This is a genomic window from Bradyrhizobium sp. USDA 3240, from assembly GCF_054063295.1.
In genome coordinates, this window is record NZ_JBSSGD010000002.1 from 555705 (window position 1) to 611937 (window position 56233).

General features: G+C 64.9%; 55 protein-coding genes, 2 pseudogenes and 1 riboswitch (1 of these 58 running past the window's edge). Of the genes and pseudogenes, 19 read left to right on the forward strand and 38 right to left on the reverse strand.

From position 1 onward, the window contains the following. Positions 1-597: the 3' portion of an alkane 1-monooxygenase gene (locus ACVIGA_RS03210; RefSeq protein ID WP_456665273.1), read on the forward strand. It extends 549 nt beyond the left edge of the window; the window shows 597 of its 1146 coding nt (coding positions 550-1146); the start codon falls outside the window, past its left edge; its stop codon occupies positions 595-597. A 63-nt stretch (positions 598-660) separates the two neighbouring features. On the opposite strand, the gene ACVIGA_RS03215 is transcribed toward ACVIGA_RS03210, so the two are convergent. Then, positions 661-1779, reverse strand: coding sequence for an L-dopachrome tautomerase-related protein (locus tag ACVIGA_RS03215; protein WP_456665274.1), 1119 nt, complete (start codon positions 1777-1779; stop codon positions 661-663). 144 nt (positions 1780-1923) lie between these two features. Between ACVIGA_RS03215 and ACVIGA_RS03220 the strand changes: the two genes are divergently transcribed. Next, positions 1924-2316 carry a winged helix-turn-helix transcriptional regulator gene (locus tag ACVIGA_RS03220; protein ID WP_375775192.1) on the forward strand — a complete coding sequence of 131 codons (393 nt, stop codon included), beginning with the start codon at positions 1924-1926 and terminating at the stop codon, positions 2314-2316. 9 nt (positions 2317-2325) lie between these two features. Here ACVIGA_RS03220 and ACVIGA_RS03225 read toward each other — a convergent pair whose 3' ends face one another. From ACVIGA_RS03225 to ACVIGA_RS03250, 6 genes are all read right to left on the reverse strand, one after another. Next, a complete protein-coding gene (locus ACVIGA_RS03225; RefSeq protein WP_456665275.1) occupies positions 2326-3102 on the reverse strand; it encodes a hypothetical protein in 777 nt (258 codons plus the stop codon). 151 nt (positions 3103-3253) lie between these two features. Beyond that, positions 3254-3625 (reverse strand): hypothetical protein, encoded by a 372-nt coding sequence (locus tag ACVIGA_RS03230; RefSeq protein ID WP_456665276.1) that lies wholly within the window; start codon positions 3623-3625, stop codon positions 3254-3256. 172 nt (positions 3626-3797) lie between these two features. Further along, on the reverse strand, positions 3798-4091 hold the full coding sequence (locus tag ACVIGA_RS03235) for a hypothetical protein (RefSeq protein ID WP_456665277.1): 294 nt from the start codon (positions 4089-4091) through the stop codon (positions 3798-3800). Between the two features lie 202 nt (positions 4092-4293). After that, a complete protein-coding gene (locus ACVIGA_RS03240; RefSeq protein WP_456665278.1) occupies positions 4294-4716 on the reverse strand; it encodes a zinc-ribbon domain containing protein in 423 nt (140 codons plus the stop codon). A gap of 150 nt (positions 4717-4866) precedes the next feature. Then, positions 4867-5319, reverse strand: a complete 453-nt coding sequence (locus ACVIGA_RS03245; RefSeq protein ID WP_456665279.1) for a MaoC/PaaZ C-terminal domain-containing protein — start codon at positions 5317-5319, stop codon at positions 4867-4869. Between the two features lie 63 nt (positions 5320-5382). Next, positions 5383-6309, reverse strand: coding sequence for a bifunctional 5,10-methylenetetrahydrofolate dehydrogenase/5,10-methenyltetrahydrofolate cyclohydrolase (locus tag ACVIGA_RS03250; protein WP_456665280.1), 927 nt, complete (start codon positions 6307-6309; stop codon positions 5383-5385). A 15-nt stretch (positions 6310-6324) separates the two neighbouring features. Next, a riboswitch (ZMP/ZTP riboswitch) is annotated at positions 6325-6404 on the reverse strand. A gap of 216 nt (positions 6405-6620) precedes the next feature. On the opposite strand from ACVIGA_RS03250, the gene ACVIGA_RS03255 reads away from it, so the two are divergent. Continuing rightward, positions 6621-7034 carry a hypothetical protein gene (locus tag ACVIGA_RS03255; protein ID WP_097675130.1) on the forward strand — a complete coding sequence of 138 codons (414 nt, stop codon included), beginning with the start codon at positions 6621-6623 and terminating at the stop codon, positions 7032-7034. Between the two features lie 121 nt (positions 7035-7155). Here ACVIGA_RS03255 and ACVIGA_RS03260 read toward each other — a convergent pair whose 3' ends face one another. Beyond that, complete coding sequence (locus ACVIGA_RS03260; protein WP_375775200.1) at positions 7156-7674, reverse strand: hypothetical protein; 519 nt, start codon at positions 7672-7674, stop codon at positions 7156-7158. A 217-nt stretch (positions 7675-7891) separates the two neighbouring features. Further along, positions 7892-8245, reverse strand: coding sequence for a hypothetical protein (locus ACVIGA_RS03265; RefSeq protein ID WP_456665281.1), 354 nt, complete (start codon positions 8243-8245; stop codon positions 7892-7894). A gap of 549 nt (positions 8246-8794) precedes the next feature. On the opposite strand from ACVIGA_RS03265, the gene ACVIGA_RS03270 reads away from it, so the two are divergent. After that, positions 8795-9178: a VOC family protein gene (locus tag ACVIGA_RS03270; RefSeq protein WP_173642388.1), complete on the forward strand. Its 384-nt coding sequence runs from the start codon at positions 8795-8797 to the stop codon at positions 9176-9178. A gap of 15 nt (positions 9179-9193) precedes the next feature. Here ACVIGA_RS03270 and ACVIGA_RS03275 read toward each other — a convergent pair whose 3' ends face one another. Then, complete coding sequence (locus tag ACVIGA_RS03275) at positions 9194-9625, reverse strand: hypothetical protein (RefSeq protein ID WP_375789532.1); 432 nt, start codon at positions 9623-9625, stop codon at positions 9194-9196. Between the two features lie 238 nt (positions 9626-9863). Between ACVIGA_RS03275 and ACVIGA_RS03280 the strand changes: the two genes are divergently transcribed. Beyond that, complete coding sequence (locus ACVIGA_RS03280; RefSeq protein ID WP_092114933.1) at positions 9864-10214, forward strand: GrlR family regulatory protein; 351 nt, start codon at positions 9864-9866, stop codon at positions 10212-10214. 137 nt (positions 10215-10351) lie between these two features. Here the strand turns inward: ACVIGA_RS03280 and ACVIGA_RS03285 are convergent, their stop codons facing one another. The 13 genes and pseudogenes from ACVIGA_RS03285 to ACVIGA_RS03345 all read right to left on the reverse strand — a co-directional run bounded on the left by ACVIGA_RS03285 (position 10352) and on the right by ACVIGA_RS03345 (position 28033). Continuing rightward, positions 10352-11284, reverse strand: coding sequence for an IS110 family RNA-guided transposase (locus ACVIGA_RS03285; RefSeq protein ID WP_375777642.1), 933 nt, complete (start codon positions 11282-11284; stop codon positions 10352-10354). Between the two features lie 242 nt (positions 11285-11526). Then, the gene (locus ACVIGA_RS03290; protein WP_456665282.1) at positions 11527-12612 is read right to left on the reverse strand and encodes an SMP-30/gluconolactonase/LRE family protein; all 1086 of its coding nucleotides are present in this window, start codon (positions 12610-12612) and stop codon (positions 11527-11529) included. A 290-nt stretch (positions 12613-12902) separates the two neighbouring features. After that, the gene (locus ACVIGA_RS03295; protein WP_456665283.1) at positions 12903-15584 is read right to left on the reverse strand and encodes a PAS domain S-box protein; all 2682 of its coding nucleotides are present in this window, start codon (positions 15582-15584) and stop codon (positions 12903-12905) included. 146 nt (positions 15585-15730) lie between these two features. Next, positions 15731-16702, reverse strand: a complete 972-nt coding sequence (locus ACVIGA_RS03300) for a Bug family tripartite tricarboxylate transporter substrate binding protein (RefSeq protein WP_456665284.1) — start codon at positions 16700-16702, stop codon at positions 15731-15733. An 88-nt stretch (positions 16703-16790) separates the two neighbouring features. Further along, the gene (locus ACVIGA_RS03305; protein ID WP_456670727.1) at positions 16791-17672 is read right to left on the reverse strand and encodes a DMT family transporter; all 882 of its coding nucleotides are present in this window, start codon (positions 17670-17672) and stop codon (positions 16791-16793) included. Positions 17673-17707: 35 nt separating this feature from the next. Then, positions 17708-18652 carry an alpha/beta hydrolase gene (locus ACVIGA_RS03310; RefSeq protein ID WP_456665285.1) on the reverse strand — a complete coding sequence of 315 codons (945 nt, stop codon included), beginning with the start codon at positions 18650-18652 and terminating at the stop codon, positions 17708-17710. 123 nt (positions 18653-18775) lie between these two features. Beyond that, positions 18776-19574, reverse strand: a pseudogene (locus tag ACVIGA_RS03315) (NUDIX hydrolase). Between the two features lie 2 nt (positions 19575-19576). After that, positions 19577-20533 carry a dihydrodipicolinate synthase family protein gene (locus ACVIGA_RS03320; RefSeq protein ID WP_223967397.1) on the reverse strand — a complete coding sequence of 319 codons (957 nt, stop codon included), beginning with the start codon at positions 20531-20533 and terminating at the stop codon, positions 19577-19579. Positions 20534-20664: 131 nt separating this feature from the next. Beyond that, entirely contained in the window at positions 20665-21543 is an 879-nt protein-coding gene (locus tag ACVIGA_RS03325; protein ID WP_456665286.1) for an SDR family oxidoreductase, read from the reverse strand. 109 nt (positions 21544-21652) lie between these two features. Beyond that, complete coding sequence (locus tag ACVIGA_RS03330; protein ID WP_456665287.1) at positions 21653-22513, reverse strand: MaoC/PaaZ C-terminal domain-containing protein; 861 nt, start codon at positions 22511-22513, stop codon at positions 21653-21655. A gap of 202 nt (positions 22514-22715) precedes the next feature. Continuing rightward, on the reverse strand, positions 22716-23105 hold the full coding sequence (locus tag ACVIGA_RS03335) for a Zn-ribbon domain-containing OB-fold protein (protein ID WP_194460885.1): 390 nt from the start codon (positions 23103-23105) through the stop codon (positions 22716-22718). After that, on the reverse strand, positions 23105-24262 hold the full coding sequence (locus ACVIGA_RS03340) for a thiolase domain-containing protein (protein WP_092114942.1): 1158 nt from the start codon (positions 24260-24262) through the stop codon (positions 23105-23107). The genes ACVIGA_RS03335 and ACVIGA_RS03340 overlap by 1 nt, the downstream gene beginning before the upstream one ends. A gap of 276 nt (positions 24263-24538) precedes the next feature. Continuing rightward, positions 24539-28033: an indolepyruvate ferredoxin oxidoreductase family protein gene (locus ACVIGA_RS03345; RefSeq protein ID WP_456665288.1), complete on the reverse strand. Its 3495-nt coding sequence runs from the start codon at positions 28031-28033 to the stop codon at positions 24539-24541. Between the two features lie 276 nt (positions 28034-28309). Here ACVIGA_RS03345 and ACVIGA_RS03350 point away from each other — a divergent pair, with 276 nt between their 5' ends. Then, positions 28310-29497 (forward strand): c-type cytochrome, encoded by a 1188-nt coding sequence (locus ACVIGA_RS03350; RefSeq protein ID WP_456665289.1) that lies wholly within the window; start codon positions 28310-28312, stop codon positions 29495-29497. Between the two features lie 24 nt (positions 29498-29521). On the opposite strand, the gene ACVIGA_RS03355 is transcribed toward ACVIGA_RS03350, so the two are convergent. Continuing rightward, complete coding sequence (locus ACVIGA_RS03355) at positions 29522-30163, reverse strand: trimeric intracellular cation channel family protein (protein WP_223967390.1); 642 nt, start codon at positions 30161-30163, stop codon at positions 29522-29524. 272 nt (positions 30164-30435) lie between these two features. Between ACVIGA_RS03355 and ACVIGA_RS03360 the strand changes: the two genes are divergently transcribed. Continuing rightward, positions 30436-30864, forward strand: a complete 429-nt coding sequence (locus ACVIGA_RS03360; protein WP_223967389.1) for a hypothetical protein — start codon at positions 30436-30438, stop codon at positions 30862-30864. Positions 30865-30932: 68 nt separating this feature from the next. Here ACVIGA_RS03360 and ACVIGA_RS03365 read toward each other — a convergent pair whose 3' ends face one another. Genes ACVIGA_RS03365 through ACVIGA_RS03375 form a run of 3 tightly spaced genes read right to left on the reverse strand, consistent with a single transcriptional unit; the run spans position 30933 to position 32502 of the window. After that, complete coding sequence (locus tag ACVIGA_RS03365; protein ID WP_456665290.1) at positions 30933-31751, reverse strand: isocitrate lyase/PEP mutase family protein; 819 nt, start codon at positions 31749-31751, stop codon at positions 30933-30935. Positions 31752-31807: 56 nt separating this feature from the next. Continuing rightward, a complete protein-coding gene (locus tag ACVIGA_RS03370; RefSeq protein WP_456665291.1) occupies positions 31808-32161 on the reverse strand; it encodes an antibiotic biosynthesis monooxygenase family protein in 354 nt (117 codons plus the stop codon). Between the two features lie 32 nt (positions 32162-32193). Beyond that, positions 32194-32502 (reverse strand): NIPSNAP family protein, encoded by a 309-nt coding sequence (locus ACVIGA_RS03375; RefSeq protein WP_223967386.1) that lies wholly within the window; start codon positions 32500-32502, stop codon positions 32194-32196. Between the two features lie 91 nt (positions 32503-32593). Between ACVIGA_RS03375 and ACVIGA_RS03380 the strand changes: the two genes are divergently transcribed. Then, entirely contained in the window at positions 32594-33289 is a 696-nt protein-coding gene (locus ACVIGA_RS03380) for an ArsR/SmtB family transcription factor (RefSeq protein ID WP_375775211.1), read from the forward strand. 287 nt (positions 33290-33576) lie between these two features. Further along, positions 33577-33846, forward strand: coding sequence for a GCG_CRPN prefix-to-repeats domain-containing protein (locus ACVIGA_RS03385; protein WP_456665292.1), 270 nt, complete (start codon positions 33577-33579; stop codon positions 33844-33846). Positions 33847-33915: 69 nt separating this feature from the next. On the opposite strand, the gene ACVIGA_RS03390 is transcribed toward ACVIGA_RS03385, so the two are convergent. Beyond that, on the reverse strand, positions 33916-34227 hold the full coding sequence (locus tag ACVIGA_RS03390) for a twin-arginine translocation signal domain-containing protein (RefSeq protein ID WP_456665293.1): 312 nt from the start codon (positions 34225-34227) through the stop codon (positions 33916-33918). 256 nt (positions 34228-34483) lie between these two features. Here ACVIGA_RS03390 and ACVIGA_RS03395 point away from each other — a divergent pair, with 256 nt between their 5' ends. Beyond that, a complete protein-coding gene (locus ACVIGA_RS03395; protein WP_456665294.1) occupies positions 34484-34834 on the forward strand; it encodes a cupin domain-containing protein in 351 nt (116 codons plus the stop codon). A 219-nt stretch (positions 34835-35053) separates the two neighbouring features. Here ACVIGA_RS03395 and ACVIGA_RS03400 read toward each other — a convergent pair whose 3' ends face one another. The 3 genes from ACVIGA_RS03400 to ACVIGA_RS03410 all read right to left on the reverse strand — a co-directional run bounded on the left by ACVIGA_RS03400 (position 35054) and on the right by ACVIGA_RS03410 (position 37110). After that, positions 35054-35590, reverse strand: a complete 537-nt coding sequence (locus tag ACVIGA_RS03400; RefSeq protein ID WP_456665295.1) for a GNAT family N-acetyltransferase — start codon at positions 35588-35590, stop codon at positions 35054-35056. Between the two features lie 131 nt (positions 35591-35721). Then, the gene (locus tag ACVIGA_RS03405; RefSeq protein WP_456665296.1) at positions 35722-36501 is read right to left on the reverse strand and encodes a hypothetical protein; all 780 of its coding nucleotides are present in this window, start codon (positions 36499-36501) and stop codon (positions 35722-35724) included. Between the two features lie 261 nt (positions 36502-36762). Continuing rightward, positions 36763-37110 (reverse strand): hypothetical protein, encoded by a 348-nt coding sequence (locus ACVIGA_RS03410; protein ID WP_456665297.1) that lies wholly within the window; start codon positions 37108-37110, stop codon positions 36763-36765. Positions 37111-37266: 156 nt separating this feature from the next. Between ACVIGA_RS03410 and ACVIGA_RS03415 the strand changes: the two genes are divergently transcribed. Further along, the gene (locus ACVIGA_RS03415) at positions 37267-38304 is read left to right on the forward strand and encodes a serine hydrolase domain-containing protein (protein WP_456665298.1); all 1038 of its coding nucleotides are present in this window, start codon (positions 37267-37269) and stop codon (positions 38302-38304) included. Positions 38305-38434: 130 nt separating this feature from the next. Here the strand turns inward: ACVIGA_RS03415 and ACVIGA_RS03420 are convergent, their stop codons facing one another. Next, positions 38435-39967 (reverse strand): acyl-CoA carboxylase subunit beta, encoded by a 1533-nt coding sequence (locus ACVIGA_RS03420; RefSeq protein ID WP_092114956.1) that lies wholly within the window; start codon positions 39965-39967, stop codon positions 38435-38437. Between the two features lie 160 nt (positions 39968-40127). Between ACVIGA_RS03420 and ACVIGA_RS03425 the strand changes: the two genes are divergently transcribed. After that, positions 40128-40538, forward strand: a complete 411-nt coding sequence (locus tag ACVIGA_RS03425; protein ID WP_456665299.1) for a DUF4260 domain-containing protein — start codon at positions 40128-40130, stop codon at positions 40536-40538. An 83-nt stretch (positions 40539-40621) separates the two neighbouring features. Here the strand turns inward: ACVIGA_RS03425 and ACVIGA_RS03430 are convergent, their stop codons facing one another. Then, positions 40622-41518 carry a DMT family transporter gene (locus ACVIGA_RS03430; protein WP_456665300.1) on the reverse strand — a complete coding sequence of 299 codons (897 nt, stop codon included), beginning with the start codon at positions 41516-41518 and terminating at the stop codon, positions 40622-40624. Positions 41519-41672: 154 nt separating this feature from the next. Between ACVIGA_RS03430 and ACVIGA_RS03435 the strand changes: the two genes are divergently transcribed. Further along, positions 41673-43031 (forward strand): aminotransferase-like domain-containing protein, encoded by a 1359-nt coding sequence (locus ACVIGA_RS03435; protein WP_456670728.1) that lies wholly within the window; start codon positions 41673-41675, stop codon positions 43029-43031. A gap of 181 nt (positions 43032-43212) precedes the next feature. On the opposite strand, the gene ACVIGA_RS03440 is transcribed toward ACVIGA_RS03435, so the two are convergent. The 5 genes and pseudogenes from ACVIGA_RS03440 to ACVIGA_RS03460 form a co-directional block, all read right to left on the reverse strand. Next, positions 43213-43869, reverse strand: coding sequence for a carboxymuconolactone decarboxylase family protein (locus tag ACVIGA_RS03440; protein WP_456665301.1), 657 nt, complete (start codon positions 43867-43869; stop codon positions 43213-43215). 82 nt (positions 43870-43951) lie between these two features. Next, positions 43952-44764: a class D beta-lactamase gene (gene blaOXA / locus ACVIGA_RS03445; RefSeq protein WP_456665302.1), complete on the reverse strand. Its 813-nt coding sequence runs from the start codon at positions 44762-44764 to the stop codon at positions 43952-43954. A 132-nt stretch (positions 44765-44896) separates the two neighbouring features. Continuing rightward, positions 44897-45160 carry an EscU/YscU/HrcU family type III secretion system export apparatus switch protein gene (locus ACVIGA_RS03450; protein ID WP_095735078.1) on the reverse strand — a complete coding sequence of 88 codons (264 nt, stop codon included), beginning with the start codon at positions 45158-45160 and terminating at the stop codon, positions 44897-44899. Further along, a complete protein-coding gene (fliK, locus tag ACVIGA_RS03455; RefSeq protein ID WP_456665303.1) occupies positions 45157-46737 on the reverse strand; it encodes a flagellar hook-length control protein FliK in 1581 nt (526 codons plus the stop codon). The genes ACVIGA_RS03450 and fliK overlap by 4 nt, the downstream gene beginning before the upstream one ends. 64 nt (positions 46738-46801) lie before the next feature. Next, positions 46802-47589, reverse strand: a pseudogene (locus ACVIGA_RS03460) (ATP12 family chaperone protein). A 70-nt stretch (positions 47590-47659) separates the two neighbouring features. On the opposite strand from ACVIGA_RS03460, the gene ACVIGA_RS03465 reads away from it, so the two are divergent. The 6 genes from ACVIGA_RS03465 (at position 47660) to ACVIGA_RS03490 (ending at position 56174) form a co-directional block, all read left to right on the forward strand. Continuing rightward, the gene (locus ACVIGA_RS03465; RefSeq protein WP_456665304.1) at positions 47660-48115 is read left to right on the forward strand and encodes a hypothetical protein; all 456 of its coding nucleotides are present in this window, start codon (positions 47660-47662) and stop codon (positions 48113-48115) included. 105 nt (positions 48116-48220) lie between these two features. After that, positions 48221-49030 carry an IclR family transcriptional regulator gene (locus ACVIGA_RS03470; RefSeq protein WP_456665305.1) on the forward strand — a complete coding sequence of 270 codons (810 nt, stop codon included), beginning with the start codon at positions 48221-48223 and terminating at the stop codon, positions 49028-49030. A 195-nt stretch (positions 49031-49225) separates the two neighbouring features. Then, entirely contained in the window at positions 49226-50407 is a 1182-nt protein-coding gene (locus ACVIGA_RS03475) for an aminotransferase class V-fold PLP-dependent enzyme (protein WP_456665306.1), read from the forward strand. A 98-nt stretch (positions 50408-50505) separates the two neighbouring features. Beyond that, the gene (locus ACVIGA_RS03480; RefSeq protein ID WP_456665307.1) at positions 50506-51804 is read left to right on the forward strand and encodes a dicarboxylate/amino acid:cation symporter; all 1299 of its coding nucleotides are present in this window, start codon (positions 50506-50508) and stop codon (positions 51802-51804) included. 387 nt (positions 51805-52191) lie between these two features. Next, a complete protein-coding gene (locus tag ACVIGA_RS03485; RefSeq protein ID WP_456665308.1) occupies positions 52192-54000 on the forward strand; it encodes a multicopper oxidase family protein in 1809 nt (602 codons plus the stop codon). Next, positions 54000-56174, forward strand: coding sequence for an alkaline phosphatase family protein (locus ACVIGA_RS03490; protein WP_456665309.1), 2175 nt, complete (start codon positions 54000-54002; stop codon positions 56172-56174). Before ACVIGA_RS03485 ends, ACVIGA_RS03490 begins: the two co-directional genes overlap by 1 nt. The last annotated feature ends 59 nt before the right edge of the window (positions 56175-56233 follow it).

Genomic DNA, 56233 nt, shown 5'->3' on the forward strand with positions numbered 1-56233 from the left:
GCCAGCGCGCGGTTCGGTGAATCGATCTATACGTTTGCCACCCGCGAGCTGCCGGGCGCCTTCAAGCGCGGCTGGCGCAATGAGGCCGAGCGGCTGACCCGGCGCGGCGAGCCGGTCTGGTCGGTCAACAACGAGATCCTGCAGGGCTTTGCGCTGACGCTCGTCGTCGCGGCCATTCTGATCGCACTGTTCGGCTGGAAGGTCGCGCCGTTCATCGTCGCGCACCATTTCCTCGGCTGGTACGCGCTGACCCAGGCCAATTATGTCGAGCACTACGGATTGCTGCGCGAGAAGCTGCCGAACGGCCGCTACCAGGCGGTCGAGCCGCGCCACTCCTGGAACACCAACCACATCGTTTCGAACCTGATGACGTTCCACCTGCAACGTCATTCCGATCACCACGCCAACCCGATGCGCCCCTACCAGTCGCTGCGCGATTTCGACGACATCCCGCGGCTGCCCAACGGCTACACCGGCATGTTCGGCCTTGCCGCAATCCCGCCGCTCTGGTTCCGCGTGATGGACCCGAAGACATTGGCGTGGGCCGGCGGCGACAAGAGCAAGCTCAATCTGGGCGACCGGCCGGCGAACGCGTGATAGCAGGTGTCGCCCGGCCTGCGAGCAGGTCGGGCGATCGTCGTCAATACGCGCGATGCGCGGTCATCGCGAGACGTAGCCTGCCGCGAGCGGCTTGAAGCGATAGATCAGATACGGGGCCTTGTTCTCGCCCTTGCCGCCGTGGAACATCCCGGCCGCAGAGATCTGCGACGCCGATACGTACATGTAGCCGTCCGCCGACGCCGTGATCCCGTCAGGCCAGACCATCTCCGCATCGCTCAAATAGGTGCGATATTTGCGATCGGTTCCGACGACGCCCACCGACTTGCTCTCGACCGCGGTGAGATAGAGATTGCCGGCATAGTCGATCGAGAGCCCGCCATTGTTCGGCTTGTCTGAATAGCGCTCGACCTTGGCGCTGAGCTCGGCTGGTGTCAGCTTCTCGTCATTCAAGTCGGCCACGCGCACGCGGTAGATCGAGCGGCCGCTGAGCGGCGCGAAATAGACCCATTCCGACCTCACATCCATGGTGATGCCATCGCAGCCGACCTTGATGATGGACGGCTTGCCGTCCTTGCCCGACACGGTGAGATCCTTGCCGTCCACCGTGATCGGCAGGTCTTCGGGAATCGTGGAGCGGTCGCCGTCAAGCACGCGCCTGGCGCGTCCGGTATCCATATCGATGACAATGATCGCCGCATGCGATCCGTCACCGCCCGGACCGATATTCTCGTCGGCGATATAGAACTTGCGATGCTTCTGGTCGATCACGATGTCCTGCGGCTGCGAGCCCGGCCGCGTGACCGGATCGGGCATGTAGTAGATGCGCTCGAGCTTGTCGCTGCGCGTATTCCATCCGACCAGCTTGGGCGTGATGTTGGTGCGGAATCCCATGTCGATGATCCACACCACGCCATTCTCGTCCGACCGAAGCCCGAGCACATTGTCGAGATACTGGTCGGTGCCTTTCCGCGGCGTATTCCACTCCGCGCTTGGAAATGGCTGTGATGTCGTCGGCGACGTCAGCTTGGCGACCCTGATCTCGGGACTGAAGAACGGGTGATGGCTGAAGATGAGCTGGTTATCCGGCGTGATGGCGATGTTGCCGACCGACTCCGGCAACCGCGCCACGATCTCGGCACGGACCGCCTCATCCGCACGCGCACTCGATAGCAATACGCTCGCCGTCATCGCGGCGATCAACAAAATCCCTCGCTTCACGCGGGTCCCCTCCCTGTTATCGTTGATATGTCCTGCGCGCCGGACCCGCTTGGCAAGGTTCGGCTTTGCGGGGTCGACGTTGCGCGCTAATTTGGGCGCTGACAATTACGCACAGGAATGTCCGGTAGTATCAGGGAGTGAACCATGAAAGAGCTTGATGCGAAGAGCTATGACTGTGCGGTCGGCTGCCCGGTCGAGGCGACGCTCGACCTGATCGACGGCAAGTGGAAGGCCGTGATCCTCTATCATTTGCTCGGCGACACCATTCGCTTCAACGAACTCGGGCGGCGGCTGTCGCGGATTTCGCAACGCATGCTGACGCGACAGCTTCGCGAGCTCGAAACCGCAGATCTGATCCACCGCGAGATCTATCCGGAGGTGCCGCTGCGCGTCGAATATTCGCTGACGCCGCTCGGGCGCTCGCTCGAGCCGGTCATCCGGTCGCTGTGGGTCTGGGGCAATTCGTACCTGGAGACGCGCCGCCCCTCGCCGCGTGCAGTCAACGGTGCGTCTGCTTCGGCGCCGCGCGCCAGTTAGGGCAACAGCTCAGGCTTGCCGCCGCTTCATTGCGCCGATGCCGAGGAACGATCCGTTGACGGACGGATACTGGCTGATGAATTCGAACGCATCGAAGCCAGGTGCCTCGAATTCCTTCAGCGCCTTCCAGAGCAACGTCGTATCCGGACAGGCCTGGGAGTGGATGTCGTGATGCACGATGATGCTGGCGTGAGAGCGCACCAGCAGGTGATCCTGCAGCGCACCGCGCAGGCTGTGATCGCCGTCGATGAAAACGAAGTCGGGCCTCAGCCGATCGACATGGGCGGCGACCAGCGGTGAGGTTGAAAAGTCCTGTATGTAGACCGGCTCGATGGATGCCTGCTCCTGCAGCAGATCGAAATAGGTCGAGATGAAGGGCGTCGGCGCGATCGGATCGAGTGCGATCACGGTCTTGAGATCGGCGCCGCTGTGCCTCAGCCACTCCGCAACCAGGATGAACATGCCGCCCCAGCGGCAGCCGATTTCCATGTAGGAGGAAATGCCGGACGCGTTGCGCGCAAGCCAGGCCAGATACGGCGCGAGCTGGCTCGGATACTGCCAGAGGTGGAGGCCCCTGCCGAAATACGGCGCAAGCTCCGGCGGCTGCTCACGCAGAAGCTCATCGTTGAGGCCAAGCGCAGGGATGAATTCCCTTTCGAGGAATTCCACGTCCAGCCGCTGAGCCGGGGTCAATGCCGCGATGGTGCCGATCGTCTCACGAACGAACGGCGCAAGATCGGCGAAACGCTGGTACCGGTCGGCTGGAGCAAACTGGGCGTTGAGCATCGGCGCAATCACACGGACGGCTGGAGGGACACGCGGAGACTCCGGTCGTCGCGCCTCCAATGATTGAACGGATGGGACATCCGTCTCGGGCGCAGAATCTTGCAGCCGGCCTCAAATAGTCCGGCCGGCACGAACCGTTGCTGCGCTGCCCTCACCCGCTCGGGATCTTCCGGCGCACGGCCTCCACGCCGGCATCGGTGACGCGATATTTCCGCCCCATCTCCGGCAGGATCCAGCCTTTCTCGATCATTCCGGCAATGGTGCTCGGGCCGACACCCGCGGGAAACGGCCGGCGATGTCGGATCGCGTCGATCGCGACCCGCTCCAGATGGGTGGCGACATGCGAGGGGCGCGCGCGAAACGCCTTGGCCATAATGAGGACCGACAGCACCTCGGCGCGCCGGCGCACGGCCGATGCGCTGCGGGTCAGTTCGTTGCTGATCTCGAGAGCGTTCTTGCCGGCCCTGGCGAGTTCTCTGAGCCTCTCGTCCTCGTCAGAGCTCCAGCGCCGCACGATCCCCATCTGGCCCTCACCGCCTGGATACCCATCTCGAACCGATGCATACGCAGGCGGCGCTGATTTGCCATGTGACTTTCGACACCTCTTGATGTGACGTTGGAGACTGTCGCCATCAAGAAGGCCGATTGCGGTGCCGCTCGATGCGGCACTCAGAGCATGATCCGATTGAATCGCTTTAGTGCTTGCTGGGTTCAAGCGTGATGAGCACGCCGGTCGGTTCGGGCTCGTGCGGCCGCAGCGACGTCAGCTCCGGATCGCTCCACTCGGCAAGGCTAACCACCTCACCGGTCTGCCCCGACATGTCGGCGCTCTGGGCGGGTTCGAGTACCTTGAGCCCGGTGGTGTCGACGAAGAATGTGTGCTCGCCGAACACGCTGTTCAGCTGCGCCACCGCCGGATGATCATCCGGAAGCACCTGCGCGTTCAGTTGCGTCATGGTCTGCTTGACTTGCGTGGAATTGAGCTTCATCCGCTGTTCCTTCTTTGTTGGTTCCGGCCTTGGATGTTTCCCTGGCTGGTTCCTCCCCGCCCGCACCCCTCGCCGGGGGCTTCGAAGTCTCGAACCGATCAGGCCACGAAACGTTCCGAGCGCGCGACGCATTGACCGCCTGCGCGCGGGTTCCAGATCCATCGCTGTGTGCAGTGTGGCCGACGCGAGGCGCAACGGCTCGCTACGTGGCAGAAGGCTTCTTCCTGGCGAGCCCTTCGAGATGCACGCGGCGCGCGGCGGATTTGCGTGCGCGCGCCCTGGTGCGGCATGCCCTGCAGCGCACGGCCTTGGTGAACACGTCGCCCTTGGCAGTCTCGTACCACCATTTCTGCTGCAACGGCGTCCAGACCTCGGCAACGCCGCAATCCTTGCAGACGAACGGCTCGGGCCGATAGGTTCCGCGTTCGACGAAATCAGGAATCGAATAGCTGTTCGTGGGTGCGAGCTGGCTCGTGACCACCGGAACCTCGTCGCGCGCCAGCGCGATCTTGTAGTCGCGCAGGCGCAGCCGTTCGGCGGCGCGTTGTGCCAGCGTGCGACGCCATTCCTCAGCCTTGTGCTGCTTGGCTTCGATCTCGCTGCGCGTCTGCTTGCTGCGCTTCACGCCCACACCATCCGTCTTGCACCGTATCGACGAATTTGCCGCCCGGCGGTCCGGCCATATCAGGACGACGTCATTGATACGCCCAGTTCGGGGCAGGCTTGCCATGGTAGCCGCAGCATTGCCGGGCGGCCAGATCGATCCGGGCAGAGGTTATGTCCGCTGCTGCTCCGCCGGCCGCATGTGGATCAGCGCATCGAGAACCAGGACAAGGACGGGGCGCTGCTCGTCGTTGACGAGCTCGGTCTTGAAGATCACGACGGCGTCGCGCCGTTCCGGTCTGACGGTGATTTTCTGGATCTGGGATTGCCCGGTGAGCGTGGCGCCCGGGCGGACAGGGCTCGGCAGACGGATCTCGAAGCTCCGCCCGACGATGCCCGCCACCTTGGTCCAGATCGCCTCCACGACGAGCCGTTGATAGATCGCGATGGTGTTGAAGCCGCTTGCGATCAGTCCGCCGAACGGGCCCGCCGCAGCCGCGACGGGATCGGTATGGATCGGCACCGGATCATATTTGCCGGCGAACTCCAGGATCTCGGCTTCGCCGATGGTGTAGGTGCCGAGCTGGAATGTCTGGCCCTCGGTGAGATCTTCCGCATACAGCATCGCCCGCCTCCGTGTGTCGCGCGACGATAGACCAATGCTGCGGGCGTTCCATTACCTCTGGGGTCACATCCAGGCACGAGACGCGCGCGGAGCCCGCCGCTCGCGCCTCGCAGCAGGCATCCCCCGCTGTTGCAGCCGGGCCGCCCGCGCCTTGGCGGCCTTCACGGTGTTCTCCATCAGGCAGGCGATCGTCATCGGGCCGACGCCGCGTGGCACCGGCGTGATCGCGCCGGCGACCTGCACCGCCTCGTCGAAGAAGACGTCGCCGCACACCGCGTAGCCGCCCTCCGGCTTCTCGACGCGCGTGGTGCCGACGTCGATGACGATGGCCTGCGGCTTGATCCAGTCGCCGCGCACGAGGGCAGCCTTCCCCACCGCGCTGACCAGGATATCGGCCTGACGGCAGATCTTGCTGATGCCGAGGGTGTGGATATGGGTCTGCGTCACGGTCGCCTGCTCCTGCAGCAACAGCGCGGCCATCGGCTTGCCCACGATATTGGAGCTGCCGATCACCACGGCATGAGCGCCGGTGAGATCCGGCCGGATCGACTTGATCAGCCTGAGGCAGCCGAGCGGCGTGCACGGCACCAAGGCATCGTCGCCGTGAAACAGCCGGCCTGCGTTCAGCGCATGCAGGCCGTCGACATCCTTCGCGGGATCGACCGCCGCCATCACGCGCAAGGCGTCGATATGCGCCGGCAGCGGCAGCTGGATCAGGATGCCGTCGATATCGTCACGCGCGTTGAGCGCATCGATCCTGGCCAGCAGATCGGCCTCGCTGGCGTCATCCGGCAGGCGTTCGACCTCGCCGCGCAGGCCAAGCCGCCCGGCCATCCTGACCTTGCTCTGCACGTAGATCTGGCTCGCCGGGTCATCGCCCACCAGCACGACCGTGAGCCCGGGGGCGCGGGGCAGCCGGTCCAGTTCGTTCGCAACCTTGTCGATGACAATTTGGGCATGTGCATGCCCGTCAAGAATGTTCGCCGTCATGGCACCTCCGTTTCGAAGCGGTGCCCAGGCGCGCGGCGTTCAGTCTCTGCGCTCCCCGATGGTGGTCCATCCAAGCGCCAGTCGCGCAGATCGCGCCGTCATAGCCGCCCGGCCCGGCAAACGCAAATCACGCTCCCTTGCGGCCGAACCGGCGACGAATTGCCCCTGCTTTGCCGGTGGATCGGTGCCGGGCAGGCCCCCTCCGGGGGTAGGATTCGGGCAGAACTTGCGATAAGCCTCGGCGCTTGCCGGGCTTTTCCGATCCCCGGCGCCATCCTTCCGGTCATCACGCCACTTCGGATATTTTCATCATGAGACATATCATCCTCGCGCTGGCGCTCCTCTGCCCGGCCGCCGCGCTTGCCCAAGGCACCGCTCCAGCCACCACGCCACCCCCCGCCGCCGACAAGCCGGCGGCGGCCCCGCAGCCGATGGTCGGCGACAAGCCGCTGGTCCAGGTCGGCAAGAAATCGGCAGCCAAGAAGGGCGAAAAGGCTGCACCGGGCAAGCCGCAATCGGTCGCGCAGAAGCTCCAGGCCTGCCAGGACATCGACGACGCCACCAAGGAGCGGCTGATGTGCTACGACGAGATCTTCAAGCCGCAGCCCAAGCCAAAAGCCGCCCCTGCCAAGGGCGTTGCCGATTGTCGGTTCGTCAAGGAAGAGGACGAGCGGCTGACCTGCTACAACGGCTTCGCCGACAAGATTCCGCGCCTGCCGCGCTAACCGGTTCCGGCCACCCGGCCGCCTACCCGCAACCGGTTACCCGCCTGATCTCGCGGACATGAAAATGCCGCCGCAAGTGTTTGCGGCGGCCTATCGATTGCCGGTTGCGGCGTGTCCTTGTCTACCAGGTGCCGAAGCCGCCGAAGAAGCCCATCCGCGGCTGCTGCTGCGCGACACGGTAAGGCTGATACATGCCGGGCTGGGCCAGCCGCATCGGCTGCTGGGAATGCGTATGGCTGCGCGCAATCTTGTGCTTCTTCGGCGCCTGCACCGGCTGCTCGGCCGGCTTCGCCTCGGCCACCACGGTGCCTTTCTGTGCGTCAGCCTTCTCCGGCGGAATGAACTGGGCGAACGTGTTGCGGACGCGGGCCTGCGCCGATGCGTCGCTGGCAGCCGGCGGGGCCGCTGCGGCAACCGCGTTCACCTGCGACGGAACGAGGGTCGGCAGGTTGGTGTCGTACACCACCCGCTCCGGCAGTTTCTGGGTCGACTTGATGCGTACCATGGTCTTGCTGTCGACGCCGGGCGACGACAGGCCCTGGCTGGCGACCACGGCCTCCTGCGGTACAAAGGCATTGACGACGAACAGCAGCGCAAGCAGCACGCCACCAACGAACAGGAAATAACGCGCCACAGGCATTTTAGGTGCTCCCCCCGCGCTACGGGCGCGGTTCAACTCGACGCGACGACACCAGCCATCGCGCAACGAATTCATCGTCCGCGCATGATCACCCGGACAGACGCCATCCTGCGCTTCCGGGTCGTTCTCTAACGGTCGGCTTATTAGTTAGTTCCTGCCTGGCCGTTACGGTTCACCCGGCAAGTCAATTCCCGGTCACTTTTTCGGGATGCAGGGACTAAGCCCGACTGGCGGTCACGACGGTGCATTTCGCCTTGTTTGCGTTAACGTTTACGAACCCGATCAGCATTCGCGGATAGGTCTTGCGGCTCTTCATAGCGATGGTGTCCGGGATCAGCCGCTTGCGTTCCGTCACGGGGCTGCCGTCGCTGCGGATGAAGGCGCAGGCGATCTCGATATCCTTCACCGCGAAATCATTGGCATTGCGCACCGTCAGGGTGACCAGCACCTTCGAACCCAGCCCGCCGCGCCGCCAGGATTGCGAGGCGATCCGCAGCCGGTCCAGCGGCGATCTTTCGGTTCCGGGCTCGGACGCTTTGGCCGCCTCGGCTGGCTGCGCGGCGGTGGCCATGCCGACCGTGGCCGGTTCACCTGCCGGTGCGGCCGGCGCATCCCTAGCGGCTTGATTTGTGATTTGGGCAGGCTGCGCACCGGTCGATGCATCCCGCGCGGAGCGGATGACGGCGGAAGACGCCGGCCTGACATCCTGCTCTCCGGCATCACTCGGCTCAGGGAGCATGAACCAAGCCGCAATCCCGGCAACCGCGATCGCCGACAGCAGCAGGCTGACGCAAAGGCCGCCCTCACCGAGACGTCCGGCGGTAAGCCTTCGAAACGACGCCAAGCCGATCCGCATCGTCGTGCCCTCACCCTCGACGCCCGATCGAGCCGCCCAGCACAGAAGCCGCGGGCATCTCAGCATGCGGCATCCGGGACGGCCGCAGGTCGAGCGGCCACGCGAAACCAATCACCGACGGCCGGAATGGTTTCATTCCGGGACGACAATCTTGCGGCTGGCATCACGGAGGGATGGCATCCCAACGGGCCCCTCGCTAGATTTGCGCCGCCCGAGAGCGAGTGCCGCGCACGCAAGCGGCGCGAGAACAACGAGGAGATCGCAATGCCTGTCGTCACCTGGGACCACGTCCATCTGCGCAGTCCCGATCCCGAGGCAACCGCGACCTGGCTGCGCGACATTCTCGGCGGCGAGATCATCCGCGGCCCCGGCCGCATCGACGTCCAACTCGGCGGCGCCAAGGTGTTCATCGCGGAGGTGACGCAAGGCGACGGCGTCAACGCCCCGCCGGTGACGCCGTATCAGGGGCTCGATCATTTCGGGCTGACCGTGAAGGACATCGACGCGGTTGCGGCCGAGATCAAGGCCAAGGGCGTCGAGTTCACCAAGGAGCCGACCACGATCCGCCCCGGCGTGCGGATCTGCTTCATCCGCGGCCCGCAAGGCATCTCGATCGAACTGCTCGAGCGCGACCAGAAATACGCGTGAGCGACGACCGCTCCGCTACGTCATGCTGCCGGGCATGAAGCAGCGGATCGTCACGCCCATGTAGCTCTTGATCGGCCAGACCATGGCGCGGCCGACCCGGTTGGGCTCGGTGACCACAGCCTCGTCGGGAACATCGACCCAGGCTCCGTCGAGACGCACGCGGTAGTGCCCGTCCTTCGATTCCCAATCGACGTCGCTGACCGCGCTGCCGTCGGCATCCGAGCAGCATGGCCCTTTGCCGCTGCGCAGACCGTCGAACCATTCCTTGAGCGGCGAATTGGCGTAGCGGCCATCGGGATCGCGCGCCCGCGCGATTTGCACGGCGGCCGCCAGCACCAGCATCATCAGTCCGAGAGACACCATCACACGGCCCGCACGACGGGCCCAAGTTCCATTGGCATTGCGAGGGCGCGCCAAACGGCCGCCCGATTCAATCCAGTCTGACATGTGTTCGCTCCAGCACTCACCGGCCAGTGCAACCAGAGCTATGCATTTCGCGGGCCAGTTCGATTCGCGCGCACGGTCCGCTGTCATCGCGCCGTCACACCGACTGGCAGGAACCGAGGGTTCACGGTCACTCCGGACACCCCCGGAATCAACCTGCCGCATTGCACGAGGTTGCTCGCTTTGGCATAAAAAACCAATCCGGATTGCTGCGGGCGCGGCAGCCGGAAAATGGGACATTATGAAGAACGGGCTGTACTCAATCCACGTCACCCTGCTGGACGGACGCGTCGGCAAGGGCAGCGGAGTGATTCTCTTCCGCGACGGGCAAATTCTCGGCGGCGATGCCTATCTGTATTACACCGGCAGCTACACGGTGAAGGGTGATGCGTTCAAGGGCGAGGTCCTCGTGCAACGCCACACCACGCCGCGCGAGACCGACAACCCGCTGTTCGGCGGGCCGGCGCCGGTCGGCATCGGCGTCTCCGGCACCTTCACCGACACCCGCGGCACCATGAGTGGAACCGCGCTGGTCGGCAAGGCGAGCCTGATCTTCGGCGCGACGCTGCACAAGCTCGCGGATATCAATTAGCTCTTCGAGGCCCGCTGCTAGATCCGTCACCCTGAGGAGCGCGCCCTTGCGCGCGTCTCGAAGGGTCGACGGCTACCAGCCGGACCGTGCATCCTTCGAGACGCCGCTTCGCGGCTCCTCAGCGACTGTGTTCTTCGTCAAGCGGGTTGCCATGGTTTTTGGTCCCTGAGCATGGCGTTGAGGGTGGTGAGAACTTTGCGCGCAACGGCGATGAGGGCGACCATCTTGGGCTTACCAGCGGTCACCAGGCGCCGATAGAAGACCTTGAGCTGCGGATGGTATCGGCTGGCCGACAGAGCGGCCATGTAGAGCCCGGCGCGCAGCTTGGCTCTTCCGCCGCCGATCATGCTCTTGCCCTTCCAGCGGCCCGACTGGCGGGTGAACGGGGCAAGACCGGCGAGGCTCGCGATCTGGCGCCGATTGAGTGCGCCGAGCTCCGGCACCTCGGCAAGGAAGGTCCGCGCGAGGGTGTTGCTCACGCCAGGAAAGCTGACCAGCAGTTCCTCCTTGGCGCGCCAGACTGGCGAGCCGCGCACCAGCGTGTCGATGTCGTTGTCGATCTCCGGCAGCTCCTTCTCGAGGACCTTGATATGGCGGGCAAGGCTCTTGCGGACGCGGACATTCTCGGCCCGCTTCTCGCGCTGACGCTCGGCAACGATCATCTCGATGATCTGCCGTCGGCGACTGACCAGTTCAGCCAGCAGCCGGGCTTCCTGATCCGGCATGGCACGTGGCTCCGGCTTTACGGCCTCGACAAACCGCGCGATGACTGCCGCATCGATCGGGTCCGTCTTGGCACGCTGACCAACCGCCTGCGCGAAGTGCCGGATCTGGGCCGGATTGACCACCACCAGCGGCAGCTGAGCGCCCGCCAGCGCAGCAGCGACGATGGTCTCGAAGCCGCCGGTTGCCTCCACCGCAATCAGCGCTGGCGAGATCACCTGCAAGCGCGCAACGAGCTCTTCCAAGCCTTTGCCGTCACGCGCCACGGCAAAGGCTTCCCCGCTCGGACGCACATGCACGTCCAGCCGGTCCTTCGACACATCAATGCCAACGTAGATCGCGTCCATCTGCACCCCTCCTTGCGCAACCGGGCTCGCCAGGCGGCCCTCGCGACTGTTCGGGTTCAATGGAACAACGGACGGGCGCCGCGCTGAGGATCGGGCTTCAAAGCCCTGGGATGAAGCGGTCTCCCGTCCGCTACCGCACCGGACACTCTATCCGATCCGGCGATTCGAGACTTACAAGGATGACGGTGACGGAGCCGCAATGCGCTTGGAGTTCTCCCCCACTAGCTCTCTCTCGCGACGTATCAAGTCGCGCCGTGCGCCTCGACATAGAGTGCGTAGATCGAATGGCATGATGCCATGTACAAGCGGTTGTTCTTGGGTCCACCGAAGGTCAGGTTCTCGCAGCGCTCCGGCAGGCGGATGAAACCGAGCGGCTTGCCCTGCGGGCTGAACACCATGACGCCGTCGAGATCCTCAGGTTTGCCCTTGAGCTGATAGACCTTGCGGCCGCCCGTCTCGACAGGCTCCGATTGCAGCGCGCCGTTGCTGCCCCAGCCGCACCACAGATTGCCGTCGCGGTCGACGCGGAAGCCGTCGAGCGATCCCTGATCGGCGGCGTCGATCAGCTTGGTCTTGTTGCCGACGGTGCCATCGGCATTGACGTCGTAGCTCCAGATGCTGCGGTTCGGCGTGCCCTTCCACTCGACGACGTAGAGCTTCTTCTCGTCCGGCGAGAAGGCGAGCCCGTTCGGATTGACCAGATCGGTGATGACGGCGGTCAGCTTTCCGTCGGTGCCTATCCGGAACACGTTGGTGTTGTCCTGCTCGCGCTTGGCCTTGAAGCCCTCCCACTCGCCGGCGATGCCGAACACCGGATCGGAGAACCAGATCGTGTCGTCGGACTTCACCATGATGTCGTTTGGCGCATTGAGGCGCTTGCCCTCGAAACTGTCGGCCAGCACGGTGATCTTGCCGTTCTTCTCGGTGCGCGTGATCCGCCGCGTCACCGAGTGCTCGCAGGTGACGAGCCGCCCCTGGCGGTCGCGGGTGTTGCCGTTGGCGAAATTGGCGGGGCTGCGGAAGACGCTGAGGCTGCCATCCTTCTCGCTGTACTTCATGATGCGGTTGTTGGGGATGTCGCTGAACAGCAGGTAGCCGCCTTCGGGGAAATAGGCCGGCCCTTCCGCCCAACGCATGCCGGTGGCGACCTGCTCCAGCGTAGAGCTGTAGAGCCGGTACTTGGCAAAAGCCGGATCGAGGATCTCGACGGCCGGATCCGGGTAGCGCTGGTTGGGCTTGAACGGGAACGACTGCGCCATGGCGCGGTTGGCCGCCGCGCTCGCCACGCCCGCGCCGATGCCGGCCATCAGATTGCGCCGTGAAATCATGTTGTCCTCCCTGCCCGCACCGTCCGTTGATCGCCGGGTCGGCTGAGCGAGCCGTAGGAGCGTTGTCGCTGACGGTCCAATGCCGTTCGGGCATCGATCGATGCCGATCGAATATTGATGGCCTTCTCGCGCACTCGAAAATCCAACCCGTCACCCTGAGGAGGCCGCAACGCGGCCGTCTCGAAGGGTCGACGGCCACCAGCGGGGCCGTTCACCCCTCGAGGCTCGCTCCGCTCGCGCCTCAGGATGGCGGGGTCAGAGCACGAGACGGACAGGCAATCGCGCGCGCTCTACTCCGCGGCCTGCTCCAGCGGTGCGACGCGCGGCAGGATCATCTGGATGCGGGTGCCGTTGCCGGGCGCGGACTCGAGCGAGAGCCGGCCGCCGAGGCGGTTGGTGATGATGCTGTAGACGATGTGCAGGCCGAGCCCGGTGCCGCCCTGGTCGCGCCGCGTCGTGAAGAACGGATCGAAGGCGCGGCGGCGCACGTCGAGGCTCATGCCGCAGCCATTGTCGGCGAAGATCACCTCGACATTGTCGCCGCCGGAGGCGTGGACCTGGATCTCGACCTCGCCGGCCTTGCCGTCCGGGAACGCATGCGCGACCGCGTTGAGGAACAGATTGGTCAGCACCTGGCCATACGGTCCGGGATAGGAATTCATGATCAGGTTCGGCTCGCAATCGACGTTGAGCGTCAGATTGTGCTTGCGCAGACCGGGCCGCAGACTCATCACCACCTGCTCGGTGAGATCGCCGAGATCGAAGGTGCGCTGGTCCGAATAGTTGCGGTCGGCGGCGACCTGCTTGAACGACTGGATCAGCTCGGCGGCGCGGTTCAGATTGGCGACGAGCTGCGAGGAGGCATCCCGCGCCGTGTTCAGGAAGTCGTTGAGGCTCGAGCGGCGCAAGTCGCCGCGCTCGACCTGGGTCGCGAAGTTCGCGGTCTTGCGCTCCAGCGCGGACGCCACCGTGAGGCTGATGCCGACGGGATTGTTGACCTCATGGGCGACACCGGCGACCAGGCGGCCGAGCGCGGCGAGTTTCTCGGCCTCGATCAGCGAATTCTGGGTTTCCCGCAGATTGCGCAGCGCAGCCTCGGCGGAATCCCTCGCCTTGCGCATCTCCTGTTCGGACCGCTTGCGCTCGCCGATGTCGAGCGCGACCGTGACGATGTTCTCGATGTCGCCCTGCGCGTCGAGGATCGGCAGCTTGTTGACGAGCCATTGCCGCATGTTGCCGGCTGCGTCCTTGTACTCTTCTTCATAGAAGCCAAGCTCGCGGCGCGCCGACAGGACGCGCTTGTCGTTCTCGTCGGTCTTGGCTGCGCCATAGCGCGACATCAGCTCGGCAGTGGTCTGACCGATCGCGTCCTGCGGCTCGATGCCGAAGATGCCCGCCATATAGCGGTTCATCAGCACGTAGCGCAGGTTGCGTTCCTTGACGTTGATGACGGCGGGCACCGTGTCGATGACCATCTGCAACAGCCGGCGGCCTTCGGCGATGGCATCCTCGGCGCGCTTCTGGTCGGTGATGTCGCGCACCGTGCCCTCGTAGCGAATCACCTCGCCCTCGTCGTTGCGCACGACGGTCGCGGAATCGGACAGCCACAGCGCGGTGCCGTCGCGCGAGCGCACCTGATACTCGTAGTCACGGACCGTGCCGTCGCGCTGCATCAGCTGCTGGTATTGCTGGCGCGCCGCCGCATCGACATAGACGGTGGAGGCGATGTCGCCGATGCCGTTGATCAGGTCCTGCGGCGTGGCATAGCCCATCATCCGCGCCAGCGCCGGATTGGCGTTGAGCAGCGCGCCGCCCGGCGTCGTGACGTAGATGCCGTCGACCGACGCTTCGAACAGCTTGTGGTAGCTCTCCTCGGCGAGCCGCTGCTCGGCGAGCGCGCGCAGTGCGGCCTCGCGCGCGCTGTCGGCGTCGACCAGGGTCTGGCGGAACACTTCGGCGGCGCGCGCGATGTCGCCGATCTCGTTGTCGAGGTCGGCGCCCGGAATGAACGCGCTCTTCTCGCCGCCCGCGACCTTGCGGATCGACCCGGCGATCCTGGCAAGCGGGCGAACGGTGCGGCGAACCACCAGCACCGAGGCGAACAGGCCGATCAGCACCCCTGCCGTGCCGAGCACGATGCTCTGCCATTTTGCTTCGGCCAGCGTGCGCGCAAAATCGCGCGACAGCACATGGCCGCGGCGAGAGCTGAGCTCGCGCAACAGCTCGGTGACCTTCTGGATCAGGCGGCCTTCGGCGCCGAGCACCTCGCGGTCGATGTCGGCGATCTGGCCCTCGCGCACCGAAATCGCGCTGATCGCCTCGGCATAATTGTCGACCGTGCTGCGAAGGGTGGGGTCGGCGATGATCATCGCCCGCATGCTTTGCGCGGCCTGCTCGGCCGCTGACGTGTTGTGCGCCAGGAGCGCGGTGGCAATGCGGCTCTGGGCCTGCGACAGCGCTTTGGCCAGCGCCGCATCATTGCTGACGGCGACCGCCTTGTCGAAGGCGTCGCGCAGCGGCGGCAGCCCGGCGACGATCTCCGCGCGGCGGCTGAGCAACGCCGAGATGCGCTCGATCCCGCTGCGATAGGTTGCCAGCCGCTGGGTGACGCCGTCGATCATGTCCTGCTGCTCGGGCGCCAGCTCGATCCGGGTCTTCTTCAGGATCTCGCTCAGCGACTGGGCCGCCTCTGCGACCTGGGCCGACTGGTTGCCGGGCTCGGTGACGAAGTCCCGCGCCGCCAGTCGCAGCTCGTTGGTGCGACGGTCGATGTCCTCGGCGATGTCGCCGACGCTTTGCAGCCGCTGCAGCTCGGCGAAGGTCGTGTCGATGTGCCGGATCGCGATCACGCTGGCCGTGGACGTGATGATGATCACAGCCAGCACCAGCAGGAAGCTGCCGAACGTGAGCTGGCCAATGGAGAGGGAGAACGCACGCGGCGCTTGCGAATTCGGCGGCAATTCAGCGGTCATGTCATCAAGGCCGGGGTCCAATGCGCCCCAATATACGGGAATTTACGGGCTTTGGGGAAACATGCTGAAGCCCGGGCCGGCCGGCGGTGTGACCTGTATCACCCGGGACCCGCCGGCGGCCGATTCCGGCAAAGGTTAACGTCGGCCTAGTCCGGCGGGATGCCGGCCTCCTTGACCACCCTTGCCCAGATCGCGACGTCGACCTTGATGATCTCGGCGAAGCGCTTGAGCGGCGCGCTCCTGGCGTCGCAGCCGGCCACGTCGAGCTTCTTGCGCACCTCCGCGGAGGCCAGCGCCGTTTCCAGCGCCGCGCTGATGCGTTCGACCACCGGCTGCGGGGTGCCTGCCGGCACCACGAAGCCGAACCACGGCGTCACCTGTGCCTCGGCAAAGCCCTGCTCGGCCATGGTCGGCACATCGGGGAAATACTTGGAGCGGCCGTCGCTGATCGACGCGATGATCCTGATGCTGCCGGATTGCACCTGGGCCAGCGCCTGGTTCGCCGACAGGAAGCTCGAGGTGATCAGGCCGCTCGCGATATCAGGCACCATCTGCGGATAGCCGCGGTAGCCGATCGCGGTGACGTCGATCCCGGCCAACCGCTTGAACAGCTCGAAGCCGAGATGGCCGGTCGAGCCCTTGCCGGGATGGCTGTAGTTCAGCGTGCCCGGCTTGGCCTTGGCGAGCGCGACATAGTCGGCAACGGACTTCACCGGCAACGACATCGGCACGATGAAGAAGTTCGGGGCGAGACATATCTGCCCGACCGGCTCGAAATCCTTGACCGGATCCCAGCGCAGCTGGGTGTTCAGCGCCGGGCTTGCGGTGAAGAACGTCGTCACCAGCAGCCACGTATAGCCGTCGGGCGCGGACCGCGCGACCTCCTCGGCCGCGATCGAGCCGTTGGCGCCGGACTTGGCCTCGACGACGATGGTGCCCTTCCACTGCTCCTGCATGTCCTGCGCGACGATGCGCGCGAAGACGTCGGCGACGCTGCCGGGCGCATAGGGAATGACGATGCGGATCGGCCGGTTCGGGAAATCCTGCGCGCGTCCCACGCCCGCCAGCGCCAGCAGCGCCAGGCATGTACCGGCAATGAGGTTGATCCGCCGCAGCATCGTCCGGTTTCCCGCTTGTCATCTTGTTGTGGACAGGATGCAGGGATTGGCCGACGCCAGCAAGGCGCCGGTTTCGGGAGACGAAACTTCAGGCCGTGGTGATCCTTCGCGCAGGAATTGTCATCGCGGCGACGCCGATCACGACGCAGGCGAGCCCGAGCCATGCCGTCGGGCTCAGTCGCTCGCCCAGAAAAACGACGCTGAGCGCAACCCCGATCGGCACCCGCAGATAGGCCTGCGCGGTGGTGCCGACCGAGCCCAGGGTCTGGATCAGGCGGAAGTAGATCACGAACGCGATCGCGGTCGAGAACACCGCAAGCGCCAGCAAGGCGGCGAGCGAGCTGGTCGATGGCGTCAGCGTCCAGGGCCGCTCGACAACGAGGCTGAGCGGAATCAGGACCGCGGCGCCCGCGATCAGCGAGCCCGCGGCCGGCGCCATCGGATCGAGCCCCTTGAAACCGCGGCTGAAGATCGCGGCGCAGGCGTAGCAGATCGTGGCCACGACGATCGCGACCTCGGCCATGATACCCTCCCCGAGATCGCGGAACGCATCGACACCGACGATCAGGCAGATGCCGGCCATGCCGGCAATCACGCCGACCAGCTTGCGCGGGCTCGCCGCCTCATGGCGGGTGATCGCGGCCGTGAACAGGAAGGTGAAGATCGGCGAGGCCGAATTGAGGATGGTTGCGAGCCCGGCATCGACGAAGCGCTCGCCCCAGGCGATCAGCGTCCACGGGATCACGCTGTTGAGGCAGGCCTGGAAGATGAAGCGGCGCCAGGTCGCGCCGTCGGTCGGCATGGTCACGCCGCGCATCCGCATGATGACGAGCAGCAGGAGCCCCGCGATCGCAGTGCGCGCCGCGATCAGCGTGATCGGCGGGATGGTCGCGACGCCGAGCTTGATGAAGGTGTAGGAGCCGCCCCAGAGGGTGGCGAGCACGAGCAGCAGCGCCAGCTCGAAGCCCATGTTGGGTTGGCGCGCGTCGCAAGTCGCGGGGCCGCTCACGATGCGCTCCCTGCGAGCCAACCGGCAGTCGCCGCAAACAAGCCTTCCCGCCCGTGTTCAAGATGCATCAGATGCGTTGCCCTCGGCACGACGAGATCGGCCTTCGTCGAGGCGCCCAGCGCATTTATCAGCCAGGCTGCGTCGGCATCCTGGCAAAGGTTGTCCCATTCACCGCGCACGATCAGTGTCGGAGCCTGGACGCGACGCGGATCGTAGGCGAGCCGCCCCGACATCGCGGCGATGATGTCGGCCTGCGGCCCGTTCGGAATCCGGACCGCCGGCGGGTTGCGTCCGGTCGCGCCGGCATCGCTTGCCAGATAGGCCGGCCCCCACTCGGCGAGGTCAGGTTCGATCAGCACCGAAGGGTGCGACAGCGGGACGTCCTCGACAAATCGCTTCAATTGATCCGCGATGGTGACCTCGCGCCATGCGCCGATACTCTCGGGAAGCGGCAAGCCGCGCAGCTCCCGTCGGACGATCGGTCCGAACAGCACGAGGCGGCCGACGGCTTCCGGACGATCGGCCGCAAAACGGCCGGCCGCCATCGTGCCCCATGAATGCGCGACGATGTGAACCGGCGCACCGGCGCGCGCCTTGCGGATGTGATCGACCACCGCGCTGACTTGAACGGCGGCTTCCGGCGCGCGGCCGAGCGGCGCGACGCCTGCCGCGAGCGCCGCCATCTGCCGCGGCCTGCTCGAGCCGCCGAAGCCGACGAAATCAAAACCCCAGACGTCGAAACCACCGGCTTGGAGATCATCCGCCCAGGATTTTCCGCCAAAGCGGTAGCCGACCGACAGCGACGACGGGAACGTCGCACCGTGAACGTAAAGCACGGGATCGCCCACGCCCGGCCAGTGCCGCAGCAGCAGCGTCTCGTCACTGCCCGGCAATGTCAGATGGATTTCGTCGGATTTTGGCGTTTCGAAGGATGCTTGCACGTCGGCTCCTTTTGCGCCGGGCAATTGGCCCAGCGCGGTGACCGACGTGTTTATAGCGAGCTTCCGGTGGCGATACTTCGATAGAGACCGAAGTGTAGAGAGGGCGACGGATGACCGACGGGACTACCCCATCGCGCCGACGTCGAACACCTCGCCGTCGTAGCCAGCTTCCTTGGGGATGCGGAGCTGGCGGCCGGTGGCGGTCTTGGTCATCACGGGCATCACGGCGACGATCGGCTTGCCCTTGCTGTCGGCGAGTGCGGCAGCGACGTTCGGCTGCTTGCCGAGCCTGATCAGGTTGCGCGTGGTCGGGAACGGCAGCTTGAAGCGGCCGCTCTCGCCACCCTCCAGCGCCTCGCGCGTCGACACCCAGATCGAATCGGTCGATTCCTTGCCGTCATGGGCGCCGAGCTGCTCGGGCGGCGCTGCAGCCAGAAAGAACCAGGTGTCGAAGCGCTTCGGCATGCCTTCCGGCGTGATCCAGTGCGCATACGGCACGAGTTCGTCGAGCGCGAGCACCATGCCATTGTCCGTGAGCACCTTGAGGAAGCTGATCTTGCCTTCGTTCAGCGCCGCACGATGCGCGGTCGCGATGTCGTTCGCGCGCCCGGCGTCGACCAGATCCTTCGACCACCCGGGGGCGCGCCAGCAGGATGCCGCTCTCCTCGAAGGTTTCGCGGATCGCCGCGATCCGGAAACCGAGCGCGTCGCCGTCGAGCCCTTCCCCGCCGGAGTAGAGCGCGGGATCGGCAGCGATCTCCTTGTCGTTCTTGTCGACACTGCCGCCCGGAAACACCAGTGCGCCCGAGTTGAACTCGATCTGGTGATGGCGGACCATCATGAAGACTTCGATTTCGGACGACGCTCCGTCACGCAGCAGCAGCACGGTCGAAGCAAGGCGCGGGGCAACGATCTCGGTCATAATTATCCTGCTGCACTGGATTGCGGTTGCAGATTGGCGCGACGATCGACGCGCGCCACGCGGGAGAGCAGATAGTCGACCTCCGCCCTCGCCTGCGGCGTAATCACCGCACCGGGCTTGCGCTGGGCGCTGGAGGAGATGATGCCGCGCTTCTGCAGCACGTATTTGCGCACGGTGAGACCAACGCCCGGCTGCTGCTCGTAGCGGATCAGCGGCAGATGCGCGTCGAACAAATCATGCGCGGCATCGCGCTTGCCGGCCTTGGACAAATTGACGACGTCGATCAGGAGTTCGGGGAAGGCATAGCCGGTCATCGCGCCGTCAGCGCCGCGCTCCATCTCGAAATCGAGGAACAGGCCGCCATTGCCGACCAGGATCGACAGCGGCCGCAGCGAGCCGTCCTTCTGGAAGTTGCGCAAGGTGGAGATCTTCTCCAGGCCCGGCCAGTCCTCGTGCTTGAGCATCACGCAGGACGGCGAGTCCATTACGATCTTGCGGATCACGGCGGGCGTGAACACAACGGTGAGCGTCAGCGGATAGTCCTGCAGCACCCAGGGAATATCGTCGCCGATCGCTTCCTGCGCCTGCTTGAAATAACCTGTGATCTGGTCGTCGGTGCGCAGATGCGGCGGCGGCGCGATCATGACGCCGGCGGCGCCCGCATCCATCGACTTCTTCGCCAGCGAGCGCATCGTGGCAAAGCCGGGCGCCGAGACGCCGACGATCACCTGCAATTTCTTGGCGCGCTTGACGAAGCGCAGCGCGACTTGCTCCGCCTCCGCGGCATCGAGCTTCGGCGCCTCACCCAGGATGCCCAGCACCGTGACACCGTCACAGCCGACCTCGGTGTAGAAATCGGTCAGCCGGTCGATCGATGCCTCGTCGATGCGGCCGTCGTCGTGGAACGGGGTCGGCGCGATCGCGAAGGTTCCTGCGGCCTGGGCGGTGAGTTTGGTCATGGGCGGGTCTATCCTCTGGTCCGTCATTCCGGGGCGATGCGCTAGCATCGAACCTCAGGTGCGCAATTGCGCACCGGGGAATCTCGAGGTTCCGGGTTCGTCCTTCGGACGCCCCGGAACGACAGGTAGCATCAGAACCGCCGCGCGCCCATCTTGATCTGGTCCTCGGAGAAGAAGATCTCCTTGGCGTGGGTGGCGATGTCCTCGGCTTTCCAGCCGGTAAAGGGCGGCTTCCAGCCCTCCATTTCCATCATCCGCATCTCGCGCACGCCGCGCGGGCCCGAGACGCCGAGCACCTTGCCCGTCTGGTCGCCCGACAGATCGCTGACCATGTAGAGCACGGCCGGCGCGATGCCGTCAGGTCCGAGCGCCGCACCCGGATTCTCCTTGTAGCGCGGCAGGTCTGCGGTCATGCGGGTCAGCGCGCCCGGCGCCAGCGTCCAGATCCGGATGTTGTACTTGCGGCCTTCGATCGCCAGCACGTTGGAGAGGCCCCAGATGCCGCCCTTGGCCGCGCCGTAATTGGTCTGGCCGAAATTGCCGATCAGGCCCGAGGTCGAGGAGGTGTTGACGATGACGCCGCCGCCATTGTCGCGCATCCATTTGAACACCGGCTGGGTGCAACAGAAGGTGCCCTTCAGATGCACCTTCATCACCCTGTCCCAGTTGGCTTCCTTGGCCTTGTGGAAGGTCTCGTCGAGCAGGATGCCGGCATTGTTGACCAGGATGTCGGCGCGGCCGAAATGCTTGATGGCGTCGTCGAACACCGACTGGCCGCCGGCCAGGGTCGAGATGTCGGCACCGTTGGCGACCGCACGGCCGCCCTCGGCCTTGATCGCGTCGACCACCTTGTCGGCCATCGACTTGTCGGAGCCCGAGCCGTCGCGCGGACCGCCGAGATCGTTGACCACCACGGCTGCGCCCTCGCGCGCAAACAGCTTTGCGTAGGCCTCACCAAGTCCGCCGCCGGCGCCCGTGATCAGCGCCACCTTGCCGTCGAGTAATCCCATGGTCGTTTCTCCCTTTTTTGTTGCCGTCATTCCGGGGCGCGCGCAGCGCGAACCCGGAATCTCGAGATTCCGGGTCTGGTCCTTCGGACCATCCGGGAATGACGGAGTATTAAGCCAGCACCGTCTTGCCGCTCTTGATCACGGTGACGCCGCGCGACTTCACCTTGGCCTCGAACGACACCACGTTGCCGTCCTTCCACAGCTCCATGGTCACGGTCTCGCCCGGAAACACCGGTGAGGAGAACCGCGCCGAATGCTGCTTGAAGGCGGACGGATCGTAATCGGCGTAGGTCTGCAGCACGCCGCGGCAGGTGATGCCGTAAGTGCACATGCCGTGCAGGATCGGCCGCGGGAAACCGGCTTTCTTCGCAAATTCCGGATCGGAGTGCAGCGGGTTGCGGTCGCCGCAGAGCCGATAGATCAGCGCCTGATCGGGCCGCGTGGTGATGTCGACCACCTTGTCGGGCGCACGCTCCGGCACCTTGTGCGGCTCGGGCTGGCCATCGGACGGACCACCGAAGCCGCCATCGCCCCGGGCAAAGCGCGAGGCGACCAGCGTGGCGAGCTTGTCGCCCTTCTCGTCCTTGAGCACGGTCTGGTGGCGGATCACCGCGCCCTTGTCCTTGCCCTTGTCGAACACGTCGAGCACGGTCGAGTCGGCCGTGATGTGGGCGGCAGTCGCGAACGGCTTGTGGAAGGTGATGTCGCGCTCGCCGTCGACCACCATCACGCGGTTGAGGTTCATCTCGCCGGGGCCGGCGCCCCAGGCGGCGACCGAGGCGAAGGTCGGCACCACCCTGAGCGGGCGCGGCGTCAGCACGCCCTCATTGACGAAGGCGAGCTCCTTCTCGTCCATCGGATCGGCGCCGAGCCCAATGCCATAGGCGTAGAGCATCACGTCGCGATCGCTGTAGCTGTATTTCTGGCCGAGATTCTTCAGGGCCATCAGCTGTTCGTACACGATTGGCATTGTTGTTTCTCCCCGAACTCTTTTCTCGCTTTGCGCTGCCAATTGATGCGCCCTCTCCCCTTGCGGGAGAGGGCCGCACCGGCAGTCGTCACAAACTCGCTTCGGTGAGGGGTTCGCGCCGCAGAGAGACTATCGTTCGCGGAAAGAACCCCTCATCCGGCGGCCTTCGGCCGCCACCTTCTCCCACAAAGGGAGAAGGTATTTACGCCGGCGTGAAGAACGGCAGCGGCGCGCCGTCGGTCGGCTTCCACACCACCTTGACCTTCTGGCCGATCTTCACCTGCTCCAGATCGCAATCGACGATGTTGGTCTGCAGCGACGGACCTTCCTTCAGCGTCACATAGGCGATCGCATACGGACCGGTCGGCGACTTCCGCATCAGGCTGTAGGTGTAGACCGTGGCCTCGCCGCTCGACTCCTCCCACACCGTCTTGTCGGAGAAGCAGAACGGGCAGATCGCGCGCGGGAAGTAGTGCGCTTCGCCGCAGGTGGTGCAGCGCTTGATCATGAACTTGCCCGCCTTCGCCGCTTCCCAGAACGGCGCGGTCTCCGGATTGGTCACCGGGGCATTGTACTTCTTCGCTTCAGACATCACGCACGCTCCAGAATGCAGGTTGAGGCGGCGTGGCGAACGCCGAGCAGACCGCCGGTGCCGTGGGCGATCGCGAGGTCGCAGTTCTGCACCTGCACCTTCGGATGCGCCTCGCCGCGCAACTGGCGCACCGCCTCGAGGATCTTCGTCATGCCGCCGCGATTGACGGGATGGTTGCTGCACAGGCCGCCGCCGTCGGTGTTGAACGGCAGCTTGCCGACGCCCGAGATCAGATTGCCGTCGGCAACGAACTTGCCGCCCTCGCCCTTCTTGCAAAAGCCGAGGTCTTCGAGCTGCATCAGCACGGTGATGGTGAAGCTGTCATAGATCGAGGCGTATTTGATGTCCTTCGGCGTCACGCCCGCTTCCTCAAAAGCACGCGGACCGGACCACACGCCGGCGGAATAGGTCAGATCGAGATCCTTGCCGCCGCGCGGGCCCTTCATCGCCTCGCCATGACCGATCAGGCGCACCAGCGGCTTCTTCAGGCTCCTGGCGATCTCCGGCGTCGTGACGATCATCGCGCCGCCGCCGTCGGTGACGACGCAGCAGTCCATCCGGTGCAGCGGGTCCGAGATCATCGGCGAGTTCAAGACGTCCTCGACGGTGACGACCTCCTTCAGCATCGCATGCGGATTGTATTGCGCGTGATGCGAGGCCGCGACCTTGATCCAGGCGAGCTGCTCGGAGGTGGTGCCATAGTCGTGCATATGGCGCATGGCACACATGCCATAGGCATTGTGCGTGGTAGCCCCGTAAGCCAGTTCGAAGTCGGCCTCGGCGCCGGAGGCGCGCGGCGGCATCGGGCCGGTGCGCGGCTTGCCTGCCAGCGTAACCAGCGCGACCGAGCATTTGCCCGCGGCGATCGCCTCGGCGGCGTGGCCGAGATGGATCAGATAGGAACAGCCACCGGTCTCGGTAGAGTCGACGTGACGCAGCTTCTTGGTGTTGAGGCCGAGATAATCGACCATCGGCCACAGCCCGCCCGGCGCGTCGCCGGCGCAGAAATAGCCATCGATGTCGTCCTTGGTGAGCCCGGCATCCTCGATCGCACCCTTGGCGACCTCGGCGTGCAGCTGTGCTGTTGATTTATCGGGTGCATGCCGGGTGGGATGCTCGTAGATCCCGGCAATGTAGGCCTTGCCCTTGATGGTCAAATCGCTCTCCGCTGGCGTTTCTCGCTCCAGCGTTTTTCTGAACCGACGGCGCGACCTTGGCAAGCGCGGAAATATTCCGTCAGGCGAGACTGTCACGCGCGCACAATGTGCGCGCCGCAAAACAGACGTCGTCACGGCAAAGGCCGGGACCCATAACCACAGGGCTGCGTTGCGAGATCAGCTGTGGCGCCAGCATCGCGTAACAATGAAATGCGGTGGTTATGGGTCCCGGGTCGCGCTTCGCTTGCCCGGGACGACGCTGAATATGTGGCTACACTACTCCGCCGCCATCTGCCGCGGCGCGGGCGGCGGGTTGGCGAGGTCGGCGGCGAGTTGCGCGTAGCGAACCTTTGCCTCCTTGATCGCCTTGTCCTTCACCGGGCCGTAGCCGCGGATGCGGTCGGGCAGCGACAGCAATTCGACCGCGATGTCGTGATTGAGCGGCGACAGCAGGCTTAACACCGTCGCGACATCCTTCTCGTAGCCCGCGATCAGGTCGCGCTCGAGCTTGCGGTCGGCGTTGTAGCCGAAGATGTCGAGCGGTGTGCCGCGCAGGAAGCGGAATCGCGCCATTACCCTGAAGGCGGACATCATCCACGAACCGAAGGCGCGCTTCTTCGGACGGCCCTGCGCGTCGAGCCCGCCGCCGAGAATCGGCGGTGCGAGATTGAAGTTGAACTTGAAGTCGCCCTCGAACTGATCGCGCAGCTGCTTCTCGAAATGGCCGTCGGTGAACAGCCGCGCCACCTCATACTCGTCCTTGTAGGCGAGCAGCTTGGCGTAGTTGATCGCCACCGCGCGCGGCAGCGCCTCGCCATAGCCGCCCTTGGTGGCGGCCTCGCGCACCTGGTCGACCAGCTTGCGGTAGCGCTTTGCCAAACGTGCGTTCTGATAGCCGGTCAGAAGGTCCATGCGATGGGTGATGATCTCGTCGAGCGACATCGCATCCAGCGACTTGACCGGGGCTACGTCGTCATCCTGCCCCTTCATCATCGCGGCAAGCCGCGCCGGATCGGCCGCGGCCAGGCGCCCGAGCTGGAACGCCTGCGTGTTCATCTTGATCGAGACGCCGTTGACCTCGATCGCCTGCTGGATCGATTCCGCCGACAGCGGCAGCAGCCCGCGCTGATAGGCAAAGCCCATCATCATGATGTTGGTGGCGATGGAGTCACCGAGCAGCGCTTCGGCCGGCTTGGTGAAGTCGAAGAAGGCGGAGTCCTTGCGCAGCTCGGTCTCCAGCACGCTGTTGACCTTGCGGCTCTGGAAATTGAAATCGCGGTTGAGGATGAAATCCGCGGTCGGGATGATGTGGCTGTTGATGATGCCGACGGTGCGGCTCGGCTCGCACAGCGTGATCGTTTCCTTCGAGACCGCGACGACCTCGTCGGCCGCGAGGACGAGATCGGCGGTGCCGGTCACGATGCGCGAGCAAGTCACGTCGGCGGTGTGCTCGGAGAGCCGGACATGGCTCAACACCGCGCCGCCCTTCTGCGCGAGGCCGGACATGTCGAGGATCATCGAGGCCTTGCCTTCGATATGCGCGGCCATGCCGAGCAGCGCGCCGATCGTCAGCACGCCGGTGCCGCCGACGCCGCCGACCGCGATGTTGTAGGGCCGGTCGAGCGCGGGCTTCGAGGCCGGCTCCGGCAAGGCGCCGATATCGCCGAGCTCGGTCGGCGCGCGACGCTTGAGCGTGCCGCCGTCGACCGTGACGAAGGACGGGCAGAAGCCCTTTACGCAGGAATAGTCCTTGTTGCAGGTCGACTGGTTGATGGTGCGCTTGCGCCCCAATTCGGTCTCGAGCGGCTCGACCGAGATACAGTTCGACTGCACTGAGCAGTCGCCGCAGCCTTCGCAGACGGCCGGATTGATCAGCACGCGGCGCGCCGGATCCTCCATCAGGCCGCGCTTGCGGCGACGGCGCTTTTCCGCGGCGCAGGTCTGCACGAACACGATCGCCGACGTGCCCTTGGTGTCGCGGCACATCTTCTGGACGTTCTCGAGCTCATCGCGATGGAACAGCTTGACGCCGGGCGCGATGGTGTCGGCCGGATAAGAACCCGGGTTTTCCGAGACCAGGTAGATCTCGCGAATGCCCTCGGCGTGGAGCTGGAAGGTGATCTGCTGTGGCGACAGGTCGCCATCGTGGCGCTGGCCGCCGGTCATAGCGACGGCGTCGTTGTAGAGGATCTTGTAGGTGATGTTGGCCTTGGAAGCGATCGATTGACGGATCGCCAGAATGCCGGAGTGGAAATAAGTCCCGTCGCCGAGATTGGCGAAGATGTGGTTCTCGTTGGTGAACGGCGCGATGCCGACCCACGGCACGCCCTCACCGCCCATATGGGTGAAGGTCTCGGTCGAGCGGTTCATCCACAGCGCCATGAAGTGGCAGCCGATGCCGCCGAGCGCGCGGCTGCCTTCCGGCACCTTGGTCGAGGTGTTGTGCGGGCAGCCCGAGCAGAAATACGGCGTGCGGCTGACCGGTGCCGTCGCCTGCATCTGCGACGACTGGCGGCCGTTGAACCAGTCGGCCTTGGCGCGCAGCATCTCGGCGATTTCAGGATTGAGATTAAGTCGAAGCAGCCGTTCGGTGAGCGAGCTTGCAAGCGAGGCCACGCTGAGCTCAGCGGCGAAGGTCAGGAAGCGCTTGTCGTGATCGTCCATCTTGCCGACGATGCGCGGGCGCACGTCGTCGCGCCAGTTGAACAGCTCCTGCTTGACCTGGTTCTCGACGATTTCGCGGCGCTCCTCGACGATGAAGATCTCCTCGAGGCCGACCGCGAAATTGCGTACGCCTTCCGGCTCCAGCGGCCAGGGCATGCCGATCTTGTAGAGACGAATGCCGATCTTGGCGGCGATCTCGGGCGTGATGCCGAGCTCGCGCAGCGCCTGGCGGATGTCCTCATAGCTTTTGCCCGAGGCCATGATGCCGTAGCGCGCGTTCGGCGAATCCATGGTGATACGGTTGACCTTGTTGGCGCGGGCAAAGGCGATCGCGGCAAAGCCCTTGTAGTCCTGCAGCCGGCGATCCTGCTCGAAGCGGTCGTCGGGCCAGCGGATGTTCAGCCCGCCTGGCGGCAATTCGAAATCGGCCGGGATGATGAACGGCGTCATCTCGTCGGTGAGGTCGATCTCGGCCGTGGTCTCGACCGTCTCGGTGATCACCTTCATGCCGACCCAGCACCCGGAGTAGCGCGACATCGCGATACCCAGGAGGCCCATCTCGATCATTTCATGGATGCTGGAGGGGTAGAGGTAGGGCATCAGTGCGGAGATGAAGGCGTGGTCGGACTGATGCGGGACGGTGGAGGACTTTGCGCCGTGGTCGTCGCCGGCAAGGCAGAGCACGCCGCCGTTCTTGGCGGAGCCCGCCGCATTGCCATGGCGGAAGACGTCGCCGCAGCGGTCGACGCCGGGGCCCTTGCCGTACCAGATGCCGACCGCGCCATCATATTTGGCGCCCGGCGACAAAGCGAGCTGCTGCGAGCCCCAGATCGCGGTGGCCGCCAGGTCCTCGTTCACGCCGGGCTGGAATTTTATGTTGTACTGTTCGAGATGCTTGCGGGCGGCGAACAGCTGCTGGTCATAGCCGCCGAGGGGGGATCCGCGATAGCCGGAGATGAAGCCTGCCGTGTTGAGGCCTGCGGCGCGGTCGCGTCTGATCTGCGCCATGGGCAGGCGGACCAGCGCCTGGATGCCGGTCATGAAGACGTGACCGGTGCCCTGGGTGTATTTCTGGTCGAGGCTGATAGGCCCTTGGTTGATTCCCATTTAGCCCTCTTTGCGCTGGTCGCGACGCCTGCTTTTTAGCTAGTCATCCGAACTTGTTAGAACCAGTCTATGTCGGATATTCCGGCCCGCGCAGCACAATTCTGGGCGACCGAGCCCGTCGCTCAAAAATCGCAACTTCGTGCCGGGAATATTGCAGCGCCGTTTCGGTTTCTGTCGCTGGACAGGCCCGCGGCGAAATGGCGTAACGCGTCCTGTGGACCGGAAGGTGATTGGATGCGGCGACGACATCGAACGATCGGTGCGATTCTGGCCAGTATGCTGTTGTGCAGTGCGTTCGCGGCCCGCGAATGCACGGCCGCGCCAACCGACGACCACATTGTCGCCCGCGGCAAGGCGCTCACGATTGCAGGCGACTGCGCGAGCTGCCACACGGCCGATACGGCCATGCCGTTCGCCGGCGGCAAGCGGATCGACACGCCGTTCGGTGCGGAGTTCTCGCCGAACCTGACCCCCGATCGCGATACCGGCATCGGCGGCTGGAGCGACGACGATTTCCTGCGCGCGCTGCGGATGGGCGTCTCGCCGAACGGGGCGCATTACTACCCTGCCTTCCCCTACCCGTCTTTCACCAAGCTGATCCGCGACGACATCCTGGCGATCCGCGCCTATCTCGCGACGCTCGCGCCGGTCAGCAACAAGGCGCCGTCGCCCGAGCTGCGCTGGCCGTTGAACTACCGCGTGCTGATGCGCGGCTGGAACGCCCTGTTCTTCACGCCGGGGATCATCCAGCCGGACCAGAGCAAGACCGCGGAATGGAATCGCGGCCGCTACCTTGTCGAGGCCCTCGCCCATTGCGGCGCCTGCCATACGCCGAAGAATGCGTTCGGCGCCGACAGACGCGACCAGGCGCTCAGTGGCAGCATGGTGCAGGGCATGTTCGCGCCGCGGCTCGACGGCGCCGAGCGCAGCGGGCTGAAATCATGGAGCGCCGGCGACATCGCCGAATACCTGCAGAGCGGCCGCAACGGGCACAGCCATGCCGGCCCGTTGATGTCCGAGGTGGTGGTCAATTCGACCTCGAAGATGAGCGACGCCGACGTGCGCGCGATCGCGGTCTATCTGAAGAGCCTGCCCGCCGGCGCGCCGGAGCCGCGGGTCACCCCGCCCTCGCCGGCGCAGATGAGCAATGGCGCGCGGATCTATCGTGGCGCCTGCGTTGCCTGCCATGAGCTCGATGGCTCCGGCGCGCCACGGATCTATCCGCCGCTGCCCGGCAATACCAATTTGCAATCAGCTAGTCCTGCGAGCACGCTGCGCATCATCCTCGACGGCGCGCAGACCTTGACCACGCCGCGCGCACCCAACGCAGGCTCGATGCCGGCCTATCCAAAACTCACCGACCAGGAGGTCGCCGACGTCGCGACCTACATCCGAAATTCCTGGGGCAATGCGGCGCCGGCCGTGACGGCGGACGAGGTCGCCAAGGCGCGGACGGCGAAATAAGGGCGCGGACGGCGAAATAGCTGATCAGCGATCCTCGCCGCTGAACACGAATTTCGGCATCTCCCATTTGTAGCGGATCGCCAACATCCGGAACGTCAGGCCGAGCACGAATGTCAGCCCGGTCCAGAGCCAGTCGTTGAGCTGCAGCCCGAAGGCGGTCGCATAGAACAGCCCGGTCACCACCGAGACGCTGGCGTAGAGCTCGCTGCGAAACAGCAGCGGCACATCATTGCAGAGGATGTCGCGCAGCACGCCGCCGGCGCAGCCGGTGATCATGCCGGAGACGATCACGATCGGCAGCGAGGCGTCGACCTGCCAGGCCACGTCGCAGCCGGCCATGGTGAACACCACGAGCCCGATCGCATCGAGCACCAGGAATGCGAGATTGAGCCGGTGTACCAGCCGCGCCAGCAGGATGGTGGCGAAGGCGCCGGCCGCCGCGATCGCAAGGTAGATCGGATGCGCGACCCAGAGCAGCGGATAATGCCCGAGCAGCACGTCGCGGATGGTGCCGCCGCCGAGCGCGGTGATCGCTCCCAGCATGCAGACCCCGGCCCAATCCATGCTGCGCCTGCCGGCCGCCAGCGCCGCCGTCATCGATTGCGCCGCAACGGCAATGAACGAGAGCACGTGCAGCACCGAATCGGTGGGCGGCATGGTCCACATCGAAGAGGCCTCATGGAACAGGTTCGGAACCTAGAGCCTATCCTGTTCTGATTGAACAGGAACGAGGCTCTGGACTCTTGTTTTAGCGCGTTTTCTTCGCGCGAACCGGTATCCACTTCGCGCGAAAGCGCTCCAGGGAATCGGCGGTTCCCGCATGAACAGGTTGCAACACTGGCGCGGAACATCCTCACGCGCCAGCGATTGTCTCCTGCGTTTAGCCTACGCGCTTAGCCTTGACGCTTAGCCTTGGGGGGCTAACGGAGGAACTTGAAATGACTTACAACCCTGACGATCCGTATCGCGCCAACCTGACCGATGACGAAATCCGCCGTCAGGCGCGCTTCAACAGCCTGGACAACGAGCTGCAGCCGGATCCGGAACTCCAGGAGGGACCGGCGAGCAGCACCAAAGTCGCGATGTTCGCAGTTGCGGTGGCCGTGGTGCTCGGCGCACTGTTCTACGGGTTGAACAATACGTCGGTGCACGAGGCCGGCACGACGCCGTCGACACAGACCGCGCAGACCCAGCCGGTCAACCCGGCCGCGCCGCCCCCGGGCATGCGCGACGTGACGCCGAAGCCGAACAGCCAGCCCGGCGTGACCACAGGCGCGGCGCCGGCCAACCCGGCGAGCCCGCCGTCTGACATGAACAAGTCGGACATGAACAAGCCGGCGGCTCCGCCGGCCGAGAATGCCAAGTAACGCGTGATGACACTGACCAGGCGCGAGCGGCGGGCCCCAACGGCCCGCCGCTTTTTTTCGCGCGAAGTCTACTTGAACATCTTGTTGAGCTCGCCACCGGGATAGCCGTTGGCGAATTCGGTGAAGGTGCCCTTCTCGGCCATCTCCTTGGCCGCCTTCATGACGCCGGTCCAGGCCATCCGCGCCAGTGCGCCGCCGACGCTGATCCGGCGCACGCCGAGGTCGCCGACCGCTTGCAGCGTCAGCTCGGACGCGCCGCCGATCAGGAGATTGACCGGCTTCGGCGCCACCGCCTTCACGACCGCAGAGATTTCTTCCCTGGTCGAGATGCCCGGCGAATACAGCACATCCGCCCCGGCTTCCGAATAGGCCTGCAACCGTTCGATCACCAGATTGAGGTCCTTCTTGCCCCACAGGAACGCCTCGCAGCGGCCGGTGAGCAGCACGCCGCTGTTGTCGGCATCGATGGCCTTGCGCGCCGCCCTGATGCGCTCGACCGCGAGCTTGTGCTCGAACAGCGGGTTGGCGGCATCGCCGGTCGAGTCCTCGATCGAGAGCCCGGCAACGCCGGTCTTGACGCCGCGCGCGACATTGATCGCGACCTTGTCGGGCTCGACCGCGAAGCCGCCCTCGAAATCGGCGTTGACGGGAATATCGACCGCCGCGCAGATCGCAGTCAGGTGATCGCAGACATCGTCGACGGTGACGCGGTTGTCGGCTTTGGCGATGGTCCAGGCAAAGCCCGCACTGGTCGAGGCCAGTGCCTTGAAGCTGAGATGTTGCAAGGCGCGGGCGCTGCCGACGTCGAACGGGTTCGGAATGATGAAGCACCCGCTCTCGTGCAGCTTCTTGAAGGCGGCTCGTTTGTCAGCAGTTGGCAGTGGCATTGGTCGCTCCCTAGATTCATTGGCCGCGCAGAGATAGGCACGCGCATATGCGAGCGCTAGAGCTTCGCTTCGTGCACCGCACGGCTGTCCTTCGGTGCCTGATCGCGTTCATTCAAGCCGTAGTCGCGCATCACGCTCGCGACCCGCAGCCGGTAATTCTCGAAGATCCGCGCGCGGCCCTTGGCCTGCGTGCGGCGGTGCTCGATCGTGTTGCGCCAGGCTTGTACCGCGGCCTCGTCGCGGAAGAATGACAGCGACACGAATTTGCCCTTCTCGGTGAGGCTCTCGTACCGCTCGACCGAGATGAAGCCGTCGATCTCCTGCAGGATCGGCTTCAACTCGGCGGCAAGGTCGAAATAGAGATCCCGGTGCTCAGCCTTCGGCCAGACTTCGAAGATCACGGCAATCATGGGCGCCTCCGCGCATTGTTGTTGTGGAACGACTATAGCTCGACCTTGCGCAGAAATGTCCGCTCCTCGGCAAGGATGAAGCGGTTTTGTTCCGCGAAGTTGAAGTTCGCCACACCCTCGCCGTCCTGGCGCAGCCGTGCGCGATAGGCCTCGTATGCGGCAAGGCTCTCGAACGAGATCAGCGCGAAGGCGATGTTGTTGGTGCCCTCGTGCGGCATCCAGTAGCCGAGCAGATCGCCGCCGCAGCGCGGGATGATCGAGAGCCAGTTCCGCGAATACTCCTCGAACATCGCGCGCTTGAACGGATCGAGCTGGTAGCGGATGAAGACGGTGACGGTCATTTGGGCCTCCTGGTGTTTCGTCATTGCGGGCGACGGGCACGATGGACACTACCGCCTTGCCCGACCTCGATGCTTCGGCTATCATCGAACTATGAAAGCAGGACCCGACATCTCCCGGATCGCCGCCCTGGTCGGCGATCCCGCACGTTGCAACATGCTGACCGCACTGATGACCGGCCGCGCGCTGACCGCGAGCGAGTTGGCGCAGGAGGCCGGCATCACGCCACAAACGGCGAGTTCGCATCTCGCCAAGCTCGAGGCCGGCGGGCTGATCGAGCCCGAGAAGCAAGGCCGCCACCGCTACTACCGGCTCTCCGACCCCGACGTCGCCGATGTGCTCGAGGGCCTGCAGGGCATCGCCGCCCGCGCCGGCCATATGCGCGTGCGCACCGGCCCGAAGGATCCGGCGCTGCGCCGCGCCCGCATCTGCTACGACCATCTCGCCGGCGATCTCGGCGTGCAGATGCTCGACAGCATGCGGCGGCAGAAGCTGGTGCGCCAGAGCAAGCAGGCGATCGAGCTCACCGGCGAAGGCAAACGCTTCATGGCCGAGGAGCTGCAGATCGACGCCGATGCGCTGACGCATCCGCGCCGCCCGGTGTGCAAGGCCTGCCTCGACTGGAGTGAGCGGCGCCACCATCTCGCCGGCACGCTCGGCGCCGCGATGATGGACCGCTTCACCGAATTGAAATGGGCCGCGCGCGATACCGCACCGGGCAGCCGCGTGGTCAATTTTTCGCGAAACGGCGAGAAGCGGTTCGCTGCGCTGTTCGGCGCGGGCGAATAGCATCGCGCATTCAAGTCGCGGTCGTTCGCGAACGCTCCGATATGTCTTCGCGCACGCCGCTGCACGCTCCGTTCTGCTCGCGATTGCGAAATGTTTCAAATTGATGCTGGGCTCATTCGCTTGCGACGCACTGACGCAGCTGTGAGCTGCAGCATTCATGTCGCATTCAGCCCGCAACCCTAAGGTCGGCGACATCGGGCACGGCTTCTGCAATGATCCGGCCGGGCGAATCGGTAATCTAAAGTTTGTTGCGGTGCCGCAGTGCGGCCCAATTAAAAGGAGAAGACATGAAGTATCTTTTTGCAGCAGCAGTTTTGGTGACGACCGCATTCGCCGGCATCAGCGCCGCTGACGCGGCCGGCGGTTGCGGCCCCGGCTGGCATCGCGGTCCCTATGGCGGCTGCGTCAGAAACCGCGGCCCCGTCGTCGTCGCTCCCGGCCCGGTCCTTGTTGAGCGCCCCGTCGTCGTCGCACCCGGCGCGGTCGTGGTGGCGCCGCGCGTTCGCGCTTGCCCGTACGGTTTCGCCTGGCGCTACGGCCGTTGCCGCCCGATCTGATCGCGGCGCACCTGCATAAATAAAACCCCGCCTCGCGCGGGGTTTTTCTTTTTTGAGGCGGCGCCGATATCACCAGCGGCGCCAGTGATGATGACGCCAGTGATGCCTGCGCCAATGGCGGTGGCGCCAGCCCCAATGCCGGTGGTGCCAGCGCCGATGATGCCAGCCGCGGTGGCCGTGATGCCAGTGCACCTGCTCGGGCTTCAGGCGACCGACCTCGTCGCCGGTGGTGACGGCCGGATGCGCATCATTGCCGGCCGGCGCACGGGCGTCCCGATTGAGCGGAAGCGGCGCGAGCGGCGCCGCCTGGGCGGCTATCGCAAAAGTCGCCACACCGGCGGCGACACCGAAGGCGATCTTCAGAAAATCCCGGCGTTCCATCAGAGTTCCCTTTGTTGCTGAGCTGGACCAACTGCGTCAGCCAGTTTTTTCGCCGCGACCTGAACACCGGCTGAACCGCGCATTCACGTTTCACGGAGTTCGACGCCGTACGGCTGCGTTCGCAACTGCGTGACGTCACACAATCATCACGACGCTGCCGCTTCACGTTCTACCCGTCATGCCGATTCCGACCGTTCCACGCGCGGCCGAACCGAACTAGCATCGCGCATCACAAGAGCATCTCCGGGAGGCGACCATGAAGTCAGGACAACCGATCAAGGATGCCAGCCACCTCTACGAAGTCGAGCGCCGCGCTCAGCACGCCGCCCGCCCCGGCTTCCGCATCATGGAGTTGCAGCTTTCGCCGACCCAGAAGGTGCCGTGGCACACCCACAGCAACATCTCCGACACGTTCTATGTGCTGGAAGGCCAGATGCGGCTGTTCCTGCAGGAGCCGAAGGAGGAAGTGAACCTGAAGCCCGGCGAGGTCTATGCCGTGAGGCCCACCCGCCCTCACCTCGTCACCAACGCCGGCACGACGTCGCTGACGTTCCTGATCCTGCAAGGCGTCGGTGAGTACGATTACGTGCCGCTCGCGGCGAAGTAAGGGTGCGCTCCTCCCGCTGTCGTCCCGGCGAAGGCCGGGACTCATACGCCGCAGCACGAGTTGTGTGGGGACTCGTCGTTCCGGAGTCGCGCGGTAAGCGGCATTTGTGGTTATGGGTCCCGACCTTCGCCGGGACGACACTGAATATGTGGCGAGATCTGTAAGTCATAAATCCGCGTTCTCGCGACATGAATCGTCCGAGCCTTGTGACAGGGCAAATCAGCCACGCGGCCATCCCGATGGCACGACCCAGACCAGTCCGCGCCACGGCTCGCCGCGCAATGTCAGTGTCGTGAAGTCACGCGCGGGATCGCGCCGCAGATTGAGCCTCGCCATCACAGCCTGCGAGCGCACGTTGTCCAGGCTGGTATATGACACGATCTCGTGCAGCCCGGCGTCATCGATTGCGTGCCGCAGCGCCGCGCTGGCGCTCTCGGTCGCGTAGCCGTGGCCCCAGGCCTTGCGCGTGAAGCGCCAGCCGATTTCGAAATGCCCGCCGAGCGGATGATCTCCCGACAGCCGCGGCATCACACCGGCATAACCCAGCAATGCGCCGTCGACATCCTCAACGGCCCATCGCGATATGCCGTGGTCACGCTGCGCTGCAACGTATCGCTCGAACTTCCGGTTACTCTCCGCCCGCCCGACCGGTCCGCCATAGTCGACCATGACGTCGGGATCGGCATGCATCGCCGCGAATGTGTCGCGATGGCGATCGTCCCATCTGTGGAGTCGAAGGCGTGGCGTTTCGATCATGCGGTGCAGCCTAGCATGTAGCCCGCATGAGCGAAGCGACATGCGGGGCGTACGTTCGCGCGGCCCGCTGGCTCATCCAAGCTACGCTTGACCGCGCAGATCAAGTCTCGGGCGCCACCGCGCACAGATTCCTATCGTAGTGTCTGACCCGGAAGTAATCTGACCGGTGCTTGGCGCTGCAGCAGAGTGTTCAAGTTGGGATTGCTGAACGTGCGCGTTGCTGATGAGCTTAATCGGGATGCGGCCCCGACCTTGCGGGTGGTGTCACCAACGATAATAACCTTCTGGGGACCAACATGAGGAGACAGTCCTACCACCAGTTGGTTGGTCTTGGTGCCTTGGACGGAGGCGCCAACGTCCAAATTGATTGGAGCGAATATCCAGCCAAATCGTGCTCCTGCATTCGCCTGCAGTTCTAGAATCTTTGTGTAGGTAAGACCGCCGTTGCTGTCTTTGGGAATGGCCGTAAAGACCGTTTCAATCCAAGCAGCCAAACCAATCCCGGTACCCGATGGATCGATATCCTTGGGCTGGCACCAGGCAGGTGGTGGCGTCGACAGGACCGCGGCAAGATCCGTCGAGAACGCAAGGTGTGCCGTGATCGTATCCTGAGCATGCCCGCCGACGCTCGGTGTCAGCGAATAGTCGACTGGAATAGCCCAGGAAACCTTGCCGTCAGCATCGACCCGACTGACTAACGTCAAATCGAGCGTCGAGCCAATGTCCCACGTGTCCGGTATTTTCGGGTTCGCCTCCGCCGGAAGGAAACGGCGAACCGCTCGCAATTCGCATTCGACTATCTCTACGAAGTGCTTAACTTCGACAACGCGCTCCCGATTGATGGTCGGATACGCGCAAGCCGACGCGAATACGCATGCTGACAAAATCAGCGAACCACGATGAAAATTCATTGGTCAAAACCCACCCCAGGTTGAATTGATCAAACCACGCACGTTGCGTAAAGATGTTCGATGAGCAGGAAGCTGGTTATTCAGCCCGCAGTTGCACAACTGCAACAATTTGCTCGTGGGTCCAGACCGCATGACGGGCGACTTGGGAGCCGAACACCGGCTTTAGATGGTCCGCTCTAGGGCTCAGAGGGCTTGTGACCGAGCGCGCGCCGCGCGTCATCTCGGCTCACCCGGGCTACGATCGCCGACAGGCGGCACCCATCACATCAGCTTCAGCGGCGCATCATGAACCAGTCGAAGATCGATGTTGCCGATCAGCCGCGCGCGGCGCGCCTCGGCCGTACTGATCGCAGCCTCGGTCTGCCGCAGCGTGCTGACATTCGATCCGAGCGACACGATGCCGCCGAGCACCAGCGCAATCGATCCGAGTGCCGCGGTCTCACCGGAACTGAACAGGCCGAGCAGCGCAGCGAGCAACAAGACGAACCCGCCGGCGATTGCCACCTTCGAGCCGAGAATGATCCGCCGAGACCGTTCGGCGCTCTCGGCAAGCTCCTCGATCTGCGCCTCGATCTCGGAAATCGCGTCGGTCGGCTCGTCGTCGGTCATCAGGTTCGAACCTGTAGGGCGGGTTAGGCGAAGCCGTAACCCGCCGCGTGCATTTTCGCAAGGAATCGCTACCCTTCACACGCGCGCTAGCTCTTGGTCATCCAATTCGGACTCAAATCAATGTTAGCCTGTTCAACGCTTGACGATGGATGGGCCGTGGCGGCTCCCGCCGAGGTCGGCCTCGATGCCAAGAGCCTCTCCGGGCTCGACACGTTTCTCAAGCAATGGCCCAAGCGCAACGTTCACGCCGTTGTCATCGTCCGCCACGGCAAGCTTGTGTTCGAGCGCTATTTCTCCGGTCGGGAACGCCGGTGGATGGACTGGTCGGCGCCGGTTCAATTCTCGCCCGAAACGAAGCATGACATCCGCTCCATCACCAAGAGCGTAACGTCGCTTCTGGTCGGTCTCGCCTTGGGCGAGCAAAAATTTCCGCCGCTCGATTCATCGGTTATCGATACCTTTCCCGAATATGCCGAGCTGCGCACCACCAAGAACGCGCGCATCACGTTCCGGCACCTGCTCACCATGACACACGGTCAACGATGGGATGAAAAGCGAGGCTGGAAAGGCCAGGCGAACAACGAGCGGCTCTTGCTCGAGGCGCAGGATCCCTGCCGCTACGTGCTGGAGCAGCGGATGGCGTTGCAGCCCGGCGTCTTGTTCAACTATAGCGGCGGCGCCACCACCCTGCTCGCTGCGGCCCTTGCCAAAGGCGTCGGCCAAAGGATCGATATCTATGCCAGGGAGAAGCTGTTCGAACCACTCGGCATCACCGACGTCGAGTGGCTGAGCTTCACCGGCAGCGCCCAGCCCGCGGCCTTTGCCGGATTGCGGCTGCGGCCGCGTGACCTTGCCAAGCTTGGCCAGCTCGTGGCTGACGGCGGGCGCTGGAACGGCAAGCACATCCTGCCCGCCTCATGGATATCAAAGTCGACCAGGCCGCATGTCAACGCCGAAGGGCACGCCGCGCTCTATTATGGCTATCAGTGGTGGCTTGGCCGTTCCCTGCTGAACGGTCACGACCTGAGCTGGATTGCCGGCTTCGGCGCCGGCGGCCAGCGCCTTTTCATCGTGCCCGCGCTCGATCTCGTGCTCGTCGTGAATGCGTTCGAGCAGAGGCATTACATCTCGAACGCCATCCTCAACCAGTTCGTGCTGCCTGCCGTCACGGACTGGCCGCCGGTTTCCGCATAAATGGACTGAAGTCAGCTTTCAGTTCGTAGGGCGGGTTAGGCGAAGCCGTAACCCGCCGCGGGTCATGCGGAGCGAAGTCGGTGGGTTACGCTTCGCTAACCCACCCTACGCTTCGCTTACTATGCTCCCATCACAACGGCAGATTGTCGTGCTTCTTCGCAGGGATCTCGACCTTCTTATCCCTGAGCATCGCCAATGCCCGGGCGATCCGGCGCCGGGTCGAATGCGGCATGATAACGTCGTCGATGTAGCCGCGCTCGGCGGCGATGAAGGGCGACAGGAAACGGTCTTCGTATTCCTTGGTTCGGGCAGCGATCTTGTCGGGGTCGCCGATGTCACTGCGGAAGATGATCTCCACCGCGCCCTTGGCGCCCATCACCGCGATCTGGGCGGTCGGCCAGGCGTAGTTCATGTCGGCGCCGATTTCCTTCGAGGCCATCACGTCGAAGGCGCCGCCATAGGCCTTGCGGGTGATGATGGTGACGAGCGGCACCGTGCACTGCGAATAGGCGAACAGCAGTTTTGCGCCGTGCTTGATCAGGCCGCCATATTCCTGCGCGGTGCCGGGCAGGAAGCCCGGCACGTCGACGAAGGTGACGATCGGGATGTTGAAGGCATCGCAGAACCGCACGAAGCGTGCGGCCTTGCGTGACGCGTCGCTGTCGAGCACGCCCGCCAGCACCATCGGCTGGTTGGCGACGAAGCCGACGGTGCGGCCGGCGATGCGGCCGAAGCCGGTGACGATGTTTTTCGCAAAGGTCTCCGAGATCTCGAAGAAGTCGCCCTCGTCGACGACCTTGAGGATCAATTCCTTCATGTCGTAGGGCTTGTTCGGATTGTCGGGGATCAGCGTGTCCAGCGACATGTCGACCCGGCCGATGTCGTCGAAGCTCGGCCATTCCGGCACACCGTCGGTGTTGTTCGACGGCAAGAAGTCGATCAGGCGGCGCATCTGCAACAGCGCATCGACGTCGTTCTCGAACGCGCCGTCGGCGATCGAGGAGCGCGTCGCGTGCACCGAGGCGCCGCCGAGTTCCTCCGCCGTCACCACCTCGTTGGTGACGGTCTTCACCACATCGGGGCCGGTGACGAACATGTAGCTGGTGTTCTTCACCATGAAGATGAAATCTGTCATCGCGGGCGAATAGACGTCGCCGCCGGCGCAGGGGCCCATGATGACGGAGATCTGCGGGATCACGCCCGAGGCCTGCACATTGCGCCGGAACACGTAGGAATAACCCGCGAGCGCAGCGACGCCCTCCTGGATGCGCGCGCCGCCGGCGTCATAGAGGCCGATGATCGGCGCCCTCGCCTTCATCGCCATGTCCTGAAGTTTTGTGATCTTCAGGGCATGGGTTTCCGACAGCGAGCCGCCGAAAACGGTAAAGTCCTTGGCAAAGACAAAAGTCTTGCGGCCGTTGACCGTGCCCCAGCCAGTGACGACGCCGTCGCCGGGGATCTTGTTCTTCTCCATGCCGAACTCGATCGAGCGGTGCTCGACGAACATGTCGAATTCCTCGAACGAGCCCTTGTCCAGCAGCAGCTCGATCCGCTCGCGGGCGGTCAGCTTGCCGCGGGCGTGCTGCGCCTCGATGCGCTTTTCGCCGCCGCCCAGCTTGGCGCCGGCGCGCCGCTCTTCGAGGGTGTCGAGGATGTCTTTCATTTGTTTCCGCCCGTGTTAGCTACAGTCCGCGTCCCGGCGCGGGCCGGGGCCCGCTTCGTTCGGAATGGCTTTAGCACGGCCATTTCGGAACCGGAAAGGCGCTTGTGACCGGGTTCGGGCGCAAAAACGGTAGGATTTTCCGACATCTGGGGAGACAGCGATGACTGATACGACCACGGCCGAGACCGGCGCCGCCACCGGCGGGGTGCGCACCCTGCTCCGGCTGGAGGGGCTGGTGCTGTTCGTCGGGATGACCGTGCTCTACTACAAGTGGGAGGGCTCGTGGCTGATCTACGTCCTGCTGTTCCTGGTGCCGGATATCAGCTTTGCCGCCTACCTGATCAGCCCGCGGGCCGGCGCGATCGCCTACAACGCCGCCCACACCTATCTGGCGCCGGTGGCGCTGATGACGCTGGGTTTTGCCGGCGAAGGACCGCTGGTGCTCTCGATCGCGATGATCTGGCTTGCCCATATCGGGATCGACCGCGCGCTCGGCTACGGGCTGAAATACCCAAGAGGATTCGGCTACACCCATCTCGGGCGAATCGGGAAAGCGCAGGAGCCGGCTTAGCGCCCTCCGCTTTTTCAAACGCGTCATGCCCGGCCTTGCGCCGGGCATGCTGTCTTCACTTCTATCGGAGAGGGCCGACGTGGTTAGGCGAAGCGGCGCGCGAACACCACGCAGACGACGACAAGCATGGTCGCCGCGATCATCGACCAGGCGACCGGCTCATGCAGCAGCAGCCCGGCCAGCGCGAGGCCGAAGAACGGCTGCAACAACTGCAACTGGCCGACGCTGGCGATGCCGCCGAGCGCAAGGCCGCGATACCAGAACACGAAGCCGACCAGCATGCTGAAAATAGAGACGTAGGCGAGCCCGAGCCAGGCCGGCGCGCCGATCCCCTGCCAGCTCGGCGGCAGCGTCACGATCGTCATCACGAGCACCACCGGCGCCGAGAGCACCAGCGCCCAGGAGATCACCTGCCAGCCGCCGAGCCGGCGCGACAGCGCCGCACCCTCCGCATAGCCGAGGCCACAGACGATGATGGCGGCGACCATCAGCAAATCGCCGGTCAGCGACGCCGATCCGTCGCCCGACAGAGCGAAGGCGCCGACCGTCGCGCTGCCGATGCAGGAGAACAGCCAGAACAGCGGCTTCGGCCGCTCGCCGCCGCGCAGCACGCCGAACACGGCGGTCGACAGCGGCAGCAGCCCGATGAACACGATCGAATGCGCCGAGGTAATGTGCTGGAGCGCCAGCGCGGTCAGCAGCGGAAAGCCGATCACGACGCCGAGGGCTACGATGGTCAGCGACACCAGGTCCCTGCGCTGCGGCCAGGGCTGCCGCAGCACCGCCAGCAGGGCCGCGCCGAGCAGCGCCGCGATGGCCGCGCGTGCCGACGTCAAAAACAGCGGCGAGAACCCGGCGACCGCGACGCGGGTGGCCGGCAGCGAGCCGCTGAAGATGATCACGCCGAGCAAGCCGCTGCCCCAGCCCTCCAGCGACGCGCCGCCCCGCCCCTCGCCCGCCCATGTCTTGGAATCGCTCATCGCACACCTCGCCTTTCGCGGGCGAAGATAGAGGCGACGGGCTGGCCAAGGCAGCTACGGATCAGTACAATATCGCCAAACTGTATGGGTAAAGGTAGGCATACACTTGCAGCAACCATCTCATGCGCCAAAGGCGACCCGGACCACCGGCGTGATGAACGCGATCCGCGCCAGGATCGCGAGCCGCGCGCTCGCCGCCCACGACCGCCTGCCCTCGATCCGCAGCTTTGCCGCGACCATGGGCGTCTCGCCCTCGACCGTGGTCGAGGCCTATGACCGGCTCGCCGCCGAGGGCCTGATCCGGGCGCGGCCGGGCTCGGGCTTCTATGTCTCGTCCGCGGCGCTGCCGCCGCTGGCGCTCACAAAGGACCAGCCGCTGCACGACCGCGCCGTCGATCCGTTCTGGGTGTCGCGGCAATCGCTCGACGCCGCGAGCGGCGCGCTGAAGCCGGGCTGCGGCTGGCTGCCCGCCGACTGGATGCCGACCGAGGCGCTGCGGCGCGCGTTCCGTGGCCTGGCGCGGGCCGAGGACGCCGTGCTCGCCGATTACGGTGCGACGCGCGGCTCGCTGGCGCTGCGCCGCATGCTGATGGCGCGGTTCGCCGACGAAGGTCTCGAAGTGTCGCCCGAGCAGGTGCTGCTCACGATGTCCGGCACCCAGGCGATCGACCTGATCTGCCGCTTCCTGCTGCGGCCCGGCGACACGGTGCTGGTCGACGATCCCTGCTATTTCAATTTTCGGGCGCTGCTGCGCGCCCATCAGGTCAACCTGGTCAGCGTGCCCTACACGCCATCGGGCCCCGACGTCGCAAGTTTCGAGGCGGTGCTCGAAGCCGAGCGGCCGCGGCTCTACATCACGGTCTCCGGATTGCACAATCCGACCGGCGCGACGATGTCGCCGCAGACGGCGCACCGCGTGCTGAATGCCGCGGCGGCATATGACCTGACGATCGTCGAGGACGACATCTTCGCCGATTTCGAGCCGGAGCCGTCGGCACGGCTCGCGGCGCTCGACGGGCTGAACCGCGTGATCCGGATCGGCAGCTTCTCCAAGACGCTGTCGGCGTCGCTCCGCTGCGGCTTCATCGCAGCGCGCGCCGACTGGATCGAGCAGCTGGTCGATCTGCAGGTCGCGACCGGGTTCGGCGGCCCCTGCGCGGTCGCGACCGAAATCATCGCGAGCGTGCTGGCGACCGGCTTCTACCGCAAGCATGTCGAGGAGCTGCGCCGGCGGCTGGCGCGCGCCCGCCGCGACGTCGGCGACAAGCTGCAGCGCATCGGCATCGAGCCGTGGCTGATGCCGCGCGGCGGCTTCCAGCTCTGGTGCCGCCTGCCCGACGGCTGCGATTCCGCCGACGTGGCGCGCGCGGCGCTCGCCGACAACATCGTGCTGGCGCCGGGCAACGTGTTCAGCACCACGCAATCGGCCACCGGCTTCATGCGCTTCAACGTCGCGCAATGCCGCGACCCGAAACTGATGCCGGCGTTGCAGCGGGCGATCGGGCGCCAATAGCGGCGTCGCTCTACTCCCTCTCCCCGTTCTTACGGAGAGAGGGTTGGGGTGAGGGGCTGCTTCCGCCCGGACGGTGATAGCTGTGCCTGCGGAGACTCCCCCTCACCCGGAACGCATCTAGCGATGCGTTCCGACCTCTCCCCGCACGCGCGGCGAGGTGAAGCGGCTGCGGCGGCCCGCCCTACTTCTCACCCACCTTGAACGGCTCTTCCTTGCCTGGCGGCACCGTCTCCTCCGCCATTGCCAGCAGCATTGCGACCATCACGTAGTTGCCGGCGAGCGCGGTGAGATCGACGATCTGCTGATCGTTGAAGATTGCCTTGGCCCGCGCATAGGTCTCGTCGGAGACCTTCCTGGTCGTGGTCAGCTCGGTGACGAAATCGTACACCACGGCCTCGTCGTCGGCCATTTTCGACGGCCGGTTGCCGGCCTTCAGCTCGGCGATGACATCGGCCGACAAGCCGGCCTTGGCCGCGAGCGGCGCATGCGCGAACCACTCGACCTGCGAGCGCCACTGCCGCCCGATGATCAGGATCGCGAACTCGTTCAGCCTGGTCGGCACCGAGGTCTGCCAGCGCAGATAATAAAACAGGTCATAGAGCCGCTGACCGAGCACCGGGCTGCGGATGATAGGATTGTAGGGCCCGCCGATGCCGACGCTCGACACCTTCATGATGGCCTCGCCGAGCGGCCGCTGCTGGTCGTTGAGCTGATCCATCGTGAGCTGCGGAAAACGCGGCTCCTTGCTGGTGGCCGGCGCCGAAAACATTGTGGCCGCGAGCCAGCCGCCGGCCGCAGCCAGCGTGAGCGACGACAGCCAGACGGATGCTGATTGCATGATTTCCTCCGCTTTGATTTATCGGAGGATGCTAGTCGAGCCGCGTGGCACTCACCAGTCGCGGCGCACGCAGATCAGGTCGTCACAGCGCGACGATATCGGTGAGGCATTGCTGTGTGACGCTCATCCGCGCGTCGATCTGCGCCTGGGTCTTGCAGTCCATGTTCATCGCGAACACGGTGATGTCGCTGCCCTTCTCGGCCCAGCCGACCAGCCAGCCGAGCGAGCCGTGCTCCTTGTCGGTGAGGCCGGTCTTGGCGCGAATGACGGCATCGCCGACTTTCGTCATGGGAAGAATGTCGCACACCAGCTGCTGGCTGCGCTTGCCGACCGGCAGCACGCCGCGGCGCAGCCGGTCAAGGAAGTCGATCTGCTGCACCGGATCGATCCGCAAGTTTCCCGTCACCCAGAACTGGTCGATGCCGCCGCCGATGTCGCGGTTGCCATAGTCGATGACGTCGAGATACTTCTGCATCCGCTCCGCGCCGATCCGGCGGGCGATCTCCTGAAACACCGGGAAGGCCGACACCGCGAGCGCCGAGCGCAGCGTGTGGTCCCTGTTCCAGGCCTCGATGCTGCGCGTTGTGCCGTCCCACTTGAAGACGTCTTTGTCCGGGTCCTGCACCACGCCGGTCTCGAGCGCGATCAGCGCGTTCGGGATCTTGAAGGTCGAGGCCGGCAATTTGCCCTCGCCTGAACGAACCTTGTCGCTCGCGATGATCAGATAGTCGTCGACCTTGTAGCCGACGAAGGTGCCCTCGGTGCCGAGATCGAAGAACCGCTTTTGCAGATCCTCGCGAAATTCGCTGCGCTGATAGGAGACGTTGGCGAAGCTGCGCGACGGCAAAATGGCTGCGGCGGCAAGCAGGCCGAGCGCATGGCGGCGATGGATCACAAGAGGACCTGATCTGGTTCGGGTTGACGACGATGCTGATGCCATCGTGGTGAAAGGATGGCAATGAGTCTCGCTTGCTTGAAGCACTTTCTTCACGCGAACCTGTGCCCACTTCGCTTGAAAACGCTATGCTTAGCGCGCCCTGCCCGACAGCCGCAGCACGAACACCAGCACCTCGGCGACGGCCTTGTAGAGCTCGGCCGGGATCTCGTCGCCGAGCTCGACATTGGAGAGCGCGCCGGCCAAGACCTCGTTCTCCTCGATCGGGATGTCGTTGGCCTTGGCGACCTCGATGATCTTGGCGCCGATCGCGCCCTTGCCTTTCGCGACCACGCGCGGCGCGCCGGCGTGGTCGTAGTGCAGTGCGACCGCGAGCTGGTTCTGCGTCTCGCTCATGATGCGCGATCCAGGAAATGGCCGGCGCGTGCGGGCGCGGGCTGCGGCGGGCTGCCGTCGCGGATATCGATGTCGCCGGGCGTAAGCTCTGCCCTGGTCAGCGCCTGGCTCAGCTCGAAAGCGCCGGCGCGCAGCTGCGCGGCGGTCGAGGGACGCTCGGCCCACATCCGCACCGAGGTGCGCTCGCCGTTCAGCGAGACCAGCGCGTGCACGGGCCCGGCCGGCTCGACGTCGAGCGTGAAGCGCGCCCGCCACACCCGCTTGGCGGCTTCGACCTCATTGCCGCCGCCGTCGCGGGAAATCTCGAACTGCGCCATCGCCGTGCCCTGCTGGGTCAGGAACGGGATCTCGAAATTCCAGCGCGGCGCCATCGTGTCGAACTGCGGACGCGTGCCGTCGCCACGGTCCGGCAGCGAGGCGATCTGCAGCAGCGTCTGCCGCGCCAATGCCGCGTCGGTGTTTTCCAGCAGGCGGTGCGCAGCGGTCGAAAGCGGCGCGCCGGATGCAATCGACGGCTCCGCAACGGCCTGCGCCGACGGCAGCGCACCGTGAAACGGCGGTGGCGGCGTGCTGCCGCGTGCGGGCACATCGCCGGGCAGCATCTCCCGTGGCGCGGCGCCCTGCCGCGCCGGGTTGCCGAGTTCGTGCAGCGCTTCCTGAATGAGATTGAGCGCGCCGCCCGCAGACGGGCCGGCATCGAGCGCGTCCGCGAGCGCGCCGGCAAGGCGGGTGGCGCCGCGGGTGAGATCCTCGGCAACCGGCACGCGCGCCTGCGGCAGCAGGATCTCCTGAACCTCGAGCTCGGGCATCGACGGCGGCACGATGCTCGGCGCCGTGCCGGCACTGGCGAGCGACGGCTGCTGCAGCGGCGTGGACGCAGGCCTTGTGGCATCGCCGGCGCCGAGCGAGGTCAGCGCCTGGCGCAACACGATCAGCGCGGCCTTCAGATCGGGCGCGCCGCCGCTCGCGGGTGCTACGGCCGCGGCGAGCGTCGCCTCCAGCAGCACGCCGGATTTCTGGAATCCCGCCTTGACGGCATCGCCGCTCAAATTCTCGTTGAGGCCGGTCTGCTGCGCCAGCACCTGCGCGATCGCAGCCTGCAGCTTCGGCGGCAGATTGGCCGCAGCGACCGCCGCAAGGTTGGCAAACAGCGGCGCCTGGCTGCCCTGGACGGCGGCCGCATGCTGCGCCGTCGCGGTGATGGTGATGCGCTCGAGCGGCGTCAACACGGCCTTCGGCGCCGTGGCGACGGGTTGCGGAGCAGCGGTGACGTTGGCCGCTGCCGGCGACAATTGCACGGCATCGCCCGTGTCAGCCCCCGGCCCGACCAGTTGCAGGCGGATGCCGTCGCTGGTCTGCGATACCGCAAGCTGCAGGTTCTGGCCCTGTTGCAGCGGCACCTCGGTCTGGACGTCGATCGACAGGCTCGCGATCGCGATCCGCACCAGGTCGGCGGACAACACCTTCAGCACCTGCGCATTGACGACGCTGCCGGCCTCCAGCGTGAGGTCGGGCGCAACGCTGTCCGCCTCTTTCGAAGCGAGCACCGGCAGCACGGGATTGACGGCGATAGCCATGTCGGAGGTCTCGGCCAGGCGGCAGGGTCAAACCGCAGGCTAGCCCGGCGCCGTAAACCCCTCGTTAACCGGCAGCCGACCTGAACTCCCTCAGGACGCCGGCGGCGGCCTTGAAATCGACCTGGCGGGCGGCGCGGCGCGCGGCGACCTCCTCGTCGACGCCCCATTTCTCGATGTTCCAGTCCTCGTCGACATGGGCGGCGGCCCAGACCTGGTCCTCGTCGCGGACGCCATGCGCCAACGCCAGCGCCAGCAGCGCCGAGCCGGTCAGCGTCGTCACCACATGGAGCGCCGCGACCGACCAGGGGTCGGTCGGGAACGCCGCGCGCGCCGCCTTGATCGCGGGCTCGGGCTGGCCGACATGCATGACCCCTTCGGCCATCACGAAATGGGCGCCGAGCGCATCGGCGGCCCAGAACAGGATCGGGTCCCAATGCCGGGCCTCGCGCGCCACCAGCGTCTCGGGATGACCGGCGCGATAACACAGCAGGTCGCTGCCGAGGAATTTGGCCGCATCGTCGGCCACCTCGTCGACGCGATCGATCACCCCCCCTCGATCACGCTGTTGGCGAGGCGCGTCAGCGGCATGGTCATGGGATCGATGGTCTCGCCCTGCGCATTCCATTCCGCCGCGACCGCATCTGCGATGGCGCGGGTCGGCACCACGACCGGCTTGCCGGAGGGCGAGCGGATCTGCTTGCCGTCGAGCGTAACCGAAAATCCACCATCGGCCTCGGCCACGCCGGCGCTGGCGTAGAACCGCTTGCGCTGCGGCGTGCGGATGTGGCGCCGCACCGCCTCCTGCGGATCGAGCGGGGATTGTTCTGGAACGTCGTCGAAGAGTTCGCGCATCGCGCCGGCCGGCTTTCGTTTGGGAGGATTTCCCTGCAAGATACGTCAGCGGCAACGGCAAATAAAGCTGATGGAACGCGCCCAGATCCTTGCGGGTTTTCTGCTGGTTGCGGCCGCCTTCGGGGCCGCCCGCGCCGACGCCGGGTTCCGTTCGCCGGAATCGCTGATCCGCAACGTCTACGCCTACTATGGAAGAGGCAGCCCGGCATTTTCGAATGGCCTGCCGCGCGACGACGAAACGGCCCGGCAATTCTTCGATTCCAGCCTGCGCGGCGCCTGGACCGCCCTGCACGACGCACCGTACGATTTCCTGGTGCAGAGCCCGACCTGGCGGCTCGGCCCGATCTCGATCGCAATTCCGCGCCGGCAGTTCGACAAGACGGATGTGACGGTCACGTTCGACAATGAGGGCCGCGCCGTCACGCTCACCTTCATCGTCGTCAACGGTCCCGACGGCTGGCTGATTGCGGACGTCGAGAGCCCGCACGATTCGTTGCGGATGTTTCTCGTACAGTTCAGGCGATAACCCACAGCGATCCTCATATCGAGGCTTGCATCGCGATCCGAAAGGAGCCTTTCCGTTTGCTTTGCTGTAAAGCTGACGGGCGACATCGACACAGAGGAATGGATCGTGGCCAACGAACCTGACAGCTCCAATGACGGGCCGCTGGATCGGGCCATCGCGATCCTGACCTTTGTTGCAGAACAGAAGAAGGCTCTGTCGGCCGCCGAGATCGCCGCCGCGCTTTCCCTTCCACTTCCGACTGCGCATCGGCTGATCGGCAATCTCGAAGCCCGAGGCCTGATCCAGAAGGCGCTCGGCACCAAGCGCTATGTGGTCGGAAGCAAGTTGGTGACGCTCGCCGCCAAGACGATTGGGGCAGCGTTTCGCTCCGTGCGCCGGCATGCTGTCCTGAGTGCAGTGGCGGACCGCATCGGCGAGCAGTGCGAGATCGGCGTCGTCCGCGACAACGTCGTGGTCTACGTCGACAGCGTTCGTTCCAAGCAACAGCAGGCGTTGCAGTTCAATCCAGGCGAAGCGGCACCGCTGCATTGCACGTCGACGGGCAAGATCTACATGAGCCGGCTGCCCGCGAAGGTCCGCGAGCGGCTGGTCAGGTCACTCCCCCTCGTCCGGTACACGCCGACCACGATCGCCGACCCCGACGAATTGCTGGCGTTGCTCGAGGAGACACGGCGCAGAGGCTGGGCGAAGACCAACGAGGAATTCGTCCGGGGTGTCGTGGGTTGCGCGGTGCCGATCGTCTCGCCGGCCGGCGATCTGATCGCATGCCTCGGCGTATCTGTGCCTGCGGCGCGTGTCGGTTTCGCAGGCCTCGACGCCTTCATCGCTCCATTGCAGGAGGCGGCGGCGCTGTTGTCCGAAACCATTCTACAGGAACATGAAGACGAATTGGAAGATTCTCAATTTTCGGAATGAATACTCTCGTTTTCCGGATTTAATCTCGATCTCGCGCAAATCCTGTGTATTCTCGGGGCAGATGATTGAGCTGACCATGATTGAGGCAGCTCGCTCAAGTCCGCATGCCGACACCAGAACTGATCGACGCCGCCGGCCGATCCGGCGGAACGTTTTGCCGTGCCCAAAGCCCACGCCTGAGCCACCGGAGTGATCATGCGCCAGCACTACGACGTTGCAGCCGTTCGCAAGGCCTTCCCGGCCACGGAGCACGTGGTGTACCTCGACAGCGGCTTTCAAACGCCTCTCTCCCGTCCAGTGAAGGAAGCCTACGAACGCTTCTTATGGGAAAGCTTCGAAAACGCCGGCCCGAAGCAGATCTGGCTGAACCGCCTCGAAGAGACCCGTGCGAAAGTCGCTGATTTCCTCGGGGTCGAGCCGCACGAAATCGCGTTCACCAAGAACACCTCCGAGAGCATGAACATCGCCGCGAACGCGCTGCCGCTTCGCGCCGGCGACAAGGTTCTGATGATCCACGGCGATCATCCCAATAACGCCTATGCCTTCCTCAATCTGCGGAAGAAGGGCGTCGAGATCGTCTTCATCCCCATGACTGACGTGGTGGATGCGGAAAGCTTCCGGCCGCATATCGACGAACGGACGCGGGCAATCTCCATGTCTCACGTCACCTTCCATGCCGGCCACCGTTTCGACGTGGCGAGCGTCGGCGAACTCTGCGCGCAGCATTCGCTCTACTTTGTCGTGGACGCGATGCAGGGCATCGGCGTGGTACCGATCGACGCCAGGGCCATCAAGGCCACGTTCATCGGTTCCGGCACGCATAAGGGCCTGCTCGTGCCACAGGGGCTCGGTCTTCTGTACTGGGATGCGACGCGGACCGAGCTGGAGCCGGCCTACCTCGCGGCGGCAAGTCTTGCAGAACCGCCGCTCGACTTCATCGCCAGACCGGACAACGTGGCCCTGCCCGCGACCGCGGGCCGCTTCGAGCTCGGCAATTTCAACCTTCCGGCAATCCAGGCGCTCGGCGCGGCGATCGACTTCATCAATCAGATCGGGATTGAGAAAATCCAGCAACACTGCTTCGACCTCGGCGATTACCTGATCGACCGCCTCGATCGGCTTGATATCGGCCTGGTCGGGCCGCGAGAGCGCCAGCATCGCGCGCCGCACATCTACGTCATCGCCTTGCCTGCTGCCGACTGGCTGGACTACTTCACGCAGAACGGCATCCGCATCTCGCCGGAGCGCGACGGCATCCGCGTCTCGCTAGGCATGTTCAACACCATTGAAGACATCGACCGTCTGATCGAGGCGATCCGCGCCCGCAACGCGCCATCAACCCGGGCCCGCACCGCCGTCCTGTCAAAGCTCGGATAGCCGGACCGGCTCTCCGTATTGTTCAGCAGCGCTCCGAGACGCCGGAAGGCGCGCCACAGCTCGGACGTTGCAACTCTCCGGTGGCGAAGGATCACGTCATGCAGGCAGGCAGCAGAACCCAGACCCCGAACAAGCTGACCACATACATCATGGTGAGCCTGTTGCTCGGTATCGCCGTGGGTTACGCGTGCAACGTTCTCGCGAGCCCGGAACAAGCCAAGGCGATCGCCGGCTATTTCGCCATTGTGTCCGATATCTTCCTGCGGATGATCAAGATGATCATCGCGCCGCTGGTGTTCGCGACCATCGTCTCGGGAATCTCCAGCCTCGGCGCAAGCGGCGGTGCCGTGGGGCGCGTCGCCGTCAAATCGCTGGCCTGGTTCATCACCGCGTCGGTGGCGTCGCTGTCGGTCGGGCTCGTGCTCGCGAACCTGCTGCAGCCCGGGCACGGCCTTGGTCTCGCGCTCCCCGACACCAACGCCACGGCCAATGTCCAGACCAGCAGCCTGAACGTCAAGGACTTCGCCGCGCATGTCTTCCCCATCAGCGTCGTGCAGGCGATGGCCGGAAACGAAGTGCTGCAAATCCTCGTCTTCGCGATGTTCTTCGGCTTTGCACTGAGTGCCGTGAAGGGCACGCTGGCCCCCGACATCGCGCGGTCCATCGATCAGATCGTCCCTGTCATGCTGAAGTTCACCGACTATGTCATGCGCTTTGCGCCGGTCGGCGTGTTCGCAGCGATGGCCGCGGTCATCACCACGCAGGGGCTTGGGGTCCTCGTCACCTATGGAAAGTTCGTCAGCGCCTTTTACTTCGGACTGGCGGTGCTCTGGGCGATCATCATCGGCGCGGGCAGCGTCGTGCTCGGCGGCTCGATCCGGAACCTGCTTCGCCTGCTCCGGCAACCGATGATGATCGCCTTCTCGACGTCAAGCAGCGAGGCAGCCTTCCCGAAGATGATCGAGCAGTTGATGAAGTTCGGCGTTTCGGAGCGAATCACCGGCTTCGTCCTGCCGCTCGGCTATTCGTTCAACCTCGACGGTTCGATGATGTACCAGACCTTCGCCGCGCTGTTCGTCGCGCAAGCCTTCAACATCGAGATGCCGATCACGACCCAGATCGCGATGCTGCTGCTTCTGATGATCACCAGCAAGGGCATCGCCGGCGTGCCGCGCGCATCGCTTGTGGTTGCCGCCGCCACCCTGCCCACCTTTGGCCTGCCGGCGGGCGGCCTTGTCCTGCTGATCGGAATCGACGCCTTTCTGGACATGGGGCGGACGATGACCAATGTCATCGGAAACGGCGTCGCAACCGCCGTCGTTGCCAAATGGGAGAACGAATTGAGCGAGCCTGTCGAGCAAGACGCCAAATTCCTGCCGACGGCCGTCGCGGGGTAGCGCGAGATTGCGGCCTCGGAGCCACGAGGCCGCCCGCTGGAACCTGTTCGTGGCCGACGCGCTTGCACATGACAAGATCGGCGACACCGAAAAAATATCTGACGGCTGCCTGCGCGTCCTGCTTTCTCCGCAATTCGGTCCGCGAATGACGCGTCCGATTGATCGCACAGCAGGTTTGAACGGCGCGCGCATTTCTGCGTCGAAGTGCCGCAAGATACTGTCATCCGCGTGTTAAAAACCTGCCAGATTTCGGCAACAACGCGCGGCTAGCGTTCCGACACCAAACAGAAGCATTTGTCGACCATCGCGGTCGCAAGACGTGGACTGACGTCACGCGTGGCGTCCGTGCGCGCTTGCGCGCTCGTGTCGACGTATTGGCGGGGCGGCGTGGCACGACGACTTTCGACCGTTTGTTGTGTCATCGTCGCGGCTTGCCTCGGGCTTGCCGTGAGCGGCATGACGGCCTGGCTCGGCGCAACGGGCTTGCAGAACGCGCCACGCACGCAACAGGACGTTTGCGCGCGGCCTGAGCCCGGAAGTGCGATCGAGGAACCCGCCGAATTGCGCAGCCGCGATGGCGTGCTCGAAACCGACCTCAGCATCCACGATCAGAAGCTGCCGGATGGCACGAGCCGCTATTGCTATCTGACGCCGGACGGCAGGCCGTCGCCGACCTTGCGGCTGAGGCCGGGCGACCAGCTGGTCATCCATTTCAAGAACGACCTCGTCGATCTCGATACGGCAACGCCTGCGATCGACCGCCCGCTTGCCGGTGCGCCGATCTGCACGACGCGAAAGCAAGCCGATGTTTGCGAGAGCGGCGCGATGACGCCGATCTCGACCAACCTGCACTTCCACGGGCTGACGGTGCCGCCGGTCTGCCATCAGGATGACGTGCTGAAGACCTCGATCCAGCCCGACGACACGCCGTTCGAATACCGCTTGCGCATCCCGGACGACGCGCCGCCCGGTCTCTATTGGTATCACCCGCATCTGCACGGCTTCAGCAAGACGCAGGTGCTCGGCGGCGCCTCGGGCGCCATCATCATCGAAGGCATCGAGCGCGCCGATCCACAGCTCGCTGGCCTCCCCGAGCGTGTGCTCGTGATCCGCGACCAGGATCTCCTCAATCCCGACGCGCCGCCGTCGAAATCCGAGCCGGTGATGACCAAGAGCCAGCTCGACAATGACGGCGACGTCGCCAACTCCGGGACCGGCTTCGGCAAGCCGTCGAAGGACCTCTCCGTCAACTTCGTGCCGGTGCCCTTTCCGAACTATCCGCCGGCGACGCTGACGATGAAGCCCGGCGAGCGGCAGCTCTGGCGGGTGCTGAACGCGTCCGCGATCACCTATCTCAACCTCGCGCTGCTGGTCGGCCGCACACCGCAGCAGATCGGGATCGTCGGGCTCGACGGCGTGCCGCTGCAATTCCAGGGCAGCCCCTCGCCGTCGGTGCAACGGGTCAACCATATCGGCCTGCCGCCGGGCTCGCGTGCCGAATTCATCGTCGAGGGCCCGCCGGTCGGCAGCTCGGCCCTGCTGGTGACACGCGCGGTCGACACCGGGCCCGCCGGCGAGAACGATCCCAACCGCGCCCTGGTGGCGATCACGTCCTCAGTCGATGCAAGCGAGCCGCAGGCTGCGTTGCCGGCTCACGCCGAGCCGCTGCCGCGCCCGGAGCGGCCGTGGGTCGGGAACGTCACACCGGTGCGCGTCAGAAAACTGTTCTTCTCCGAGCAGCCGGAGAACCCGAACGATCCGAACAGCCCGACCAAGTTCTTCATGACCATCGACGGCGAGACGCCGAAACCGTTCGATCCGCAATCGGATATTCCCGACATCACCGTGAGACAGGGCGACGTCGAGGACTGGATCATCGAGAACCGCTCGATGGAGCTGCATGATTTTCACATCCATCAGCTGCACTTCCAGCTGCTCGACTGGTCCGGCGTCGCCGTCAACGAGCCGTTCCTGCGCGATACCGTCAACGTCCCCTACTACAACGGCCGGATGCTGAAATATCCGAGCGTGCGCCTGCGCATGGATTTTCGCGATCCCAACATCGTCGGCACCTTCGTCTACCACTGCCACGTTCTCGAGCATGAGGACGGCGGCATGATGGGACGCATCAGGGTCGTGCCGCGAGACACTGCCAGTTCCACCAAGCCACTTAGTCTGCAAAAAGGAGAGCTTTAATGCGCGACAGGCACAAGTCACGTTGGCTGCAAGGTTGCCGCCTCACCCTCAGCGCACTCGCGCTGGGCCAGTTCACCGCCGGCCCGGTGCTTGCGGAGGACTGGAATCATCACGGTGGACACGAGACGCGGTCGCCGATCAAGCATGTGATCGTCATCATCGGTGAGAACCGCAGCTTCGACCACGTGTTCGCGACCTACGTGCCCGAACGGCGCGAGGAGAGCGTGTTCAACCTGCTCTCGCAGGGCATCGTCAAGCTCGATCACAACAAGAATGCGATCCCCGGGCCGAACTTCGAGAAGGCGCATCAGCAGGCAGCCACCGATACCGGCCTGAACGACGCGTTCCTGCTGAGCCCGCCGAAGCAGAACTTCCCCAAGGATCAACTGCCGGCTCCACTCGTCGGCGGCCCCAAGGTCTCCTACATCCCGAACAAATGCGGCAGCTCGCCGATCACCACCTGCGAGGCGTCGCTTGCGCTGGCGCAGCAGTCGGAATCCGGCCTGCCGTCCGAGTACTACCAGTTCCTGCTGTCCGGCGGCACCGGTCAGAGCTCACAGACCCCCGACCAGCGCATCACCAATGTCAGCGCGCTGCCGGCCGGTCCGTTCCAGCTCACCAACACCGATGCGATGCCCTACGATTCCTATTCGGCAAGCCCGGTGCATCGCTTCTACCAGATGTGGCAGCAGCTGAACTGCAACCACTCGGCGGCCAGCCGCGACAATCCGTCGGGCTGCGGCGGCAATCTGTTCGCCTGGGTCGAAGTCACCGTCGGCGCCGGCGCCAACGGTGCGGCACAGCCCTCCAACTTCTCGACGGAATACTCGCCGACGGCAACGACCACGGGCGAAGGTTCGACGGCGCTCGGCTTCTACAATGTGCAGAAGGGTGACGTGCCCTACTTCACCTCGCTCGCGCAGAAATACGCGATGAGCGACAACTTCCACCAGTCCGTCAATGGCGGCACCGGTGCCAACCACGTCATGTTCGGCCATGCCGACATGCTCTACTTCAGCGACACCTACGGCAACGCCGCCGTACCGCCGAACGGCACGCAGGTGTTCGGCGGCACGCCCGACGCCGGCATCGTGCATCAAATCGAGAATCCGAACCCGGCTTCCGGCACGAACAACTGGTACACCGAGGACGGCTACGGCGCCGGCGGCAATGGCGGCTTCGCGCCGCCCTTCCAGACCAGCCCGGTGTCCGGCGGCGGCTCCTACAGCGACTGCTCGGATCCGACCCAGCCCGGCGTCAAGCCGATCCTGGACTATCTGAAGGGGATCCGGATCAACGCGAATTGCGAACCCGGCCACTATTATCTCTTGAACAACTACAATCCGGGTTACTTCGGCAACGGCAAGAACGCCTACACCGACACCAACCCGTCCAACACGCCGTTCACGATCCCGCCGTCGACCCGCAAGAGCATCGGCGACAGCCTGAACGAGCGGAACATCTCCTGGAAGTACTACGGCGACCAGTGGAACAACTACGTCAACGATCCCTATCAGCTCAACTGGGGCGTGGCCGGTCCGACCGCCGACGAGTACTGCAACATCTGCAATCCGTTCCAGTACGACACCTCGATCATGTCGCACCCGGATCAGGTCGCAGCCCATATCAAGGACTCGGTTGATCTCTACTCCGACCTTTCCAAGCACTCGCTGCCGGCGGTCTCCATCGTCAAGCCGAGCGGCTTTACCGACGGTCACCCGTCGTCCTCCAAGCTCAATCTGTTCGAAGGCTTCGCGAAAAAGATCGTCGACCAGGTCCAGGCCTCGGACTATGCGAAGGACACCGCGATCTTCATCACCTTCGATGAAGGCGGCGGCTACTTCGACTCTGGCTATGTGCAGCCGCTCGACTATTTCGGCGACGGCACCCGTATTCCGCTGATCGTGGTGTCGCCGTTCGCGCGGCACGGCCACATCTCGCATGAATATGCCGATCACGTCTCGATCATCAAGTTCATCGAGCGGAATTGGCGCCTGGAGCCGATCACGAACCGCAGCCGCGACAACTTCCCGAACCCGGTTGCGGCGCCCGGCAATCCCTATGTTCCGGTCAACAGCCCGGCGCTCAGCGATCTGTTCGACTTCTTCGACTTCGACGACGGCGGCCATCATCATGGCGGCGGCTGGGATCATGACGGTGGCTGGGACCACTGACGACTGCACCTAGCGAGACAACAATCCGCCGGCCGAAAGGCCGGCGGATTTCGTTTCGG

Coding starts and splice junctions, on each gene's coding strand:
- ACVIGA_RS03220 (WP_375775192.1), top strand. CDS start 1,924: ATGAAAGAGCTTGATGCGAAGAGCTATGACTGTGCGGTCGGCTGCCCG.
- ACVIGA_RS03225 (WP_456665275.1), bottom strand. CDS start 3,102: ATGCTCAACGCCCAGTTTGCTCCAGCCGACCGGTACCAGCGTTTCGCC.
- ACVIGA_RS03230 (WP_456665276.1), bottom strand. CDS start 3,625: ATGGGGATCGTGCGGCGCTGGAGCTCTGACGAGGACGAGAGGCTCAGA.
- ACVIGA_RS03235 (WP_456665277.1), bottom strand. CDS start 4,091: ATGAAGCTCAATTCCACGCAAGTCAAGCAGACCATGACGCAACTGAAC.
- ACVIGA_RS03245 (WP_456665279.1), bottom strand. CDS start 5,319: ATGCTGTATGCGGAAGATCTCACCGAGGGCCAGACATTCCAGCTCGGC.
- ACVIGA_RS03250 (WP_456665280.1), bottom strand. CDS start 6,309: ATGACGGCGAACATTCTTGACGGGCATGCACATGCCCAAATTGTCATC.
- ACVIGA_RS03255 (WP_097675130.1), top strand. CDS start 6,621: ATGAGACATATCATCCTCGCGCTGGCGCTCCTCTGCCCGGCCGCCGCG.
- ACVIGA_RS03260 (WP_375775200.1), bottom strand. CDS start 7,674: ATGCCTGTGGCGCGTTATTTCCTGTTCGTTGGTGGCGTGCTGCTTGCG.
- ACVIGA_RS03265 (WP_456665281.1), bottom strand. CDS start 8,245: ATGGCCACCGCCGCGCAGCCAGCCGAGGCGGCCAAAGCGTCCGAGCCC.
- ACVIGA_RS03270 (WP_173642388.1), top strand. CDS start 8,795: ATGCCTGTCGTCACCTGGGACCACGTCCATCTGCGCAGTCCCGATCCC.
- ACVIGA_RS03275 (WP_375789532.1), bottom strand. CDS start 9,625: ATGTCAGACTGGATTGAATCGGGCGGCCGTTTGGCGCGCCCTCGCAAT.
- ACVIGA_RS03280 (WP_092114933.1), top strand. CDS start 9,864: ATGAAGAACGGGCTGTACTCAATCCACGTCACCCTGCTGGACGGACGC.
- ACVIGA_RS03285 (WP_375777642.1), bottom strand. CDS start 11,284: ATGGACGCGATCTACGTTGGCATTGATGTGTCGAAGGACCGGCTGGAC.
- ACVIGA_RS03290 (WP_456665282.1), bottom strand. CDS start 12,612: ATGATTTCACGGCGCAATCTGATGGCCGGCATCGGCGCGGGCGTGGCG.
- ACVIGA_RS03295 (WP_456665283.1), bottom strand. CDS start 15,584: ATGACCGCTGAATTGCCGCCGAATTCGCAAGCGCCGCGTGCGTTCTCC.
- ACVIGA_RS03300 (WP_456665284.1), bottom strand. CDS start 16,702: ATGCTGCGGCGGATCAACCTCATTGCCGGTACATGCCTGGCGCTGCTG.
- ACVIGA_RS03305 (WP_456670727.1), bottom strand. CDS start 17,672: ATGGGCTTCGAGCTGGCGCTGCTGCTCGTGCTCGCCACCCTCTGGGGC.
- ACVIGA_RS03320 (WP_223967397.1), bottom strand. CDS start 20,533: ATGACCAAACTCACCGCCCAGGCCGCAGGAACCTTCGCGATCGCGCCG.
- ACVIGA_RS03325 (WP_456665286.1), bottom strand. CDS start 21,543: ATGGGATTACTCGACGGCAAGGTGGCGCTGATCACGGGCGCCGGCGGC.
- ACVIGA_RS03330 (WP_456665287.1), bottom strand. CDS start 22,513: ATGCCAATCGTGTACGAACAGCTGATGGCCCTGAAGAATCTCGGCCAG.
- ACVIGA_RS03335 (WP_194460885.1), bottom strand. CDS start 23,105: ATGTCTGAAGCGAAGAAGTACAATGCCCCGGTGACCAATCCGGAGACC.
- ACVIGA_RS03345 (WP_456665288.1), bottom strand. CDS start 28,033: ATGGGAATCAACCAAGGGCCTATCAGCCTCGACCAGAAATACACCCAG.
- ACVIGA_RS03350 (WP_456665289.1), top strand. CDS start 28,310: ATGCTGTTGTGCAGTGCGTTCGCGGCCCGCGAATGCACGGCCGCGCCA.
- ACVIGA_RS03355 (WP_223967390.1), bottom strand. CDS start 30,163: ATGTGGACCATGCCGCCCACCGATTCGGTGCTGCACGTGCTCTCGTTC.
- ACVIGA_RS03360 (WP_223967389.1), top strand. CDS start 30,436: ATGACTTACAACCCTGACGATCCGTATCGCGCCAACCTGACCGATGAC.
- ACVIGA_RS03365 (WP_456665290.1), bottom strand. CDS start 31,751: ATGCCACTGCCAACTGCTGACAAACGAGCCGCCTTCAAGAAGCTGCAC.
- ACVIGA_RS03370 (WP_456665291.1), bottom strand. CDS start 32,161: ATGATTGCCGTGATCTTCGAAGTCTGGCCGAAGGCTGAGCACCGGGAT.
- ACVIGA_RS03375 (WP_223967386.1), bottom strand. CDS start 32,502: ATGACCGTCACCGTCTTCATCCGCTACCAGCTCGATCCGTTCAAGCGC.
- ACVIGA_RS03380 (WP_375775211.1), top strand. CDS start 32,594: ATGAAAGCAGGACCCGACATCTCCCGGATCGCCGCCCTGGTCGGCGAT.
- ACVIGA_RS03385 (WP_456665292.1), top strand. CDS start 33,577: ATGAAGTATCTTTTTGCAGCAGCAGTTTTGGTGACGACCGCATTCGCC.
- ACVIGA_RS03390 (WP_456665293.1), bottom strand. CDS start 34,227: ATGGAACGCCGGGATTTTCTGAAGATCGCCTTCGGTGTCGCCGCCGGT.
- ACVIGA_RS03395 (WP_456665294.1), top strand. CDS start 34,484: ATGAAGTCAGGACAACCGATCAAGGATGCCAGCCACCTCTACGAAGTC.
- ACVIGA_RS03400 (WP_456665295.1), bottom strand. CDS start 35,590: ATGATCGAAACGCCACGCCTTCGACTCCACAGATGGGACGATCGCCAT.
- ACVIGA_RS03405 (WP_456665296.1), bottom strand. CDS start 36,501: ATGAATTTTCATCGTGGTTCGCTGATTTTGTCAGCATGCGTATTCGCG.
- ACVIGA_RS03410 (WP_456665297.1), bottom strand. CDS start 37,110: ATGACCGACGACGAGCCGACCGACGCGATTTCCGAGATCGAGGCGCAG.
- ACVIGA_RS03420 (WP_092114956.1), bottom strand. CDS start 39,967: ATGAAAGACATCCTCGACACCCTCGAAGAGCGGCGCGCCGGCGCCAAG.
- ACVIGA_RS03425 (WP_456665299.1), top strand. CDS start 40,128: ATGACTGATACGACCACGGCCGAGACCGGCGCCGCCACCGGCGGGGTG.
- ACVIGA_RS03430 (WP_456665300.1), bottom strand. CDS start 41,518: ATGAGCGATTCCAAGACATGGGCGGGCGAGGGGCGGGGCGGCGCGTCG.
- ACVIGA_RS03435 (WP_456670728.1), top strand. CDS start 41,673: ATGAACGCGATCCGCGCCAGGATCGCGAGCCGCGCGCTCGCCGCCCAC.
- ACVIGA_RS03440 (WP_456665301.1), bottom strand. CDS start 43,869: ATGCAATCAGCATCCGTCTGGCTGTCGTCGCTCACGCTGGCTGCGGCC.
- ACVIGA_RS03450 (WP_095735078.1), bottom strand. CDS start 45,160: ATGAGCGAGACGCAGAACCAGCTCGCGGTCGCACTGCACTACGACCAC.
- fliK (WP_456665303.1), bottom strand. CDS start 46,737: ATGGCTATCGCCGTCAATCCCGTGCTGCCGGTGCTCGCTTCGAAAGAG.
- ACVIGA_RS03465 (WP_456665304.1), top strand. CDS start 47,660: ATGGAACGCGCCCAGATCCTTGCGGGTTTTCTGCTGGTTGCGGCCGCC.
- ACVIGA_RS03475 (WP_456665306.1), top strand. CDS start 49,226: ATGCGCCAGCACTACGACGTTGCAGCCGTTCGCAAGGCCTTCCCGGCC.
- ACVIGA_RS03480 (WP_456665307.1), top strand. CDS start 50,506: ATGCAGGCAGGCAGCAGAACCCAGACCCCGAACAAGCTGACCACATAC.
- ACVIGA_RS03490 (WP_456665309.1), top strand. CDS start 54,000: ATGCGCGACAGGCACAAGTCACGTTGGCTGCAAGGTTGCCGCCTCACC.